This is a genomic window from Bacillus cereus group sp. BfR-BA-01382 (assembly GCF_022663475.1).
GTDB classification, from domain to species: domain Bacteria; phylum Bacillota; class Bacilli; order Bacillales; family Bacillaceae_G; genus Bacillus_A; species Bacillus_A thuringiensis_S.
This window is the reverse complement of sequence record NZ_JAKUFQ010000024.1, coordinates 1-57,671: the sequence shown is the minus strand read 5'-3', so window position 1 is coordinate 57,671 and position 57,671 is coordinate 1. Positions and strand designations below refer to the sequence as shown.

Genomic DNA, 57,671 nt, shown 5'->3' with positions numbered 1-57,671 from the left:
AATATGTAGTGAAAGACCATTAGAATAATAATATTTTCAAATATAAAAAAATGCGGTTTCTCCTCTCAAGAGAAACCGCAACATATCAATGCTTTTACTATATTTTAAACTGACTCGTATACAAATCAAAATAGAATCCTTTATCTTCCATGAGAGATTCATGATTCCCTCTTTCTAAAATATTTCCATCTTTTATAACAAGGATTTGATCTGCCTTTTCAATTGTTTTAAGTCGATGAGCGATCACAAAACTTGTGCGACCTCTCATTAAATTATTTAGTCCTGCTTGTATTTGTAATTCTGTTCTTGTGTCAATATTAGATGTCGCTTCGTCGAGAATTAATATATCTGCATCTGCTAAAATTGCTCGTGCAATCGCAAGAAGTTGTTTTTGTCCTTGACTTAAATTCGATCCTTCTGAAGCAATTTCTGTTTCATATTGATTTGGCAAATGCTTAATAAAAGAATGTGCAGATGCTGCCTTAGCTGCAGTGATGACTTCTTCATCACTAGCATCTAAGCGTCCATAACGGATATTATCCATAATCGAGCCTGCAAATAAATACGTATCCTGTAAAACTACTCCTATTTTACTTCGTAAAGAATTAATATCATAATCTTTTATATCTTTTCCATCAATATGAATTTGTCCTTGCTGTATATCGTAAAAACGAGTTAACAAATTAATGATTGTTGTTTTCCCTGATCCAGTCGGACCAACTAAAGCAATTGTCTCTCCTGGCTGCGCTTTAAGACTTACTTCTTTTAAAATCGTTTTATTTTCTGCGTAGCCAAATGAAACATTCTCAAGTACAACATGCCCTTGTAAATTTTGTACAACAAATGCGTCTTTTTTATTTTGAATTTCTGGTACCTCATCCATAATCTCAAAAACACGTTCTCCACCAGCAACTGCTGCTTGAATTGTATTCATTAAAGTCGCAAATTGACTTAACGGTCTTGAGAATTGACGAGAATAATTAATAAAAGCCGCAATAACACCTATTGTTGTCATTCCGTTTAAGACCATAACTGATCCAGTCCCAATGACAAGCCCCATACCTAAGTTATTAATAAAGTTCATACTTGGAAAAATAAAAGCTGAAAATGTATCAGCCTTCGTAGCTGAAACTCTTAGCTGTTCATTAATTTTATTGAAATTTTGTACAGTTTCTTTTTCTTTTCCGTACAACGTTGTAACATCCGCACCTGTAATTGCTTCCTCAATAAATCCATTTAATTCACCTAAATCTTTTTGACGCTTCGCAAAGTTTTTACCACTATATGCAACTAGTTTTTTTGTAACGTAAAACATAATAGGTACTGTAATTAAAGTTACAATTGCTAAAATCCAATTTAAGGCGAACATCGCAATCGTTACACCTATAAAGGTTAACGCTGATGAAATAATTTGTACAACACTTTGTGTCAAAGCTTGGTTCAAATTATCTATATCATTTGTCACACGGCTCATTAAATCACCTTGAGAACGTACATCAAAGAACCGTAAAGAAAGCGTTTGGATTTTCTCAAAAATATCTTGTCGTATTTTTTGAATTGTTTTTAATGCAACGTTAATCATGACAAACGTTTGTAACCATGTTAAAAGTACCGTTACACCATAAATCGCGATAAGTAACATACACATTCTTGCTGTACCACTTAAATCTTTCGGTACAATATATTGATCTATAATGACTCCCATAAAATATGGACCTAATAATCCAAGTAATGTAGTAACAACTACTAGAAATATAACAAACATAAGAGCAGCTTTTTGATAGCCCATATAATTCCATATCCGCATTACAGTTCCTTGAGCATTTTTAGCTTTTCCCATCTTTGGCGTGTTTCTTCTACCTTTATTAGCAAATTGTCCTTGAAAATTACGCATGTTCTTCCCCACCTTCTTTATACAAATTACCACCTTGGGAAAGATAAATTTCCTGATAAACCTCACTTTGTTCTAACAATTGTTCATGTGTACCATTACCAACTAATTCACCATTATCTAATACAAGTATTTTATCCGCATCCATTATGGAAGAAATTTTGGACGCAATTAATAAAGTCGTTGTGCCTTTATATTTTGTTTTTAAAGCTGTTTGAATAGTAGCCTCTGATTTCGCATCAACTGCTGATGTAGAATCATCTAATATTAGAATCGGTGGTTTTCTCACAAGTGCTCTTGCAATTGATACACGTTGTTTTTGTCCACCTGATAGATTTGTTGCACCTTGTGTTAAATTATATTGATAAGATTCTTCCAGCTTATTGATAAACTCAGTCGCACAAGCTGATGCAGTTGCTACTTCCAGCTCATCGTGTGTTGCATCTTCTTTACCATAACGTAAATTCTCTTCTATACTACCTGAGAACAACAACGCCTTCTGAGGTACAAAGCCTATTGAAGCACGGAGTTTTTGCAAATCATATGTTTTAACATCTATTCCATCTATACATATTTCACCTTGATCCACATCATATAGACGTGGTAACAGTTTCGCTAAGGTTGATTTACCACTTCCAGTCGATCCAATAATCCCTACTTTTTCACCTTTTTGTATGCTAAACGAAATATCTTTTAAAACATATTCATTATTTTTCGTATAGCTATAACTAACATTTTTAAATTCTATATTCCCCTCGATTTTCTCAGGTTCAATCGCATTCGCTTCGCTTATAATATCAACTTCAGTATTTAACACTTGCTTTACACGATCCGCAGATGGAAAAGCTCGCGCAATTTGAATAAATACCATGCTAATCGACATAAGTGACATTAAAATGATATTCAAGTAATTAATAAATGCCAAAATCGCTCCTACTTGAAGTGTTCCACTGAATACTTTTTCTCCACCAATCCATAATGTTGCAACAATCCCGCCACTTACAACTAGCATAATGATTGGCATCATTAAAGAAATAAGTTGCACAGCTCGAATATTTATCTTCGTTAAATTTGTATTTACATTTCCAAATTGAGCGATTTCATATTTTTGTCTTACATACGCTTTTATAACACGCACACCAGATAAATTTTCTTGTAACTTTGTATTCACTTTATCTAATGCCTCTTGCACCTTTTTAAATGTACCACTTGCTTTACTTGCAATTAAAATAATTGCAAGTAATAAAATTGGAACAACTACAAGTAATATTGGAAATAACTCTCGCGCTGTTACAAAAACAATAATTATACTTCCGATAAATAACAGTGGGCCACGAACGAGAACACGTAATGTCATCGTCATTGCCGATTGAATAGAAGTGATATCATTCGTCACAATCGTTAATAATTTACCTGTTCCAAATGAATCACGATTATTACTAGAAAATGTTTCTATTTTCGCAAACACATCTTTTCTTATGTCTGTAGCGAAATTAACAGCTGCTTTTGTAGAATACATCATACACCCAAGCCCTCCAACTAAACCGAGTGCTGCTGCCCCTATCATAAGAAGCCCCATTTTTATTACATAATTTAAATCCCGATTTGCAATCCCAACATCAATGATATGTTGCATAATAGTCGGTTGAATTAAGTCCATCGCAACCTCAAGTACCATAAATAGCGGTCCAATAATAGCGAAGAACATGTATGGTTTTAAATACTGTAATAACTTACGAAATGATTTCATACATAATCTCCTTTTCCCATGAAATTACCACTGAATAATTCATATCCCTCCTTATTTAAGCGATATATTTTGTAATTTCTTCATTACTTCTATTATATTATGTAAATTAATATTTAACATTATTAAATGATAAGCATTAATGACTTTCTGGTCAATAAATGTGCTTTATATTATGTAAATACAAAAACCGCATTCTTACTGAAAAGAATACGGTTTTTCATCTATATTTCTTCAATTGTAAAATTTAAAAACTCAGTCTCAAATCCCTTATTTTTAGAAGGACTACACGTGTAAAAACCTATTTTAATAGGCTCATTCCCTATATCCTCCATTAAATGAGTGATTCTTATTTGTTCCCATTGATGGCTCTTTTTCACATATATTGTATAATCACCACGTTTTCGAATAATTCGAAAACGAATTTGTTGCTTAGCTTCTTCAGTTGGATAATCTTGCGTTGACCAGTCAGAATATCCATTATTCGTTACGACAGCACCTAAGTGAGATGGCCCTTCAGGGATATATTCTAAAGATGTTTTTAGCCAACAGTTCTCCGAAATCATAACAAAAAGACCTGCTTGATCGAATTTTGAATTTGGATTCATACGTAACTGAACTTCAGCTTGAAAGTCTGTCATCATCTCATTATAAAATACATGACCATTCATTACTTCAAAACCATAATGTGTTTTAAGCCAAAAATCAGTTTCTGCTTTCGAACGGACAATAAACGCATGATTGTCATTAATCTTATAGTATTCAGGTACATTCATTATAGTGAGTTGCTCAATACGTTCTGGTATATACGATATATAAAGCATTTATATAGACATTTAAAACTCCGCTAATACTGGGAATTTATAACCTTTAAAATCTAACTCTTTATCACTTCGAACCATTAAATACTTACTAGACTGTAATTCTGTAAACTGTACATCCTCAATCCCTAATTGATCTGGAGAAAAATAAAATTCGATTTCCGTAAACCTTTCATTGATTTCTCCACATATTTCATCTAAAACCGGAAGTACTGGCGCAAATACTCCAAATAATTTCAACTTTTCATTGTCTACTTCATAAACGATTAAAGCATCTAGTTTCTCTGAATAATACAATTTCTCATTCCATTCCGAGTCATACATATTCAAATAAAATGAAGGACGGAAATTTAAAGTTGAAAAATTATTTGAAAGTCTTTGGCCACTATCAATAGTTTCATGTATTAACTGTCTATTCTCTACATTATAGTAATCTAATTTTTTAAGTAGTGAATCGTTATTATTGTTTTTATCGTATGGTATAGTCATCAAATATTCCTGCACAACTTTAAATCCAAACGCTGTATATAGTTCAGGTTTTTCCGTAAACAATAATGTACATTCACATTTCTTATCGATTTCTTCTATCATTTTACCCATTAATTGTTTCATTAGCCCTTGTCTACGGAAATTAGGATGTGTCATTACTGATTGAATACCCGCCGCATTTATTTTTTCTCCATTAATTAATAATGGGAGTGAAAATGCCGCAACATTTGCAATCACTTTATCTTCTTGTAAAAATGATAAAGCTTTATATGTATCATCCCAATACCCTTTATCCGAAAAATCATTCAATGTTTGAGTTGTAATTTCAAACACTTCTTCAAATAAAGGAAATAACTGCTCTCTTTTCGGTTCTTCTATTAGAAGACTTGCCATTTTTTCAACATTCCCCATGTTGTACCTCCAAATGTTAAATTCCATTAAATTAGATATACTTATATGACCTACTCTTAAAAATAGAGGTCTTACCAATCAATATACTATCATAAAACATAAAAAAAAAGTCTAATTAATTTTATGTTTTGACTATTTGAAAATAAGTCGAATAAAACAATATTAAGATTTTTGGATATTAATTAGTTTATTATATAAAAATAGCGCTTTCTAATTAGCTTTTACTAATAGAAATACACTATTTATAATAAAATATTTTTAGTCTTTTATCCCTTCAAGTCTTTCCTTCGTATTAATTTCTTCTCCACTTATACGCTTTTCAAAAGACTTTCTCCAACTACTTGAAAGTGCATTTACTTCTAATATCCTTTTTATCCCTTCAATATTTTGTTTTTCCTTGTGCATGATACGGTTAGCAAACGCTACTGAAACACCTTTTGGATCAGACTGTAGTCTTTTTAATGTATCGACTGATGATACCCATCCTTCTTTTAATACGCGAAAATAGAATCCTGTATATCCTGTTTCTTGAAAATATAGTGGTAACTTTGGAATATTATATTTTTTTGCTAATTTAAAACAAGGTTGCCTTGGTTGTGTTACCTGTACGATTGCCTGTCCTAGCTCAAACGTATCACCAATACAAACATCCTCTTCGCGCATACCACTAACTGTTATATTTTCTCCAAAAGCCCCATATACAAGATCTTGATTCAATTCTTGTTCCCAGTATGGATAGTGATCACCAGTATAAACACAAACTGCTTTATCTACTCCTCCATGATGAACTAAGTCCGCCTGTCCATCTCCATTAAACTTTACAAAGGATAAATATACCGGTTCCTTTACTTGTTTCTTATTTATGCCTGTATGAATTACTTTTCCGCCGTATGTAACCTCTTTTGGTAATCCTATATTTAAAGATAATAATCGATATTCATTAGCCATTCTATTTCCTCCTTTAAAGGTGTTACATGTATTTTCTCTCGATTAATTTTTACAACCCTCTCTGCTATATAAAGATGATTATAAAACCTCTAAAATCATTGTTCAATTCAATTTTTTATATAATAATGATAGGTATAACCTATTATTATACTTGAGGTGATTTCAATCGAATTACGACAACTTGAATACTTTTTAGCTGTTTCAAAAGAATTACATTTCACAAAAGCAGCTGAGAAATTAAATATTTCACAGCCTTCACTAAGTCAACAAATACGTGCATTAGAGCATGAAGTAGGAATGCCACTTTTCGATCGAATTGGTAAAAAAATATCTTTAACTGAAGCAGGGAAGATTTTATTATCACATTGTAAAACCATTTTTCATGAAGTCGAACAAGCTCGTTCAGCCCTTCAAGACCTAAACGGATTACAGCAAGGTTCCTTAACAATAGGGGCTTTGTTAACCGTCGTAAATTATTTACTACCACCAGCTATTTTAAATTTCAATAATTTATATCCCAATATAGAGCTTTCTGTATTAGGGCTTCGTACAGGAGATATTCGTGAAAAATTATTACAAAACGAACTAGATATCGGCATTACATTTCTCCCGGTGCAAGATAAAGAAATTATCTCCATCCCTCTATACAAAAGCGACCTTACATTGGTCGTGCCAACTGGTCATCGATTAGCTAAACGTAATCATGTATCTATTACTGAACTACAGAACTACCCTTTAATTCTTTTACCTAAAAATTTCTTTTTAACCGAACTAATTACATCTCATTGTCAAAAATTCAACTTTAGACCAAGACCAATTTTAGAAATTAGTACGATGGAATCTTTAATCCAAATGGTTTCTAAAGGAATGGGAATTACAGTGTTACCACAACCATATATAGACTTTTTACAAAATAAAAACATTCAAGCTATTAAAATAGAAAACCCTACTCCAATAATTGAAATAGGGCTTATTTATAGAAAAGATAAATATATGTGTGCTGCCACTCGAGAATTTATTGAGCAACTACAAATCACAGTACGTTCTTTCCAAAACTAAACAAAAGAGATTGTCCTATGAAATCGTTTCACAACGATCTAGTAGAATAATCTCTTTTCAAAAAAGTAAACATTGCATGTAAACTCTTATAAATTTTAATGTACCTTTTTAGATATTGGAATATATTTTGTAAAATATGCACCAACTAGCAATAATACAATTGAAAATAACCAAGTAAAAACACCGCCAAAATGAAACCAATATGCAAACATATTTAATATTGCGAGTGAAAAGAAACAAATAGAAGTTAGCGCACTTTTCAATCCTTTTATCTCGGATTTTTTTCTCTTTTGATAAGCAATATACATCGCAATAACAAGAAAAAAGATAAGAACAAATGGTAACATAACTTTTAGCATTGGTAATCCCTCCAGTGTATATGCACTCTTTATATTACCATCTTATCCCATTTATCTTTTAGGCATCAATTTATTCTTATCTTCCCTCCAAAAGTCAGTATAAGTTTTATTTTTAAAGTTCACATTCACCTCAGAAAACGGCATACTTCCTCCAACTTTCAATGAGTACAAACCGGGAAATCATTAACGATTCCCCAATTTTTCAAACTATATTAAAGTATCCCCTTTTCCACTAAAGTCTCTGCGATTTGAACTGAATTCCAAGCCGCACCTTTCAATAAATTATCGGAAACAATCCAGAGGTGGAATCCGTTTGGCGTATCAGGATCTTTACGTATTCTTCCGACAAATGTATCTATTTTCCCTTCTGCATATAATGGCATTGGATACAGCTGTTCACTAGGGTTATCCTGCAAAATAACACCTGGTGCATCCATTAATACTTCCTTAATTTCCGCAACGGTTGCTTCTTTTTCCAGTTCTATATAAACCGATTCTGAATGCCCTGATACGACTGGAACACGTACACAAGTAGCTGCCATTTTCAAGTTTTCATCTTCTAATATTTTCTTCGTTTCTTGAATCATCTTTACTTCTTCAAAAGTAAAATCATTGTCTGTAAATATATCTACTTGAGGCAGTACATTAAACGCTATTGGATAATGTTTTTTATCTTTTTTCGCCGGTAATATATCACTTTTCACTTCTTTACCAGCAAGCATAGACTTAGCCTGCTCTTGTAATTCATGAATCGCATGAATGCCAGAACCCGATACAGCTTGATATGTTGAAACGATAATTCTTTCTAAACCGAATGATTTTCGAATCGGCTGAAGTGCAGTTACCATCTGTAATGCTGAACAATTTGGAACTGCAATAATACCTTTATGCCGCTCTAAAGTATGCGCATTCACTTCCGGAACAACGAGCGGTACACCTTGTGCCATTCGGTACTCACTTGTGTTATCAATTACAATCGCACCACTAGAAACTGCATGAGTTACAAATTGTCTAGATACTTCTCCCCCAGCACTAAAAAAGGCAATATCTACACCTTCAAAGCTAGTTGTTTTTGCCTCTTGTATAATTATCTCTCGTCCTTTGAATCTTACTTTCTTACCGGCGGATCGTTTTGATGAAAGCAATGTAACTTCAACTATATTAAACTTCATTTCATTCTCTAACAGTTCAATAATTTTTTGCCCTACCGCACCTGTAGCCCCAACAACAGCTACATGATAGCCCTTTTTGATCATCTTTTCTCCTCCAATATCACTTGAATGAATATTTCCACAATTTTATTTTATACGGAATTTAATCATTTGGAAAATTAAAATACATGATATAATCATTCACAAATCATGATAATAAAAGAGGGATCGCTTATGGAAATGAGACATGTTAAAACATTTTGCGCCATTGTGAAGTATGGTAATTTTTCTAAAGCTGCTCATGCGCTAGGTTATGCGCAATCTACTGTTACAGCACATATGAAAGCTTTAGAGAACGATTTACATATTCCTCTTTTCGATCGGTTAGGGAAAAAAGTGCTACTTACAAAAGCAGGTCATCAATTTCATCCTTATGCATTAGAATTACTTGCAATATATGAAAAAGCGCAAGAAATCCCCCAAAATACAGATTATTTAGAAGGTACATTAAGTATTACATCTAATGAATCATTAGCGGTATACCGATTACCACAATTATTACGTACTTACAAACAGAAAAATCCGAAAGTAAATATCGTACTTGAAACAAACACAAATGAACAAGCATTACAAAAATTACGTGAAGGAGAAACAGACGTTGTCTTCATAATTGGAGAAAGTATAGAACATAATGATTTTATTACGCGTACTTTTAGTAATGAAACATTTGGATGGATTTTACCAGCTTATTCCGCTGCACACGCAAATCCATTCCAGTTATTACAGGACACCCAGTTCATTTTTACAGAACAAAGCTGCGGCTATAGGCCAATGGTAGATCGTTTTTTACGTCAAAGTGGAAATATTCCAGCTAAAACATTTGAAACTTCCAATGTTGAAGTCATTAAACAATCCGTTATGTGTGAATTAGGCATTTCAATTCTTCCTTATATCGTTGTACAAGAAAGTTGCCAAAAAGAACAACTATGTTTTCAGCCTATCGAAACTCCAACCATTATTCAAAGTCATGTAATCTATCATAAATCCAGATGGATTTCCCCGGTATTACAGTCGTTTCTTTCCTTACTTGAACGAGACTAAAATATTAAGACGTACATATAAAAAGAGTAATTGCCTAATAAGCAATTACTCTTTTTCATTAATTAGTATACTATTTATTAGTCTGTCCCCCGCCTGCAATTAATTTACTACCTGAATATGTACCTTTGTTCATAAACACTTGATTAATTAATTCTTTTTGCTCAGCTTCCGACATTACTCCTTTTCCTTCTCCTAAATTCCCGCTTTGTAATTTCCAAATCTTATTGTGATCTGCATCAACTTTTTCATATTTTCCTTGTTTCCATCGTTCTAAAATTTCTACATATGTACTTCCCTGTACAAGATCATTACTCTTTACAATATCAATTAAGCTTTCAATCCGCTCTTGTGTAATAAAAATATAGCCCCACTTTTGATCAGCTTTCGCTTTTTGATGTGCCATTTCATGTAATGCTGTCTGTATGTTCTCATCTGTCCATTTAAAATTTTTATTAAAACCACTATTCGGCAATGAATAATTGCCATTTTCTAAAAGCTTTGCATCTTCTGCTTTTACATTACTATCAGCTAATACTTCTACTGCTGGAGCAGCTGGTGATGCCTTTTTCGCAGCTGGTTTACTATTATTTAAATAATACAGCATACCATATGTTAAACCTACTCCAATTACCGCCATACCAGCTAGAATACCTATTATTTTAAATAGTGTTTTCATCGCGCTTGTTTCCTCCCAAATATCTCTGTTCTTACTACCTAATTACTTCTTATATAAAAACTGTTCCTTCATTCAAAATATCGCATCCCATCCCCTATCATATTATTTATATATACTTCCTCATATTGTATTTCTTTTTCTTTAAAATTGAAAGATTATTCTGTTAAATATTGAAAATATTCTACAAATTTTCCCTTTATATTTATAAAGAAACAAAAAACAACGAGCGCGATAAATAACACTCGTTGTTTTTACTTTATGCACGATTTTCTTTTAACCACTTCGTAATAGCATCTAACCTCGAAACATCAAAACGTCTTTCTTCACAAACATTTAAACTGTTTAAATTCTTTACAATTTCTATTTCATTCGATTTTACACTTTTCGCCTCAATTAATTTACAATACCCATCTGTAACAGAATTTAAATTTTCATAATAACACTGAAACGATTTTGATATATGTAAATGTTTTTCAAAGTTTCTCCTTCTTTTCGTTTCATCAGATACTTTCCGCTTTCTAAGTTCTTCATCGTTCGTATATAAATAAAAATATTGATCCGGAAAACCAATTTCCCTATTTATCATCTTTTCTTTATAAAAATTTTCTATTAAAGATAATGGCTGATTAAATAGATCAAAATGAAAACACCAATTATAACTAAGTGGCTGATATATATCGCCATCGAGTATTACTAATTCATATTGCTCTGACTTCTGAACAGCTATATTCCAGCGCTCAACTTGTTTTTCAAAATACCATGTTCTATGTTCATTTTTTGGCCTTTCAAATAAAGAATTGACTTCAGGTATTATATAAGCACCATAATTCTTTTCTAATTCACGGCACGTGGTACTTTTACCAACAGCGCTTGCTCCCTCAAATGCTATTATCCCCATAGTTTCTCCCTCTTTCATTAACTAAAATTTCGTTGTTTCGCTTTTCTTCCCCATAACTTTCTCCATAAAACAATTGAAGCGACAGTGAGCATGATTGTTGTAATGATACTACCTTCAATTCCGAACGTGCCTCCATGAAGGAATTCGGGGCCATTTGTTGCAGGTTTAAATAGCGGAGTTGAATATATGGTCATCCCGCTAACTGCAAAACCGTAGACATTATATTGTGCCCAATTCCAAATGGAATGCCATGCGCAAATCCCCCACAGACTACTGTCTTTTAAAACGTAAAAAGCTGCAAATACACCAACTAATATTATATTCGATATTGAAAGAATTGTAATACCTGGATTAAGTAAATGAAGAAAACCAAATAAGAAAGATGTCACAACAATCCCAACCCATATACGACTTCTAACAGAAAGAACCGAGAATAACCAACCTCGTACAATAATTTCTTCCGTTGCCCCTTGTATTAAAAATGCAACTAAAGAACCTACAATACCCAATATAGCGGTTACTGTAATTTTTTGTATTTGTAATGTTACAACTCCTGCTAATAGGAGTAAAATTACTGGTATTGAAATGAAAACAAATCCTATTAATGTACCTCTCAAATATTTTCTTATCCATTGATTTCTCCAAAAACCAATGGATGAAAATGATCTTTTCTCTACAAATCTAATCCATAAAAACACAAAAAATATTGCGCCGCCAAACGTTAATATCATCTCAATGTCGCTATAAATCGCCTTCATAAAAGTTGTTTCTGCTTTCGGTAAAATCAGCATAAACAACATAAATAATTCACCTAAAGTTAAAAATATAATCGCGAGTATGACAGCAAAAACAGGATGAACTTTTCTTCTTCCTTCTTTTGCTGCTTCAATTATTTTAAATTGTTTATTTTGCAATATTCTATCCTCCTAATTATGGTACTCATCAGCAATATTAAAATAATATTTAGCCTTTTATTTAAACTTATTTTTTCATATAAATGATTTTTGTTTGGAATAAATCCAAATTAGGAATAATATATAAATAAAAGAGGTGCCTTTGTGCCTTTACTATTATCACCCAGATTACTCAGTGGTATTACCAGCACTTGCTATTTCCCACCATTTGTTGTAAGATAGTAATTAAGGTCAATTTAACACTATATTCTCTTTGCATATTATCAAGTATCAATCAGGGACAGTTTGTACTCCTTATGGGTTTTTGATAATATGTGAAATTTTATTTTCATTCAAATAAGGCCGATCATATTGTAATTTTTCTACTTTTAGGAGGCATTACCATGACATTAACAGGTAAAGTAAAATGGTTTAACAGCGAAAAAGGTTTCGGTTTCATCGAAGTTGCAGACGGTAACGACGTATTCGTTCACTTCTCAGCTATCACTGGCGACGGCTTCAAGTCTCTTGACGAAGGTCAAGAAGTTAGCTTCGAAGTTGAAGAAGGTAACCGCGGACCTCAAGCTAAAAACGTTGTAAAGCTATAATTCAAACAATAAAAAGGTTGTTACCAGCAAGGTTAACAACCTTTTTAATATATAACTAAAATTTTTTACATAAAAGGAGTGGTTACATGTATCGCAATCGAAAGAACGATGTAGCAGAAGTACCACCAGAACAAACCCCTGTTTGGGAATGTGAATCAGAGGATTGTTTAGGATGGATGAGAAAGAACTTTTCATTTGAAGAAGAGCCTAAATGCCCTTTATGTAAAAGTAGCATGAAAAGCGGAGAACGTTTATTACCTAAATTAGGTTAATTTATAATAAAAAAAACCTCTTTTAATTAAGAGGTTTTTTTATTATAAATTTATGTCCTCAACATCAGTTCGCACTATAGAATACAATAATGCATCGTGTTGCTTATTTCCTTGATGAATATATCCGCGCAATAGCCCTTCCTTTTGGAAGCCAATTTTAGATAACATTCTACAAGAAGTAACATTTTCAGGATATGTAATAGCTCCAATTCTAAACAAACCTAAATCTTTAAATCCATAATCAATAATTTCTCCAGCTGCTTCTGAAGCATAACCATTTCCCCAATAGCGAGGATGCAGATCATATCCAATCTCAGATCGTTTACTCCATAATTGTAAATTGTTTAGTCCAATTGTTCCTATTAAAACGTTCGTTTCTTTTAACACAATTCCCCATCGTATTGCCTTTTTCTCAAAGTAATTTTTTGAAAAAGATTCGATCATACGTGAAGCTTGTCCAAACTCCGTAAAAGAATTCATACCGTAGTAACACGTCACTTCATCCAATGAAAAGATTTCATATATTTTTTGACAATAAGATTGTTCTATTTCAACTAAACGTAAGCGTTCTGTTTCTAATATAGGAAATGCCATAGGATCACTCCTTTCTCTCTACTCATTCATTATATCAGAAAAAATATGTATAATTAGTAAAGTCCTTATTGTTCCATAAATCAAACATTTCTAATGGCACATTCTCTCTTAATTCTATATACACGAATTAGATACCTTCTGATTGCACCTCAAACATGACGCTATAATTTCCATAAATCGAATTTTAAATTATCAAGAACTGTAAAGAAATTGTTTCTTCATTTTCTCCTTCTAAACAACCAACCTACCCCATACATTTATGGTAAAATATAGTTAATATATTATTTTATTGTGGAGGTGTAAATTTCCTATGTATATATTCATCGGCTTATCCCTCTTACTCATATTACTTATTTTTTTATTCGCAAAAAAATTCACACCAAACTCATTCATGATGACTAGCTTTAAAGGCAATAGCTTTAAGACATTTTCAATCGGTATTTTAATCGCTGCCATACTCTCACTTTCATATGGAACTTATCATGTAGTAACATTTCAACCTAGTTATTTAGATATTAAATTTAAAAATCAAAACTACACTATTTTCGGTAATGTAGGCGAATTCGGTTATTTCTCCGAAGAATTATTAAAAAAAGATACAGAAGTTCAACTATATTTCGTCTCTTGGAAAACAAGGCAGTTAAAAAATCCGGTAATACTTATAGAATATCCTTCAGGAAAACAAGAAACATGGGAGCCAAATATCGTATCAATACCGATAAATAAGTTACAAGAAAAACATGATATAAAAGATATTTATCAACTATCACCGTATTCATTTAAAGAGTCTGGAGAAATAACATTAACAATAAAAGAAAACAATGTAAAAAACAATACAATTTCCATTCAAATAAAATAAATAAAAACTGTTCCTCCATTTTGCTGAAGGAACAGTTTTTATTTATTCTACAGTATTATTCATTTAATGTAGCCATTATTTCATTGGCTATATTCTTTCCATTTCCAATACACGCACCAATTCCGACACCATAATATGAGGCACCAGCTAAATATATATTTGGATAAAGATTCGTCATTTTTTCTTGCAATGCTTGAACCGCTTGATTATGTTCTAAATGATATTTCGGCATTAAATCTTTCCAATTTGTAACTTCGACTACTTCTGGTTCACCTTTAATTCCGAGACTCTTTTCAATATCATATAAAGCTACTCGTACTAATTCTTCTTCACTATAATTTTTGATTGTTTCATATACCGGATTGGTGCTCTTATAAAACATTCTTACCAATAATTTTTGTTTACCGGATGTATGTTTCCACTTTCGACTTGTCCATGTACAAGCATCACAATGTAAATCACTGTTTTCCGTTACAATAAACCCTGTGCCGTCAGCTGGTAGTTGTTCATCTAGTATGTCAAATCCTAAGTAAATACTTATAAGAGATGAGTTTTTAAATGTATTAAACTGCTCATTTAACTCATTAGACTGTAATAAAGTTTGTGCTATATCATGCGGAGCTGCTAAAACAACATAATCAGCTTGTATTGTTTCATGATTTACAAAAGAAATCTCATATCGATCTTCTTGTTTACTTACAGCCGTCGTTATAGCACCTTTTTTTACGACAGTTTCAGTAAGCACTTCTTCTAAGCGATTAATTATCGTAGATAGTCCACCTTTAAATGATACGAATTTTTTATTTCCTGCTGATTGAAATTGTTTTTTATTCTCTTCAAAACCTTTAATAATACTTCCATACTTATTTTTATAATCCAGTAAATACGGTAATGTAGATGCCATTGTAAGCTCATTCAATTTACCAGAATATACGCCTGAAAGTACAGGAGCAATTTGTCTTTCCACTAACTCTTTCCCTAAGAAACTTTCTAAAAATAGAGCAAGTGATGTATCTTTCGTAAACTCTTTATTTTTCGTTATGAAATCTTTTAAAGCTACGATTTTCCCTTTCGTTGAGACTATCGTACTGCTAAACAAAGACTGGACGCTCATCGGTATCCCAAATATAGTATCAGAAGGAATCGGATGTAACATGTTTTCAGAATATATGTAAGAAATACCCGTTTCATTATATACCATTTCATCTTCTAAATTTAAATCTTTTACAAGTGGCATAACATATTCATTACGAGCAACGATTGAATCCGCTCCTGACTCCATAATGAAATCCTTTTCTTCCACACTATGGATTTTACCACCTAAATACTCTTCTTTCTCAATAAGAATTAAATTTAAATCGATATTATAATCCTTTTTTAATTTTTCTAAATAAAACATAGTAGAAAGTCCCGTTATACCTCCACCGATAACAACAACTGTTTTCATATGTGCTGCGCTCCTAACCGATACAATTAATAATTCCTTTTTATTATAACCAAAAGTCCTTATATTCGACTAGCAAGTTGCGCATTCTGTAAGAAATTAGACAATATATTTGAATATATTTTCAAATTACCTAATAAAAAAGAACTATAACATATACAAACCACGTCATAGTTCTCTTTATTTTAAAAACATAAAGTAATTGATTAATTTGTCTAGTTCTTGACTCAATGCCAATACTTTTTCATGTTGAATTCCATAATCCGATACTAAATATAAAAGTTCTTCTTTTTTTATTTCAATTACTTTTTCTAATTTCGCTAGTTCCATGTCGTTTTACATCTCTCCAAAAATAAAATGTATGTATTTCAGTATAGCCTACTTACATAATTAGTAAAAGTAAAATACGCATGTAAAATCTTACAAATTTGAAAAAATAATATACTACTAACAAAAAAGAAACTAGATTAAGCTCCCTCTTACAGATTATTGACGTTCATTAAGAATTAATAACATACCGGAATTTTTCTAATGTTATATCTTTATAATCTGGAGCTCTCTTTATATGATTAAAATAACTATATGAGAATTTAAATACATGACCAAAATCCCAATCGAATTCACTATAGTCTTTTATCCAAAATATATTTTCAGTTGGTAAAATATTTGCACGTTTAGATTGAATTAAAGGTAATCGATCTATAGGTGAGTGTAAAGTTATTCCCGTATTCAGCTTGAGCTTTTGGCTAGCTCGTAGTACGTATACTAGTTTTAAAAGCGGGCGTATCCCTCGTTGAAATATATCTATATGCCCTAAATCGTACATTATATTAATTGCGTGGGAGTAAGTAAGCAAATGCCCAATTAAATCATGATGCGATTCCGCTCGATAAATACTATTAAATTTCGATAACTCATTTAAAATGAACTGAGATACTTGTGTTGGATTACTCAATTCACTTTTTATCTCATCTTCAAAACTTAATTGTTTTACTTCTTTCGTCGTATAACCAATCCACGATCTACCTGGAATTGTTTTTCGAAATGATAAAATAAGAGTAGTAATCCCTTCAATTGCTTGATTATCGCCCCATTTTTGTAGCTCTTTCATAGCCAATAAACTTAATGACGCATAAATGACGTTATGCCCCACCCAATGAAGTTCATCAATCGTTTGTTCTAAAGATTTTATAATCATATTCTCCGCAATTTGAAAATCTATTTCTTTTTTATCATCAATCATCTCACCAATTTTTTTCTTGTTCAGCATCATCCTTGTTTGCGAATACATATTACGAGCTGTTTCTTCATTAATATTATTATCTTTCATAAAAAAATAACTAGCAATTGCAGCTGCTCCAAAATGCGCATGCCAAATATCATTTGTTTCTTTTTTGCATTGAGAAATAATTGAAAGGCCGCCTTTTAAAATACTTTTGTTTTCCATTTTCTATCTCCCCTAATAAAGTGAAACTTTAATCAGCCCTTACCAATCGGGCATTTATGGGCAGTTAATCCCCCACCTAACTTCTTTACTTTCGCTGAATTTTGAGGGAGGTCTTACTGCCCGTTAATGCAGGATAAAAATCACTATATTTTCACCCTAAAGATGGTGTCAGTACAAATAAAATGTGATTCGATTCATCACTTTTATTCAAAAATCGATGCTTCACATTCGGTGGAATACGTACAACATCGCCTTCTTCTAAAAAATATTCTTTTCCCTCCAATTCCACATACACTTCCCCTTTCATAACAACAGCAATCTCTTCCTTATCTTCATGGGAATAATGGCTTTCTGTTGTGTTTGCTTGTTTATTTAAATCCATCATTAGCATTTCAATACGTGCTTTCATAAAATCAGGTGTTAATACATCATATACAATGTGATTATTGTTTTCCCGATATACTTTTTTTCGATCTTTTTTCTTAGAAATGAGCGAATCTGTATCAATTTCGTTAATAAAAAGTGTAAACAGCGGTACATTTAATGCTTTTGCAATTAATTCCAAAACATTTAAAGAAGGATTAGCATGCCCTCTTTCAATTTGGCTAATTAACGATGTACTAATCCCTGCATAATCAGCGAATTCACGAATTGTCATGTTATTTTTCTTACGGTAACTTAATACCGTTTGTCCAAGCCTATCATGTATCATAGTAAAAATTCCTTTCGTCCATCATAATGCATGTTTCTTTGTCTTTGTGCTGACATACTAAACAAAGGCAAATAATCCTTCCCTATCATCTCTGGGACTTATATACTTACTTTTGTACATTATATCGTATTAAGTTTATTATAATAAACATTCTATCGGAGGGACAAACTTTGAAATCACCTATTCTTTCATATTGCATCTTATTTTTTGGTGTATTCGCCTTATCAACTTCTGCAATTTTTGTAAAATTGGCAGATGCTCCTGCTACAATCATTGCTTTTTACCGATTATTCTTTGCCACACTGATTCTGTTACCGTTATTACTATTTAATAAAAATAGTCGAAATGAGCTAAAAACTTTAACGAAAAAACAATGGGGATTCGGATCCATATCTGGGCTATTTTTAGCTGCACATTATGTACTTTGGTTTGAATCATTACAATATACTTCTGTAGCAAGCTCTACAGTTATCGTAACGCTGCAACCTTTGTTCTCAATGATTGGTGTTTATTTTTTATTTAAGGAAAGATTTACGAAAGGAGCGGTTATTGGTTGCCTCATCGCTATTTCAGGTAGTATCGTTATTGGCTGGCAAGATTTCCAAATTAGTGGAGCAGCTTTATATGGAGATATTTTAGCATTTATCGCTGCCGGTATCATTACTGCTTATTTTTTCATTAGCCAACACGTTCGTAAAGATTTGGCACTTATACCATATTCGGTAATTAGTTATGGAAGTAGTGCTGGCTTTCTTGGCATATTTGCTTTCACGCAACAAGAATCTTTCATCCATTATTCTACACAAACTTGGTTGTGCTTTATTGGATTAGCTTTCATTGCTACAATTTTAGGACAAACCATTTTTAATTGGTTATTAAAATGGATGAGTGCTACTTTAATTTCCATGAGCATTTTAGGAGAAACAATTGGAACTTGTATACTAGCGTACTTTATATTACATGAGACCATTTCTTTACAACAAGGACTAGGAATTACCGTTATTTTTATTGGTTTAGTATTATTTTTATTACAGCCAAATTCTAATAAAAAAGCATGACAGTATACTGTCATGCTTTTAACTATTAATTATGTACAATTAAACCATCCGGTCTAAAACGACTCATCATAATTTCATTAATAAACTTTCCTTGAGCTTTCAAATTCCCTATCTTTACTCCCTCTTCTACAAATCCAAATTTTTCATATAAAGCTTTTGCTTTTGGATTCGTTTCTAACACACCTAGTTCTACTCTCTCTAACATTAACCAATTATCAGCCAGATCAAGCATCTTCGTAAGAAGTACTTTCCCAATTCCTTTATTATGATATTCACTATCGACCCCAATGAATAAATCGCCTGAATGAGATCTTCGTCCCGGACTTTGTGTTAAACCTACAAACCCAACAATTTCTCCATCATATTCTGCAACAAATTCAAATTGATTTGGTGCTAAATTTCGAATTCTATTTTCCATAGCGTCTACACGCATGCTAGGTAAGAAAACCATATACGGTAAAACTTCATCTTGTATACATATACGATGAATTGCTCTAGCATCTTTTATTTCTACTGCTCTAACGTTGATCCCCATCTTTCTCTCCTCCATATAAATAACAATATATTTGTTTGTGTGTATTCTAGAAACGTGTATGAATGACCTTCTCACTCGTATTTCTTTATGTCATTTTCACATAATTATTTCGATATAATACTTATTTTCCTAAAAGATTAACAACTATATGGATATGGTTAACTTTTCACCTTGTTATATAAATTAAGCAAATTTTCAATCAGAATACCATTTAGTTTCATGCCGACTATATCACAATTTTCTATTTCAATATTTTTCAGATTACTATTACTTATGGTGCTACCTTCCAAATCACATTTATCGAATACAATAGGTTCCTTCTCATCTCCGAGACTTGTATTTTTAAATTGTACTCCACCTAAAGTCACCAAATTAAATTTACTGCCAGAAAGATTTAAATCTGCATATGATGACCTTCTAAAATTTATATTTCTAAACTTTGATTGACTTACATTACAATTACTCATATTCGTATTCATTATATTGCTACCAACAAATGAACTGTTTTTTAAATTCACTTGATAATACTCTGTATTTGCTAAATTACAGTTTTCGTATTGACTATTTTTCATATCTTTATTTGTAACTACACTCTCTTTGTTTGAGCTTGTTTTTATTCTTTTCACGTAACAATACTCATCTTCCGATTCAAAAATCATTTGGTAACCTATCTTTTTATAAAAGTGATGATTGTTAATTTGTCTACTAGATGTTTCGAGATCCCAAATCTTTATGTTCGGATATTCCTTTTCTATTAATTTCATAACATGTGATCCAATTCCTTTTCCTTGATAAACAGGATCTACAAAAATACGATCAATTCGACCGTACGACTTACCAGAAATCGTAACTATTATCCCTCCGATTATTTCTTTATCCATGACAACTTTGAAAGAATCCAATTCTTCAATGGAATATTCCATCATTTCAACTGAAGAATATCCTGGCGGTTGAATGTTATAATCAATGACATTATCTTGGCCGTATAGCCATTGTTTTGCTTCTGCATCAAATGTTCTTTTCATTATTTCTGTTAATTTCTCAGCATCTAAAATTGTAGCTTTTTCTATAGATAGCATTGTTGTTTTCCCTTTCATTATTACAAACCAACAACTATTGTGAATTCCATAATTATCAATTCACTTTTATTTTTAATGCTTTTCCCATTATTATATATGGAACATCATTTTTACTTGGATGAAATGGCTCTAATACATTTACCCAATCTAATCTTTCATATAACGAACGTGCTTTTTCATTGTTTATTTGTGTTGTTAAAACACTTGTTCTATTTGAAAGCCCTTCTAGTAATTTATTATGTAATTTCGTTCCAAGACCTTCATTTTGGTATTGTGGGTGAACTGCTAACTCTACAAATTCAAAACAATCTTGTAACCATTCGTCTACTTGCTCTAGATGTAACGCTTCTCTCATTAATTGATTATAGTACTGTCCCTCCATTGAGCGATAACCATAAGTAAAGCCAACTACTTCATTTTCATCATTTATTGCTACTATACCTTTAAAACCTGTATATTCTATATGCCTATTCATTCGCTCGATCATTTCATTGAAATTTGTTTTCTCAAATACTTTACAATACAATTTTGCCATATTCCCAATTAAGATTTCATCTTTTTCAATGCTTAAGAATTTCACTTTATTCCCCCCTATTAAAACATTTATATCCTTAAATTTTTTAAAAAAAAGAAAATTAATACTAATCACTCTCTTTACTATTAAACTACAAATCACCCTATATTTTCCACAATTACTTAGTATTAATGAATAAAAGAAGAGACCATGTAATATCAACATGTTCTCTTCTTTTATTCATTTTCAATTTTATCCCGCTATTTGCCGGACAGTAAGACCCCCACCTCAAAATTCAGCAAAAGCAAAGAAGTTAGGTGGGGCCCTGCTGCCCGTGAACGCCCGATTGGTGAGGGCTGAACCCCCCCACTGATTAAAGTTTCACTTTATATAATTAAAAATTAGATATTACTTAAGCCACTCGTTGCAAGTATTACTTAACTGCTGTAAATCTTCTATAAATTGACTCGCATCATATCCATCACAAACCGAATGATGTACTTGCAATGAAACTGGTAGCATAACCTTATTTCCTTCGTTAAAATATTTCCCACAAGTTATAATTGGCAATAGAAATTTTTCATCATTATTAATATTAAGATTAAATCCAGTAAAACTAGTCCAAGGTATGCTAGAAATCGGAAATACATTAGGCGGAATATTTTCTTTCGTGAAAAGACCATGAACATTAGCATAGCATCTCATATCGTCTTCATAATTTTTATAGAAAGTGCGGAAATCACTTGAATAATCCGTCCATATACTTGAAAAAGACTTATCATCTTTATGAAAGATTGTATAATTCGGTATCATTTCCTCCCAATAGCCTAAAACTCCTTCATCGTTAAAACATGTTCGAAATTTTTTATGATTATTTACTACTCTAGAAATTAAATATATAAAAACGGGATAAAATTTTATTCCCTTTTGATATACTTCCTCTAATAACATCGTGATATCAACATTCACAGTCATACTAAATGTACATTTCAACTTTAAATAATGCTCAAAATACTGCTCTCTATTCCAATCTTCTCTATCAATTACATGGAACTTCATTCTAATAGCCTCCTAAAATTTTCTTTTTATTTTAGAAGGCTAATTCCCTTGCTTTCACCATAATTGTTCACTCCTAACAGTGTACATTTCACCCTAATTATTTATTTAATTATATAACATATGTAAGAATCAATTCACATATTTCTGGAAATCCATCCACATACTATAGATAAATCAAATGAAATTTGGAGGATACATACATGAATAACAAAAATATGAATAAAAAAGAAATTGTTACTGAAAACACTACATCTATTCAAAATAATAATACTGCAAACCTTGCTATCGAAGAACAAGCAATGAACGGCTTATACGGAATGCCCGAAACAACAATTGAAGATGCTGATCACGCTTCAGCTGATGATTTGACTTCAAAAAATTAATTAACTACATTGAAAAAGCCAAGGAAAATATCCTTGGCTTTTTTAACTATGCATCCACCTTTTGTATTTCTTCACTCTTTCTTGAAAGTTTACCTGGCCAAAAAGCAAATCGGCCTAACACAACTGTAATTGCGGGTACAAGTAACGGTCTTACGATAAACGTATCTAGTAATACGCCAATTGCAGTTACAATACCAAATTGAACTAATACTTGAATTGGAAGTGTACCTAACACTGCAAAAGTTCCTGCTAAAATTAAACCTGCCGATGTAATAACACTACCTGTTTGTATTACACCATTTTTTACTGCATCCAAGTGATTTTGTGTCTTTCTGTTTTTCCATATTTCTGAAACCATAAAGATATTATAATCTTCACCTAAAGCAACTAAAAATACGAATGCGTACAACGGTATCGCACCTTGAATGGCCGGCGCTCCCATACCGTAATGAAGCAATATCCATCCTGCTCCTAACGCTGAGAAGAATGATAAAACGACAGTTACAATTAAATAAATCATCGCAACAACCGATCGTAAGTAGACAAGTAATAGTAAAGCGATAATGCTAATCATTACTGGAATAATTACTGATTCATCACGTTCAGTAATTTGCTTTGTATCATATAATGAAGCTGTTTCTCCACCAATCCACAATTGATCTTCAGTATTACGAATCCCAGCATCTTTTAATACTTTTTCTACATTACTTTTCAATTTAGGAATTTGATTTAACGCTTCAATTGAGTATGGATTTTCCGCTAAAGAAACTTCATACATTTGTATTTGCTTATTTTCTTTTCCCTCTTTTGGCTCTTTCACTGTATTTACGAAAGAAAATTTCTCTAGTTCTTGTTTAATAGGAAGCTCTTTTCCTTTCGTATCAACAACCACTTTTACTGGTGCTAGTTCACCAGCTGAGAAATGATCACTAATTAACGTAAACCCTTCACGAGAAGGCATATCCTTTGGAAACGATTCTAATAAGTCATATGTGTATTGAATACGTGGTACGAACGAAGCCAATCCACCTAATACAAACACAGTTAGCATAATTATTGTCCACGGTCTTCGTACTACTACATCTCCAAGTTTTTTACTAAAGGAGCCTTTTGATTTTTCAACTTTTACAGCCCTCTTTTTCTTTCTTGCAAACTCCTCATTCATTGAAGTTGTTCTCGGTATAAACGGGAAAAATGCAATCCTACCGAAAATTAATAATAGTGCTGGTAAAATGGTTAAAGCCGCGATTCCCATTATAAATACAGCAACACTAAATGGTACTGCAAATCGATGAAAGGCACCATAATGAGCAAGTAGTAATGTTCCTAATCCAAGTACAACAGTTAACGCACTCATTATTATTGCACCGCCAGAAGCTTTAATCGCAAGTTGTAATGCTTTATATTTACTTTCTTCTTCTAACAAGTACTCTCTATATCTTGAAATTAAAAATAGACAATAGTCCGTTCCAGCACCAAACAATAATACTGTCATAATTGATATTGCTTGGGCATCTACTTTAATCCATCCGTGATCAGCTAAAAAACCGAGTGTAGGACTAATGATACCGTATGCAAAGCCAACAACAAGTATAGGTAAAATTGCTAAAATTGGCGAACGGTAAAGCAAAATTAATAGGACCAAGACTAATAATACAGTAGCCACTAACAATTTCACATCTGCTTGACTAAATAAACTAACTGCATCCGTTTGAATACCTACAGGCCCAGATAATCGAACATGTAAACCAGATTCACTTATTTTTTGTTTAAATGGATCTTCATCCACCTTACTATTCACTATTTTTTCAAGTTTTTCCAGATTTCCTTTTAATATATCCGTACCAGCAGATTTATTAAAGAATACCGGTGTAACAAATGATGTACCATCTTTTGATGCACTTTTTGATAATACTTGCTCTGGAATTGTATCAAATGGCGGTAACGTTGATTGTTCTTTTAAAGGACTAGCTTTTAACTCTTTATAAACGTCTTGTATGAGTTTATAATCCTGTGACTGTAATCCACCATCTCTATACCATACTACTAACAATGGATTCCCTGTATTATTCGGAAACTCTTTTTTCATAAGCGCTTCCGCTTGCTGTGACATAGCTGTTTCAGGTAAATTTTTTGGATTCGGTTCTTTCGTACTGTTTACTTGTGGTAACGTAAATGAAAGTAATAATGTAATAAGAACCCACACCGATAAAGTGATCCATTGCGTATTTTTCCCTGCTACAAGCCTCCCTAACATATGTAACGGGTGCTTTTTCATAAAAACCCACCTTCCTTTTTTCCTCCATTATTAATTATATATACTGGTCGGTTAATTAATCAAGAATGATTGAAAATTATGTTATAATTATCTCAATCATAAATGTCAGGAGCGAATGTATTTGGAACAAAAACAACGTCCTCTCGGAAGGCCGCGTCAAAATAAAAATACAAAATCTACAAAAGAAACCATTTTAGAAGTGGCAACCCGCTTATTTCTTACACAAAATTATCAAGTCGTTTCTATGGATGAGGTCGCAAAAGTTTGTGGTGTTACGAAAGCAACTGTCTACTATTACTATTCAACAAAAGCCGATTTATTTACCGCTACTATGACCGAAATGATGGTACGTATACGCGAAAATATGTCTCAAATACTCTCTACAAACAAAACGTTAGAAGAAAGATTATTAGACTTCGCTAAAGTTTACTTACACGCAACGATGGATATTGATATGAAAAATTTTATGAAAGATGCAAAACTGTCGTTATCTGAAAAACAATTGAAAGAATTAAAAAATGCTGAAGATAATATGTATGAAGTACTAGAAAAAGCACTCGATACTGCGATGCACATCGGAGAAATTCCGAAAGGAAACGCTACATTTGCGGCTCATGCTTTCGTATCTTTATTATCAATTGGGAATTTTAAAGATGAGAATCACAATCCTATTCTTGCAAATATAGATGAATTAGCACAAGAAATCGTTTCTTTTTATTGGAATGGGTTAGGTCATTCATATTAAACTGATTTACTTTAATAAAAGAGCATGTTTAATTTTTTCAAACATGCTCTTTTATAATTTATTTATATACTAATAATCAGATTATACTTCAATGTCACTTAACAAAAAACTCCATTTTAACTTTACAAATTTTGAAGTTGAACATTTATATTCTCCTTACTTAATCCCCCATGGTAACAAACTACAGATTCAATATGTAAATTTAAATACTTCTTCAAAGACTGCTTTGCTTCCTTAATATTTATAGTTGTTGGGGCGTGAATTCCTCCTAACATCCCATTCACACTATACATAGAGTCTCCTGCAATAAGAATTTTACTTCGTTTCAAATATAAACTAATATGACCCGGAGTATGCCCTGGAGTATGAAGAATTAGTATTCCACCGCAATACGGAAGTTCTTGCCCGTCAATCACAGTATCACTCACTTTTCCTTTTGGTCGGTTCTCTACATTTCCTTCCTTCAATAAAGGCAAATCCCCCTCAATATATGGCTTATCTAATTCGTGCGCATAAACCTTAATATTATTTCCACAGCGCTGCAACAACTCCGGAAGACTACCTATATGATCAATATCCTGATGCGTCAAAATCACGACTTTTAACTTATCAAATGATACCCCAACCTTTTCCATCTCTACTTGTATATCTTCAATTTGTCCTGGGAAACCCGTATCTATTAATACTGCCATTTCATCATCCCATAAAAGAATTGGATGAATAACAAATTCTTGAAATTCAAGTTGTAACATTTCTATCCCTTTAGCAATCTCCATACAGCCATTCTCCTTTATACTGAAGTTTGAAAATATGTACGAGTAAACTGAAAATATAAAGTGAAACTTTAATCCGTTGGGGTTTTACTGCCCGGCAAATAGCGGGATAAAGCACCTTTATCTTATAATATGTTTTGTCATCCCAATAGAGAATGCTTCAAACCCTATAGATTCATAGTAAGATTGCAATTTTTCTACACACATAAGTTGTGGAATAACCTTGTTTTGTTCACAGTGCTGGATTAATCGTTTCACTATTTCTTTTCCGATGCCACTAGACTGATATTTTGGCAATACACCAACTCCACAAATAATGCCTGTTATGACTCCATCTGATATGACACGCCCCATCCCTACTAACCTCTTATCATCAAAAACATAAATTGCATACCAACTTTGCTTACACATTTGTTCTAACTCGTTAACCGTTAATTTAAGAGAATTCCATCCTAAAGATTCGTATAAGGATAATAATCCATTAAAATCTGTAGGATGTTCACTTGTGTGGCGTATACTATTTTCCATGTAAATACTCCCTATTCTCTGACTTGTTTATATTTCATAAAATTCCCTTTACACAAATCTGATTGATGTAAAAATAACTAGAACAAACTTCAATAAGAAAGATAGAATTCCTTCTCAATATAAAATAAAAAGAAGTTATCTCACTTAAGATAACTTCTTTTATATAAGACTCTCATTATATTATCAACCAAAAAATATACAACTGCATACGATTAGCACAAACAAAACTAATAAACCATTTGAGAAATAACCCATTGAATACTACCCCTTTATTAAATTATGTAAAAGATTTTATCATAAAATGATTTACAACTTAATAACTGAAAAAGACATTGCATTCATTAGTTATATATGTTAAGTAATATTTTATTTTCGGTTATATTCTCGTTCCCTGAAAGTGCTTATCATACTCTTCTACTTCCGTTCATATAAGTTCAAAATATTAAATAATAAATCAAGAAGACCTCCACCTTACGAGGTCTTTTTTACTTATTTTCCAAATACACTAATTGATTCTTCCTCAATTACAAGTAAACAATTAGCATATTACATGATTTAATATCCCAATAACCAATTCAACTCTATTAATTCGGTTCGACCTTAATATCCCCCTTTTATTCCAAAAACTCAATAATCGTTTCACATACTTTATCCGTCTCCTCGATATCTGGGAAATGTCCACTATTTTCAAATATAACAAGTTTACCATTTTTCAATTGTCTCGTTATTCTATAACTCATTCCTACACCCGTGTTATAGTCATGCGCTCCAACTATGACACACGTATCAATTTCTAAACCTTTAATACGCTCAATAAGCGGTAAAGATGATTTTGTTCCAAAAATAACTTTACTCATCTTCCCTGTATTACTTAACTTACTTTCCTCCCAAAACCTTCTATTTAGCTTTGCAAATTCTTCATTTTTAAACAATAGTCGATCTAAATTTTCTGTATCAACTATACTCCAAACTTGATTATACCTTTCTTTTAAAGGAATTTCTGACTTACTTATTATCAATATTTGTTCTTTCATTTCCCCTTTCGTTACTTGTAGAAAACCTTCTATCTGCACAGTATACATATCATTAAAATCATCTAACGATGGTGCTTGTAATACCATTTGTTCAACATTTTTTGGATATTTCAAAGCATACTCTAAACAAAGTTGTCCACCAAAAGAATATCCTAACAAATTTATCTTCTCTACATGTAATTGCTTTCTTAATTCCTCTAAATCTTCGACTAGAGTATTGATTGAGTACTCACCGTCATCTTCTGGTGCCTCACTTCGTCCGCAACCTCTTTGTTCGTAATAAACTACAGTCATATTTCCTTCTAACTTCAAACCAAGCGTTCTTTCGAATACATAATGATTACCACCTGGACCACCATGTACTATAATAAGAGGGACTGTATTATGAGCTGTCCCTGCAACTTTACACCAATGCATAATCCCATTGATTTTCAAATAGTGTACACCATCTTGCAACATTAACTGATTCATTTATCCTATCTCCCTATAGCTCACTTATTACTATCTAGATGTATAAGTTCTGACCATTCACACTTTTTCCCTTTATATTCTTTAGACCCTACCCTTTCTTATATGAATAGCTTTCTTATTCAAAAATAGATTTTTAAAAATTCCTACCCCCACAATTAATAAACCTATACCAACTAATTTATTTATTTGTAATGGAATGCTCTCCATTCCAAATAATCCGAATGTATCAATGCATAACGCAACGACCAATTGAGTAATAAGACTAATTAGCACCGTATATGCTGGACCTAAGCTCTTTATTGCACCCATTATACAAATAATTAACCCGATGCCAAACAGTCCACTTACATAAAACAAATAATTTGTAGTATACACTTTAATGTTAATACTGTTTTCTGTAATGATATAAAATAGAATAGAACTAATGAGACCTATTCCAAGGACACATGTAGTCGTTAACCACTGTCCTACATTTTCATTTACTTTTGCATTAAAAACAGATTGTAAGCTAATTAATATTCCTGCTAATATAGCTAAACTAAATCCAATCAAAATCTTCCTCTCCCTTTCATTGCTCATATATATTATCTTTAGCGACTTCCTTCATTCTAGAAAAATCTTTAATGACAATAACTCCATTACTCTTTTCAATTAATTTATCATTATAAAATCTTTGTAATACCCGAATTACGTGCCTATAACTTACCCCTATAAAGTCTGCAATACTTGTTACCGAAGTCGTATCCAAATCCCCTTTGTACATATTCCCGTTACTATCTGTTGAAATTGAAAGTAAATAACTAGCTACACGTACTTCTACAGGATAAAGTAAATTAAGAGCAGTAAAACGAGTCGATATTTTTAACGTGTTCGCAATGTTTTCAAGTAAGAACTTCATAAATATAGGATCATGTAATAACTTGTTTCTAATAACCGTATTAGAAATGGAGATAGCTATAACATCTGAACAAGCTTCAACGACATTATGTGCTTTGCTATTTTGAATTAATTCAATATCACCAACAATGGCCAATGGATTGATAAAGCGAAGGATTAGTTTCTTTCCTTCTGATGTAATCGTGTAAACTTTTACTTTACCTTTAACAACAAAATATAAACGATCCATTTCGTCATCTATATTGCAAATAAGCTCGCCTTTTTCAAAGTAATTTAATTGAAAATAAACTGTATCTATTTCTAAAAAAATCTCGAGCGTTTTATTGGTTCTCAAATAATGCGTAATTAAACCTGATTTATCCTCCATATTCATTTCTCCTTTCATTTACATATTAAATACAACAATACCTATAATCATTACTATTGTTCCCACAATATGATATCTCTCCATCTGTATCTTTTTTATATGAAACAGTCCTTTCATTTCAATAACTGTTGCCGTTAACAATTGAGCAACCATTAGTGTGCCAGCTGTCAATGTAACTCCTAGTGAATATATCGCCATCGTTTCTGCACAAATAATGAATCCACCAAATGCACCCGCTGCTAAATATACTTTTTTCACACTCTTTAAATCTGTTACTTTCTCTTCTTTCTTTAACAAAAATACAGTTGTTGCAATAAGGAATCCAATTAAATGGGTTATAATACTCGTCGACCATATACCGATATGTGAACTAAGTTTCGCATTAAAGGTTCCTTGAAGTGTTATAAATATCCCCGCAAAAACAGCAAATATAATACCTTTCAAAAAATCATCTCCTCATCTTTTATTTCTGACTTAATTAAAAGCTATAATCCTATAATGGCAAAAGGACAAATGTCACATCACTATGAAAATAACTTGGAATGAACAAAAAACACACCTCAAAAATGCGAGATGTGTTTATCTTTATTATTTATATATAAAATTTTATAAATTTGAATTACGCTACATTAAAAGATTTCTTTTTCATAACAAACTTTGCAAATAAGAAACGTACAAGCGGTCCCATAATAATTAATTGTAATGGATATGCCATTATGAAATTTTTAATAAAAATCGAAAAATAAATTGAAACAAATGAAGCTCCTTGTAGTCCACCATGTAAATGCATCATAGCCATACCGAAAAATGACATAAAGAACACCATTCCGATTACCATAGTTGTCGCCATCGCAACGATAATATTTATTTTCTTAGATTTATCAAATGGCAACATGAATACAATTTTTTTCGCACAAGGTCCAACGATACATATTTCAATTAATAGCGCAATAATAAAGCCAATTAATAGTTCTAATGCAATCTCTTTAATATAAATTCGTCCTCCTGTTTCATTCATTAGTAAATTGTAAAACGTCATTACGATAACCATCCCAAGGCACATCATCATACCAAATTGGAGGTTTTCTTTTCTTGTTGTTGGCAAAATTCATCATCCTTTCTCTTTGAGTCTTTGTCATTATATCGATATTGAAACCCCCTTCGTAAGTGAACATTTTGTGAACAAATTTAAAACGTTTTCATGTATTTTCTTTACTTTCAACTCAAATTCTCACTTTTACTTATAAAGGTTTTATATATTTCAATGTTGAATTACTAAATTTAACATTGCATTACATTATTACTAGGAGGATAACCATGAATGAACAAGGATTTTTCGTATATCATATCGTAACAAAGAAAAAAATGCATATCGGACAAATCATTCCTTTTAACAAAAATCAACACAATACTCTATATCACTTCTTTTTTGAAAGAGAACAATTAAATGCTAATGGTGAAGATGGCATACAAATTTTAAATAAACACTATAAAAATAACGAATTACATATAAATAATGAAAATGCTAAAGTAGTCATGAGTTATATGGATCAAACAATTAGAGCAGCTAGAGAAACAATTGTAGAAATGGTTAGACTACAAGAATTCCCTGAATATCCTTCCAGATTATCTTGTTTATACGCTGCAAAAAGCTATGAAGATGCTTTAAAATGGAAAGCATTATTTGATTCTTACAATCGAGAAGTTTTACAGATTGTTAAACTACAAGTAATCGGAAGTTCTTTTGAAGGTGACGGGAATCTTTTACCAAAAGAAGATGGTATTCCTTTTTCTCAAAAAATCGAACAAGCTAGAGAGTATTGGAAAGGAAATATTAGAAATGAACTTCCTGAGCTACTGATTAATGGAGAAATTGAAGTGGTGGAAATTATTGATGACTTCTCCTCAATTCATATTTAATTTCTAACTAAATCATATAGGATGGAGATTACAATGAAGAAAAAAGTGTACTTCAATCATGATGGCGGCGTAGATGATTTAATTTCATTATTTTTATTACTTCAAATGGAAAACGTTGAGCTTACCGGTGTATCTGTTATCCCAGCAGACTGCTATTTAGAACCCGCAATGTCTGCCAGTCGTAAAATTATCGATCGCTTCGGCAAAGGTAATATTGCAGTAGCCGCTTCAAACTCTCGCGGGCAAAACCCGTTTCCAAAAGACTGGCGGATGCATGCATTTTATGTAGATGCTCTACCAATTTTAAATGAGTCTGGAAAAGTTGTAACACCCGTGGTGGCAAAACCCGCGCATCATCATTTAATAGAAACGCTTCTACAAACGGAAGGAAAAACAACTTTATTATTTACTGGGCCCCTAACTGACCTTGCTCGTGCATTATATGAAGCTCCCATAATCGAAGATAAAATTGAACGTCTCGTTTGGATGGGTGGTACATTTCTTACAGCAGGCAATGTACATGAACCAGAGCATGATGGAACAGCTGAGTGGAATTCGTTTTGGGACCCTGAAGCAGTGGCTCGTGTATGGGATGCAAAAATTAAAATCGACTTAGTGACACTAGAAAGTACAAACCAAGTTCCGTTAACTATAAACATACGTGAACAGTGGGCAAAAGAGAGAAAGTATATTGGTGTTGATTTCCTTGGTCAATGTTATGCAATGGTCCCCCCTCTCGTTCACTTCTCAACGAACTCTACTTATTATTTATGGGATGTACTAACTACCGCGCTTGTCGGAAACACTAGCCTTGCAAAAACTGAAACGATTAATAGTATCGTTCATACATATGGACCAAGTCAGGGGCGTACAGAGGAAACTGCTGATGGACGACCTGTAAATGTCGTTTATGATGTAAAACGTGATGTATTCTTTGAATATATTACTGAATTAGCAAAGAAAGCTTCTACTTGAACCACTATCTATACGAAAAATAAATAGAATAAAATCACTTCAGACGATGAACCCCTATATTTAGAATTTAGTTGAAACTACATATTTAACTATTGAAAAGAGTATTGAATTAAATTTCAATACTCTTTTTGTGCAATTTAATTATATTGGATTAATGTAGTGTCTTATTGATTATTCATTTCATAACCATTGACAAAATACGTTATTGTTTCTAACTCATCTTCATTTAATTCTCTATCTAGTTCTTGTTTATACACTGCCTTTATCTTCTCTTCATCGCCTTTATGAATTTCTGTATAAGTTCCTACTGTTTTTAACATACGAATCTCTTGTAAAAACTCCTCTCGATTTATCGCTTCCCCATGAGAAAGAATATATGTCTCAGCATCAAATTTCTCTAATTCATCTATCAATTTAAACGTTCTTTTCGTCGTATAGTTCCACTTCGAAGAAAAAATATCTGCATATATACAGTCTCCTAAAAACAATATCTTTTCTTCTTTTATGTACATAACAACAGAATCATGTGCATGATCTCCGCCCACATGTTTTAACACGCAGGTCACTTCACCAAGGTCTAATTCCATTTGATCCTGGAACGTTAAGGTTGGAGGAATAATGTTAATATTTCTCGCTTTTTCTTCAAACTCTTTCTTGATGCAATCCGCACAAAATTCAATTTCAGTACCCTCTTTTACGCGTGCGTCCAACGCTTCATCTGTCCATTCATAAGATACTATTGCCTGCATTTCTTTTTTCGTTTCAGCGTGCGAAATAGTTAATGCATTCCGTAATACAGATAATCCAAAAATATGATCCCAATGCCAATGCGTTAGTGCTACAAAATCAGGATTCGATACATTTTGTTCTTTTAACATTTCTAAAAATAATTGTGCATGTTCTTCTGAATTCCCTGCATCAATCATTAAAGTTTTTTCTTTTCCAACAACCATTCCTAATATAGGTCTATCCGTTTCAGAAACTGGTGTCATATACCAAAATGAGTTTCCTATTTTTTTAATTTGTTGCATAACCAATTCCCCTTTTCATTTTCTCACTTAAATTTAATATATAAATTATAACGAATCACTACTTTTTTCTCTATACTCAAACACAATTACTTGGACTAATCCAACTTAATTTTTCGTAAGCTAAAAATAAGGGAATAGAATCGGAGTGTGATACTATGGAACGTTTATGGATCCCAATGATTGTAACATTTTTTTCGTTCGGTGGATTACTGTTAGGTGGTGCTGTTGGAGTAGCAACACGCCAACTCATTGAAGAAAAGATGCATCGTTTATACGCATTATGTGGTGGTATTTTATTCGGGTTATTATCACTTGAAATTATCCCTGAAACATTTTCAAGCTATGAAATAATTGGGCCTATACTTGGTATAGCCATCGGTATTTTAGTTATGAGCTTATTAGATAACTATTGTCATCATCCAATGATACATAAAAAAGATCAACAAGCATGGCAAACCTTCCTTTTTCTCTCTTTCGCTATATTTATTCATAATATACCTAGTGGATTTGCGTTAGGTACAGCTTTTATAAATCATAATGACTCTGCCATTCCCTTTTTAATAGCAATCGTCGTGCACCATATTCCAGAAGGATTAGCTTTAATTATTCCATTTCTTTTTACAAAGCATAAATATATTTCCTTTTTATTAACGACTTTATTACTTTCTCTTATTCTCGGTACTGGTACGGTTTTTGGAATTTTGATGGAAGGAAAAGCTCGTCACCTGCAAGGCCTCATTATGGGAAGTGCTATTGGTTCACTTGGATATGTCACAATTCATGAAATGCTTTGGAAAGCTAAGAAACAGCTCTCTTTCCTTACATTTCTAATGTGGGCAACTAGTGGTTTTCTCCTAATAATAGCGTTTACTCTACTAGCTGGACATCACTAAATTAAACAAAAAAGATAGCTGAAAACAATTTGTCTTCAGCTATCTTTTTTATTCTTTCTATCTCTCTATAGAAAGAATAATTCCAGCAATCATAGAACTAAGTCGCTCTAAAATATTCCCTAGAAAAAACGTGCATACACTTTGTTTCGAAATAACTGTAGCATTTCTTTCATACTTCGGGTCGTTTCTCTTAATAAAACATTATCATTTTAGTAATTTATTGGAAATAACATTATGTTTTTCGACCATTATCAATCTTTTCCTTCTTTATAAAAAACATAAAAAGAGCCCTATTTTCAAAACAAGGACTCTTTTCATAAACTATTTAGCTACCTCTTCTTTCGGCATTACCATCCCTTTATAAAGTTGAACAGTTATCCAGTAATAGATGAAATAAATGACTAAGAAGATTCCTATTGGCACCCACACTTTTACAAACGGATCAACTAATATAAAGCTGAATAAGTTAAGCCCCACTAAAACGTGAGAGATGCCAATGATTGCTGGGAAGATAAATAAATATGAAATTTCTTTATATATACTTTTCGTTAACATACTACGTCTTACGCCGATTTTTCGTAACATTTCATAACGGCGTACATCACGAGAAGCACCTGTTAATATTTTGAACATAAGGGAACTCGCCATCATTGCTAAAAAGGCAATTCCGAGGAAAAATCCCATAAACATTGTTCCGCTCATGAAGCTGTTCATAAACTGATAAATTGTCATTTTCGTAAATAAGTCTACCTTTGCACCTGTTGCTTTTTCAATTTGTTCTTTTTGTCTCTTGTCTATTTCGATCAATAACGGTTTATATTTTTTCATATCATCTACTTTTGCTAATGTTACAGTGTGTTCTGTTCCTTGAATCCCTTTATAATGCTCTTCGTCTGCAATTCTTACTGGTTTTCCGCTAAATTGATTATGCGTAATTTGTATCTCTCTTACAACTGCGTCTTCCCAATCCTTTGGCATTTGAGGGAATTTTGCTAATTCAGGAGCCTCTAAAGCTGAATATACAGGTTCAGTTAAAGGTTCAGTCACACGTTTACGAACAGGCTCTTTTAAAGTTTTTGTATCAAAATGGTCTGAAACAAGTGGTGGTTTCGCAGTTAAGTCGTTACGTAAATAATAAACCGCTTCTCCATCTACTTTATATTTGTAATTGCTCTCTTCAACAATTTCCATTTCTTTCAAGGCCGCTTTGTCTTGATCATTCGGATCATGAATTACAACATCATATACACGAGAAAAGTCTGTCATAATACCTACATTTTTTTGGAACGCCATACCTGCAGTCATCGCACCTGCTCCTAATGCAATTAACATCGCTACAGTACCTAATACTCTCGATAAACTATTTACTCGAAAGCGTAGCTGTGCATATGTAAAACTATTTAGACCAATTTCATTTCGTTTTTTATTCCCTTTAATTTTCATCACAAAAAATGGGAGTAATGAACTAAAGATAAAATATGTGCCAAGTGTTGTAACGATGGTTGCTATAATAAAACCTAATTCAGCATATATTTTTACATTGATCATAAAATAGTACCCTGTACTTACCAGTAATACACCAAGTACTGTCATTATAATAATGCGAGTTTTACTTTTCTTCACTTCATCTAGTGTTTCATCTTCACGAATTAACTCTAGTTCAGTTTTACGTAACAATCGGACGCTGTTCATTAAGCCAGTAATGAAAAATAGTATTAAGAAGAAAATAGCTGTAACTAAAATTGCTGGTGTGTATACAGATGCGTAACTACCTTTTGCTGAAATTTCCATTCCATTCATTAAAAAGTTTCCTGCTACACTTGCAAGTAACATCCCTACTACAATACCGATAATAATACTTACAATCCCCATACCGAATGTTTCAATAAATAATAACTGTGCTACTTTTTTCTTTTTCGCACCAAGCATCATGTACATACCGAGTTCTTTTCTTCTTAACGTGAGCAAGAAAGAGTTGGCATATATAATATAAAATACAGTAATGAAAGATAATAGTATTGCACCTACCCAAAAGACGAGTCTAATACTACTAATTAGGCTATTATCTTTCGTAAATTCACTATTCATCGCCATCGTTTGGAACATGTAGAAAATACTAATACTAATAACGAGACCAATAAGTAAAACCATATAATCTTTTAACATCTTTTTCATACTATGACGTGATAATTTAAATAACATAGTTTCGCCCCCTACTTAGACTCAGCAGCTGAGCCCATATGAGCGAGCACACCTAAAATGTCTTGATAGAAATTCTCTCGAGTGCCTTGACGATTTAATTCTTTATAAAGAAGACCATCTTGAATAAATAAAATACGCTCACAATAACTTGCACTAAATGCATCGTGTGTAACCATTAAAATACTTACATTGTGATTTTCATGTAAATCTTGCATCGCTTCTAATAAACTTTTTGCGTTTTTACTATCAAGCGCTCCTGTCGGTTCATCTGCTAATACAATTGCCGGATTATGTACTAAAGCTCTTGCCGCCGCTGTTCTTTGTTTTTGTCCTCCAGAAACAGCAGTCGGATATTTTGTTAAAATTTCAGTGATGCCTAATTTTTTTGCAACGTCATTTACCTTTCCAGTAATCTCACTGGACGGTACGCCTTGCAAAGAAAGTGGTAAAGCGATATTTTCATAAATTGATAAATTTTCTAGTAAGTTAAAATCTTGAAAGATAAAACCTAATTTTTGAGATCGAAAATCTGATAATGCATTACCTTTCATAGAAGTAATATTTGTTCCAGCTATCGTCACACTACCACCTGTCGCCTGGTCAAGTGTACTTATCACATTAAGTAAAGTCGTTTTTCCAGATCCAGAAGGCCCCATAATCCCGACAAATTCTCCTTCTTTAATACTTAACGATACGCCCCTTAATGCTTTTGACTGATTCTCATTTCTTTTCCCATACGTTTTTTCTACACTTTCTACAGTAACTACATTTGTTGACATCTCTTTCACTCCATCCCTTTTGTATAAAATCAATTTCTCACATATTTCTTATTATTTTGTCATGTGAATTCTTAAGAATTTTTTAATTATGCATTCAATAAGAGTTACATCCGTAACATGAACCTATTTCCTACTTCATATTCTCATTTTTCTACAACTCGTTCCCTCGATTTCGCTTACATTTACCTTACATTTTTGTAAGATAAAAAAGAAAACACACTAATTTTTATTAGTGTGTTTTCTTTACAATCAATATTCTCTATTCTTTATTTCCTCTTCAATCCTTGCCACAAATACATCTAGCGCAACAACTTCTGACTTCTCTTCCCCATATTTACGTACATTTACAGCTCCGCTTTCCATTTCCTTATCCCCAATAACAAGAAAATACGGTACTTTTTGCATTTGTGCTTCTCTTATTTTATATCCTAATTTTTCATCTCGTGCATCCTGTTCAACACGAACTCCAGCTTTTGCTAATTTATGTGCAACCTCACTGCAATATTGTTCATGTACTGCATTTGAAACCGGAACTACTTTCACTTGAACTGGTGCCACCCATGCCGGGAACGCACCTCCAAAGTGCTCAATTAATATTGCTAAGAAGCGATCTAATGACCCTAAAACTGCCCTGTGAATAACAACTGGTCTTTTCTTATCATTATTTTCATCTATATAATTTAAATCAAATTTCTCTGGCATTTGGAAATCAAGCTGGATTGTTCCGCACTGGTGACTTCTATTTAAAGCATCTTTAATATGAAAATCAATTTTCGGCCCGTAAAATGCACCGTCACCTTCATTTAGTCTATATTTATAATTTAGCGATTGTAATACATTTTCTAATGCTGCTTCTGCTTGCTCCCATAATTTATCATCACCCATTGAATCTTCTGGACGAGTAGAAAGCTCTACTTCATATTCGAATCCAAAAGTTTTATATACGTAATCAATTTGCGCCATTACGGATTTAATTTCATCTTCAATTTGTTTTGGAGTTACAAATAAATGTGCATCATCTTGGCAGAAAGTACGTACTCTTAATAATCCGTTTAACGCACCACTAAATTCATGACGATGTACTTGACCAAATTCACACATACGAATCGGTAATTCACGATAAGAATGCAATTTATTTTTAAACATAAGCATGTGCCCTGGGCAGTTCATCGGTTTTAATGCAAAACTTTTATTATCTACTTCAGAGAAATACATATTATCTTTATAATGTCCCCAGTGCCCTGATCTCTCCCATACTTCTTGGTTCATCATGAACGGAGTGCGTACTTCTTGATAATTGTACTCTTTTTGAATTTCTCTTAAAAATGCTTCCAATTCGTTTCGAATAATTTGTCCTTTGGGTAAATAAAACGGCATTCCCGGAGCCTCTTCAGAAAACATAAATAACTCAAGCTCACTTCCCAACTTACGATGATTTCTTTTTGCTGCTTCTTCAACGAAATGTAAATACTCTTCTAATTCTTTTTGAGAAGAGAATGCAACACCATATATACGCTGAAGCACTTGGTTATTACTATCACCTCGCCAATATGCACCGGAAACGTGAGTTAATTGAAATGCTTTCAAATAACCTGTAGATGGTAAATGTGGTCCTCTACATAAATCTACAAATTCACCTTGTTTATATAGTGTTACACTTTCTCCACTAGGAATTGCTTCTAAAATTTCTAATTTCAAACTATCATCTATTTCTTGAAACAGCTTAGCTGCTTCTTCTCGAGAAACCTCAACTCGTTCTATCTTTATATTTTCATTTATAATCTTTTTCATTTCTTTTTCGATTTTTCGTAAATCTTCTATGTTTACACTACTTGGAAGATCCATATCATAATAAAATCCATTTTCAATAACAGGCCCTACTCCAAGATTTATATCACCATACAATCTTTTTACAGCTTGCGCTAAAATATGTGCCGCAGAGTGTCTTGCAATTTCTACACCTTCATTTGAATCTATAGTAATGATTTCCACTTCCGCATTTTCTTCAATATTTCGGCGTAAATCATATAATCCATCATTTACTTTCCCCGCGACTGCTTTCTTTTTCAAACTACTGCTAATGGATCCAGCAATTTCTTCTAAAGTAACTCCATTTACAAATTCTTTCACGCTACCATCTGGAAATTTAATTTCAATCATTTGTTCTTTCATTTTTCATCTCTCCATTTCATAATAAAAAGCACACTCATCCCTAAAATAGGGACGAGCGTGCTTATACCCGTGGTTCCACCCAGATTCCCATTGTAAACATACAATGGCTTCTTTTACGGTAACGTCGTTTATACGGCACTAGATACTTAATTTCCCCAGTGCAGCTCTAAGGTGGTAAGTTATTTTTCTGCGTTAGGAAGTTCTCAGCTTTCCTTCCTTCTCTGTATAACCGGGTAAAATAACTCGTGTCCTTTTCTTCGCTTATTATGAAATTGAATGCAAAAAAGCATATTCATCCCTAAATATAGGGACGAATATGCTTATATCCGTGGTTCCACCCAGATTCCCATCACAAAAAACATAATGGCTTCTTTTGCGATAACGTCGCATACACGGCACTAGATACTTAATTTCCCTAGTGCAGCTCTAAGGTGGTAAGTTATTTTTCTGCGTTAGGAAGTTCTCAGCTTTCCTTCCTTCTCTGTATAACCGGGTAAAATAACTCGTGTCCTTTTCTTTGCTTTTTGTAAAACATCCATTTATTGTTATTTAATATATCTTATTCATTTTATTTTTGCAAGTGTTTAAAAAAATTATTTATTTAATTTAAAAAGTGAAACCAAATTTTTTTGGTTTCACTTCACAATTTTACCAATCTTGTGGTTCGTAATTTAAGTCTGCAAATAGACGTCTTTTCTCTTTCTTCGTTAAATCTCTCCACTGTCCAACTGGTAAATTATTCAATTCGATATTCATAATTCTCGTACGTTTTAACGTGTATACTTGATAACCTAAAGCTTCACACATACGGCGAATTTGGCGATTTAGCCCTTGGGTTAAAATAATTTGGAACTCATATTTTGATAGCTGTGTAATCTCACAAGGAAGCGTTTTTGTTCCTAAAATTTTAACACCCGCTGCCATTTTCTCTAAGAAATCAGGAGTAATTGGCTTATCTACTGAAACGATATATTCTTTCTCATGTTTGTTTTCAGCACGTAAAATTTCATTAACGATATCACCATCATTCGTTAACAAAATTAAACCGTCTGAGTCTTTATCAAGACGTCCAATGTGACTAATTCGTAAAGGATGGTTCACTAAATCGATAATGTTACCTTTTACAGCTTTTTCACTCGTACATGTAATACCTACTGGTTTATTTAAAGCGATATATACGTGATCTCGAGCAATTCGAAGCTGCTCTCCATTTACTCGTACATCATCACCTGGATTTACTTGGTCACCAATTTTTGCAACCTTACCGTTAATAATTACTCTTCTCTCATTAATTAGTTTATCCGCTCCACGTCGAGACGCTTTTCCAGCTTCACTAATAAATTTATTGATACGCAAATTAGGCACATCCTTTTCTAAAAAAATTTCAAGCTCACACTGCTTCTACCGTACAATACAAAAGGGTAAGCCTCCTATTATAACTTAAATATATTAACATGAAAGGGTATATAACGTCTTCTATTAATTACTTGTTTATAAGAAAATATCGTTATTATACAATCATTTATGCACTTTTTCAGCGTTTAATATACAAGCCATTCTTCCTTACATACAGCTTGTTTTCCTTTTATCTCTTCTATATCTTCATGAATATTAGCTAATTTATATAAATCTGGGAAAATCTCTTCCACATAATGTTGGTGCGCTATTTCATCTTTCCAATACGTTAACACTATGTAACGATTTTCATTTTTTAAAGACTTCCCAACTACTCCACCTAGCATTCCTTTTGCTTTTTCCATTCCTTTATTCCAAATTGTTTCTTGCTTATGTAAAAAATGCTTTTCCTTTTCCAACTTTACATCACATATAGCAACTCTTACGAACGCTCCCTCTATTACAATATCTTCCAAATGCATATCGGTTATATCATACAACGTTTGAAATAATTCAATTTCACATGAAAGAAACGTATCCTCTTGATTACTATTTAAATAAATTGTATCGTGAGAAGCATTCATAAATGATTGATATACACTTCTATCTTCCCATAAAGTAAATACACATGCCTCATCTTCATTCCATCCACCAAATTGTCCATGAAAACCATCTAGGTGCTGTATATCACGCCATTTTTCTTGCGCACTTGAAAATAATTCTTTTTTCTCTTCTTCAACTTTACAGTAGATTGTTTTTAGTAACATTTTTAATTCCCCCCTATGATCCGATCCATTTCCCACTCGCCATACTTTCTATTTTTCCATATACACAAACGTTAATTTTTTGTTATCAACTCCATTACTTACTAGAAATTTGATGCCCTCCGTAAATGTTGTAAGTTGATTACCGGAATACTTACCGGGTAAAAATACATCTAAAATATAAAAATTAAAATCTCTTGCTTTGCTTTCTTATCCCGCTTATAGTTTACATAACATAATTATATATTACTGATTATCTATATCATTCAATAAAACATCCTATTTTTTATACTTGGTAAACTATCCACTCATTTTCATAAGAAATACTATTTTATTCTATACGCATAATAATTTTAATTCCAACAATTCAGAATTAAAATCCAAAAAAGATAGGAAGTAAACAATCCTACATTATCATCTACTCCCTATCTCTTTTATCATCAATTATTTTTCAAATATAGAATACGTAATTTCTCCTGGATAATGTACTACCGTTACCTTCCGTTTTTCTTTTTTAAAACTAACAGTATGACCGTTTTCCCCTAAGTTCTCCCAGCCACTCGCCTTTGTAATTGGCATTACACTTATATATTTATAATCCTCTTCCTTTTCATCGTTAATATGGATTGCTGACATTGGTACTGGAAAATCTTCAATTTTAGATTCTTTGTCCAGATATATGAGTGCAAATAAGCCAACTAATATCATAGCCATTGAAATATTTGAAACTAGTTTTTTTCTATTCATTTTCACTGAAAACCCTCTTTTCTCACATATTACTTTCATCATTTTACTAATCTTAGTTATTTATGTATATAAAAAATATAATTAAAATTAATTCTAGACTATATTCTCTATCATTAATACTGTTATTGTTATATATTATAATTAATAGATTTTAAAATTTTGGAGGCGTTACTCATTGAGGAATTTTTTTTCAAAAAAATGGTCAGTTGTAATTTCTATTTTTATTATTGCCAGTACGATTTTCTACACAATGATAGATAAAAATCATAACAAAAAAGCCACGGTAGAAACAATTGATACAAAAACATTCAAAACTAACCTGCAACCTAAAATAGATGAGTTAACTACAAATTATAATGACATCATCGAGAAAGATTGGTTGCCTGCTTGGGAGGATATTAATATAAACGAAGATTCGGTTGACAGGACTAAACTATTAAGTACAATGATTTCTGTTTCAAAGCAATATGAAACAATCATAAAAGAAATTGACACCCTACAAATTGAAGAAAACATAGTAGAAGTACATATACAAAAGCAACTAACCTATTTCACAACTGAATTTAAAACCGCATCTAACTTCATGAAAAATGCAGCAGATTTGATTATAACTGGAGCCAATAGCTCTACTCCAGCTAATGAAATAATTGAAAATGCTAAACACTCTTTAGAACTTGCCGATCAACTTATTGTCATCGCTTTATCCACCTTAGCTGAAGTTGAGGATAAATTAGGACTTTTGAAAAAATAGCATTCTTTACTATTTTAAAATAAAAAAATGATTGCATTTCATTAATTGTATAACTATAATGTTTTTATTGATTCTATACACATTCAATGCGTATAAGTTATTAATTTTATAATTCGGATGAACCATTCAGGAGAAGGTCTATTGATCTACCGACGGGGCAAAAAGTTGTAAAACCAACTTTGAAACTCTCAGGTCTTGGTTACAAGTAGAACTGCATGGGGACGAATCTCTGGAGAGACTCCCTTTCGCTTTATATAGCGCAGAGGAAAACGAGCACCGAAGGAGCAAATCCGCTACTATAGCGGATAATCTCTCAGGTAAAAGGACAGAGACAAGCGAAAGAAAATGCCGATTTGTATCGGTTTATTTTTCTATCCCTTGTTTCTCCAGAGACCATTTCATTTACTTGAAGTGGTTTTTATTTTTTTCTAAAAAAGGAGAATACAGATGGAGACAGTAAGTAAAGTGTTAGAACAAATCAATCACTATGTGTGGGGACTACCAACGTTGTTGTTACTCGTTGGTACTGGTATCATTCTCACAGTGCGTTTAAAAGGTTTACAGTTTAGTAAACTATTATACGCTCACAAACTAGCTTTTAAAAAATCAGAAGATACATCTTCTTCTGGAGATATTAGCCACTTCCAAGCGCTTATGACAGCTATGGCGGCAACGATTGGTATGGGAAATATCGCTGGTGTTGCAACAGCTGTGACAATCGGTGGTCCCGGTGCAATCTTTTGGATGTGGATTACTGCTTTGTTCGGGATGGCAACAAAGTATGCCGAAGCAATTCTTGCGGTGAAATACCGTGTTAGTAATGAAAATGGCGAATATTCGGGTGGACCAATGTACTATTTAGAACGTGGTTTAGGAAAGAAATGGCTTGCTGTTTTATTCGCCATATTCGGTACAACTGCTTCTTTCGGTATCGGTAATATGGTGCAATCTAACTCAGTTGCAGAGGCAATGCGAATTAATTTCTCTTTCCCCCCTGCTCTAACTGGTATATTGATGTCGTTTTTAATCGCTATTGTTATTTTAGGCGGAGTTAAAAAAATCGGGAAAGTGACAGGATATATCGTTCCTATTAAAGCTTTCTTTTATATCATTGCTGGCCTTATTATTATTTTCTATCACTACGATCAAATTCCAGAAGCATTTTCACTTATTTTTTCTGGTGCATTTACTGGTACTGCAGCTGCTGGTGGTTTTATCGGAGCAACAGTTGCATCAGCTATTCAAATCGGAATGGCGCGCGGTGTATTTGCGAACGAGGCTGGTTTAGGGAGTGCCCCTATTGCCGCGGCGGCTGCAAAAACAGATTCACCTGCAAAGCAAGCATTAGTTTCTATGACCGGTACTTTTCTAGATACGTTTATTGTATGTACAATTACAGGACTTGTATTAATTACAACAGGTGCATGGAAATCAGGTAAAACTGGCGTTGAAGCTACAACACTTGCATTCCAATCTGTATTCGGTACTGCTGGTAGTATGATTCTCGGTATCGCAATTATTTTATTTGCCTACTCTACTATTTTAGGCTGGTCGTATTATGGAGAAAAATGTGTAGCTTATTTATTCGGAGAAAGTGCTGTTAAATATTATAAAGCAATCTTTATCATCATGATTGCTATTGGTGCGAATTTAAAATTAGGCATCGTATGGACATTTGCGGATATTGCAAATGGACTTATGGCAATTCCAAACTTAATTGGTCTAATTGGATTAAGTAGTATTGTTGTCGCTGAAACGAATCGCTTTTTACAAGCAGAGAAATTAAAAGAAAGTCATAAAAAACAGGCAAGTTAATCAATAATAAAGGAATGACTCATACATAATGAGCATTCCTTTTTTTGTTTTCTTACTCAGTAAATATCATTAAAAATATATTTATATCAATCTTTCCCTTTTTTATTCCACTAAAAGTTTTTCACATAAATGACATAAATCGTATGGTCTAACTATATAGTTGAAAAGGAATGCGACATTAAAGCGTCGCTGAAAAACTTATCCAAGAAAGGGAGGAAAAATCTTTTGAAAAACAAAATCATTGTTTTCCTATCTGTTTTATCATTTATTATTGGTGGTTTCTTCATTAACACGAATACTTCAAGCGCTGAAACATCATCTACTGATTACGTTCCTAACCAATTAATCGTTAAGTTCAAGCAAAATGCATCTTTAAGTAACGTGCAATCTTTTCATAAATCTGTCGGAGCTAATGTCTTATCTAAAGATGATAAGTTAGGTTTTGAAGTCGTTCAATTTTCGAAAGGTACTGTAAAAGAAAAAATAAAGAGTTATAAAAATAATCCAGATGTAGAATATGCAGAACCGAATTATTACGTTCACGCCTTTTGGACTCCGAACGACCCATATTTTAAAAATCAATATGGATTGCAAAAGATTCAAGCTCCACAAGCTTGGGATAGCCAACGAAGTGATCCTGGTGTAAAAGTAGCTATTATTGATACAGGAGTTCAAGGCTCACACCCTGATTTGGCTTCGAAAGTAATTTACGGGCATGATTATGTTGATAACGACAATACATCTGATGATGGTAATGGTCATGGTACACATTGCGCTGGAATTACTGGAGCCCTTACGAATAACAGTGTCGGAATTGCTGGTGTTGCCCCACAAACTTCAATTTATGCTGTCCGCGTATTAGATAATCAAGGAAGTGGTACACTTGATGCTGTAGCGCAAGGTATTCGAGAAGCTGCTGATTCGGGGGCAAAAGTAATTAGTTTAAGTTTAGGAGCTCCAAATGGTGGTACTGCATTACAACAAGCCGTTCAATATGCATGGAATAAAGGCTCTGTTATAGTTGCAGCTGCTGGAAATGCTGGAAATACAAAAGCTAATTACCCTGCTTATTACAGCGAAGTAATTGCAGTTGCTTCTACAGATCAAGCAGATAAGAAATCTTCATTTTCTACTTATGGTAGCTGGGTAGATGTTGCAGCACCAGGTTCAAATATATACTCCACTTATAAAGGAAGCTCGTATCAATCATTAAGTGGTACTTCTATGGCAACACCTCATGTTGCAGGAGTCGCTGCTCTTTTAGCAAATCAAGGATATAGCAATACACAAATTCGCCAAATTATTGAGTCAACTTCTGATAAAATTAGTGGTACAGGTACGTACTGGAAAAATGGTAGAGTCAATGCATTTAAGGCTGTACAATACGCTAAGCAATTACAAGAAAATAAAGCTTCTTAAGAAAACTTTAATCAGTCGATCTACCATGAATGCGGAATAAAATAGAAGGAGAGACTTCTATAATTAAAGCCTCTCCTTCTTACAAACTATATTACTCTCCCTGCTTTTTAACCATATGTAAATACAGTACAAAATCCATCATTGTCGACGAATGACCAAGTTGACGAATCATCGCTGTTATATTTCCTCTATGATATGTACCATGATTTACGACATGTTGTACTAACTCTAAAATTGAAGTTTCTAATGCCCCTGCATATGGGTTCTCAATAACAAATACAGCATTCACGTCTTGTATTGTAATTAAAAAGTCTTTATATTGATTTGCCATGTTTTCAAACATTTTTTCTAATTCATGTAACGATTTAGTTTCAATTTGTTTTCGTAAATCTTCTCGGTCTTGTATTGCTTCATTCATACTTTTACCATGCAATATGTGTAACCACACTTGATCTGTAATATAAATATGCACAAAAGTATCCTTAATGGATGGGAATACACTCTGTATCTGCTCATTAAAAATTGTCTCATAGTTTGGTAACTCTTTTAATCGATTGAATAATCTAGTATTAGCCCAAGCATGGTAATCACACTGTTTTAATATATAATCTTTCAATTTATATTACCTCCTTATTGTATGAAACGAATGGTTTGTTTCTTCATTTCCGATTCTCTATCAGCCTTTGCAATCCCTTTTCCTTTCATTTCATGTTTATTTATCGTTTTATATTTTACATACGTATGAAATTCCGTTTGAAATGGAAATGGTGTAATCCGAATTGTTTCCTCGTCCACCCATTCAGCTTGAATAAGTTTCTCCTCCTTACTATTAAACATTTCTGTTCCTTCAAAACCATCTTTAAATAAATCAATTTCATCTTTCTTTTTTACACCAGGCTTATTCATACATACGTATAAAGAAAGTTCATCACAAAACTTTAATAATCTATAATATTTATCAAACATCGCAAACTGTTCCTTTGTTAACGTTTTCAAAATTCTTTTTTGTCGTTCTAATTCATGTTTATAAAATGACATCATCTCTTCATCTTCCTCGTTTAGTGGAAATGATAAAAAATGTTTACTGCAAAGCAATGCCCCGTATGGATTAGAATTTTCAATTTCATTCAAACCAATCGTATAAAAAACAAAACGTAATGGGCTTGGACAATCCATAAATGTATATGGAATATTTTTAGCATCATTCAAAATTGGTACTTTATCAAGCTCTATCCATCCTCTGTCATGCTCATATATTGCATCAACTGTTTCTTTTAAATATGTTTTACCTTCAAAAAAGTCCTCTTTTATATGCTTTGCAATCTCTCCAGCTAAAAAACCATGATCATGTTGACGAATTAATATACTTTCCTTCTCATTTTTTTCACGAAAAATCATTCCTATACTCCCCCTCATCCTCATACTTAAGCTTTTTATATGCATCGATTCTTAATTAATCCCTAAATAATAGAAGGGATTCAGTCTCTTGCAACGAAATTAACATAATTATATAGTATTCTTTCTAATCATAGTGATAGCTTTATCTTTACTATCTATTATACTAAAACATTCATTCCAAAAATTTTTTTATGAGGTGAAAACATGAACAAAACAGAATTAATTAAAAACGTAGCACAATCAGCTGATATTTCTCAAAAGGACGCTTCTGCAGCTGTACAATCCGTATTTGACACAATTGCTAATGCATTACAATCTGGCGATAAAGTTCAATTAATCGGATTTGGAACTTTTGAAGTGCGCGAAAGATCTGCTCGTACAGGACGTAATCCGCAAACTGGCGAAGAAATTCAAATCGCAGCTGGTAAAGTTCCTGCATTTAAAGCAGGTAAAGAATTAAAAGAAGCTGTTAAATAAACAAGAAACCAGCCATTTTATAGGCTGGTTTCTTGTTTTTATTTAAGCAATTGCTTTATATTCTCTGCATGGTACACTTCACAAATATAAAATACACATTTGCAGTTACTTACAATTTGATACTTTCTAGTTGGATACACATTCGCTGTAACAGAACATCCATCAAACAATTCGATAATATTTCCAGATGGCTGATATCCTTCATATAATACGTTTCTTCTTACTTCCATCTTTTCTATAAGCTTTTCAACAGGAATATTTCCACTCTCTAATTCACTCTTTATTGCGTCCGGTAAAAACGAAGTGTCTGCAAAAATTAGATTTTCAGATAAAACCTTACCTTTATAACTAACATTAGATACACGGTAAAGAAATGTTCCATCTTTATCAAAGAAATTCTTTGCTTCTTTCGGAATGTACTGTCTACCAAGTGCCTCTTGTTCAAGAACATCAAACTGAACTGTATCATTTAAAAGCTTTTCTAAAGCGTGAATGGATGATGTATCTCCAGAAAATAAAATATTTTTAATTGCTTGTATATTATAAGTGAATTCATTCTTTCTATTTTCCGCCACTAACATGAGGAACACCTCTTCTATAATTTTTTATTTAAGATTTAAAAGTGCTACCGCGTCTAATTGCGTAATTTCAGTCACTTCCTTACTGAATATTGCAACAGAAGCCATATAATCTAAACTAGGCCTTACATCTTCCATCATTGTATTATTTGCCAACTCTTGCTTATCCTTAAAAACTAACAATCTTGGAGGATTATTTGGAGCTGATACTGTAATATGTACTGGTGGAATCATTAGTCCTTCACCTGTCGCTTTCAACACCGCTTCTTTTCGAGTCCAATATGTTAAAAAACCTTCTATTTTCTGTTCATTTGGCAGTTTCATAACTTGTGCTATTTCAATGTCTGTTAATACACCTTCTGCCATTTTCATAACATCTACATTTGGATTCATTTGTTCTACATCTATGCCAACAGGTGCAGATTTTGTAAATGCAACGACAACCCACTCACCTGAATGCGAAACAGATAATTGCGGCATACCTTCTGGTAATTGTGGTCTTCCATGCTGCAATTTACATACGGAACACATTCGATCAATTGGTACTTGGACTGGTGACATAGAAAGTATCTTGCCGAGAACTAATCTACTAATTACGCAACCTATTATAAAACGAGCTCGATCTGCCGAATGATGATACGAATTTGCTTTCTCTCGCTCTATATTATTTAGTAAATTGTAATGCCATGATTGTAAATCTGAAATTCTTGCCCACCATATTTGACAATCATTCTCATTCAAAGTTGGAATAGAATCTACAACTTTACTTTCTATCATGTAAACTCTCCTTTATTCAACGAATATCAATTTTCATAAAAAAGCATACGTATATTGTTACTCATTGACAAGTACTTTCTCTTTTTCTGATACTGATAATGTTTTTTCTTTCTTCTTTGACATTACCTCTTTATCGGAAATACGTAAAGAAAATAGTAGTGCTATAAGCAAAAATATTGCTGATCCAATTAATGCTGCTTGATATGGTAAAAAATCGGATTGAACGTTATTACTTCCAAAACCAGCTAGTATACTAGCTAAAACAGCTACTCCTATTGCTGAACCTAATCGATTTTGCACATTGAATATAGTAGTCGCTCTCCCCATAGAAGGCGGCGTGATATTGTTAAAGGCAGAAAATTGAACCGCACCGACAGATTGACCTAAGAAAATACCAATGCCAAACAATAATGCCCGGATTTGCCACGGATTCGTATCGTGATTTACAAAACTCAATAAAACAAATATAACCGCCGTACATATTAATCCAATAGAAATTACCTTTCGAGCTCCTAATTTCTTATATGACCATGGCACAATTTGTGAAGAAATCATTAATCCAATCGCCTCTGGAAATGTCGTAAGTCCTGATTCTAGCGCGGAAACTCCTATCACATTTTGATACATAAGTGGAAAAACAAATAACATTCCTAATAAACCAGCTGATGAAAATAATGATATAATGCTCATCTTTCTAAATACTGGTTCTTTTAATAAGCGTAAATCTAACATCGGTTGCTTTACTTTCAGTTCTACGATTATAAACAACGCAATGAATACAAGCCCAGCTACCCCGGTACTCATAATTTCTGGAGAAATCCACCCTTTTGATGGTCCCTGGCTGAGTGCATATATGAGCATCGCAAATCCTGGTGCTGATAAAATAAAGCCAAGAGAATCAAAGCGACCAGCTGATTTTTCAACATGCTCTGCTAAAAATAGAAGTCCAAATAGCAATGCAACGATTCCAAACGGTACATTAATATAAAATGCCCAACGCCAAGACATTTGATCTACAAAGAAACCACCGATGATAGGCCCAACTGCTGGCGCTACAGCAATTGGAAGTACAATGAACCGGGAAATCTTCGGTCTTTCCTTTGGTGAAAATGTTCGAAATAACATCGCCATTCCGACCGGTGTTAAAAGCCCTCCACCAGCACCTTGAATGATACGAAAAATATTCAATGAAGTAATATCGTTAGCCATTCCGCATAAAGCAGAAGCGATTGTAAATACGAAAAGAGCAATTAAAAATACTCTTTTCGTCCCAAAACGATCTCCTAACCAACCAGAAATCGGAAGGAAAACAGCTAAACTAACTAAATACCCAACATTAACCGTCCCCATTGCAGATGCAGGTACTTGTAGTTCTCTACTTATCGTTTGCAGTGCTACATTTACAATCGTTGCGTCCATCGCAGCCATAAACATCGCAGTTATATACACGATACTTACAACTACTTTTGGATTTAGTTTTGCTTTCATTATCGTTTTCCTGCTAATGTTTTTTCGCGAACTTGATTACTTTTCGGATTCAAATCTTTCCAGTTATATTCAACATATTCCAAGCAGCTCTGCCTACTAGCTTCTTCATATACGACATTCCAGCCAATAGGTACATCGAGAAAAGCAGGCCAGAGAGAATACTGGCCCTCCTCATTTATTAATACTTTATATGTGTAATTATCATTTTCAAATGGATTCGTCATACTCTACTTACCCCTTTCTTATTCTGCAAATATTTCGCTAATACTTGTCCAATTTCCGTGAGTGGACCTGGCTGACATAGATCTTTATGTCTACAATCAATATCGTGCTGCACAATTTGCCCGTCTAAATAATTTAGCCACGTATTTGGAGAAATAGGATCAAACCAATCTGGTATAACAGTAGATCTAAAGAATAAGATATCTCCGTTATAAACTTTCGGTACATACTTCCCTAACAACCCTACTGAATTTACATATGTTTCTTTCAAATTCAATATAGTCTCTTCTTCAAGACTTGCTAATGCACTTCCATCTTTACGAAGGATTTCAACTGCACTTTCCATTGTAAGTGGTTTACCATCCATGTTATCTGGGTCATATCCGCCTAAAGCAAGTAATGCTATTAACGCTTCCTCTTCAGTAGGCGCTTCCGTATTCGGTAAGAAGTGTCCAGGATAAGAATCAAGCATAACGAGTAATTCTACTTCTTCCCCTCCATTTTGTAGTTGCGCCGCCATTGCATGCACAACATTTCCTCCAAGCGACCAGCCTAGTAAACGATATGGTCCATGAGGCTGTACTTCACGAACGTGTTTCAAGTAATCCGCCGCCATCTCCTCTAAAGTTTTTGGAAGTTCTTCATTTTTAGCAATACCACGTGCTTGTACACCATAGATTGGATAATCTGTTCCTAAAGATTTCATAAGTCCTGCATAGCACCAACTTAATCCACCTGCTGGATGTACACAAAATAGTGGTAATTGATCCCCGCTTGCTCGTAATGGAAGCAACACATCAAGTGCACTTTGACCATTCCCCATCTCAAGTCTTTCAGCTAACCCTGCAACAGTCGGTGCTGCAAATAAAGTGCCAATGTTTAGTTCCACTCCAAGCGCCTCTTTAATGCGGCTCATAAGCTGTACTGCAAGGAGTGAATGCCCACCAAGATCAAAAAATCCGTCATCAATTCCAATTTGAGGTACACTTAGCACTTCTGTAAACAAGTCACATAACATTTCTTCTTGCGGTGTTCTTGGACCACGACTAGAAGATGATGCGATAAATTCTGGAGCTGGCAATGCCTTTCTATCTAATTTACCGTTTGGAGTTAAAGGTAACTCATTTACTACTACAAAAGCGTATGGAACCATATAATCTGGTAAACTACCACTAGCAAACTGACGCATTTCATTCGTATCAATCTCTTCATCATTTGATGCGACGATATAAGAAACTAACCGTTTATCCCCTGGTTGATCTTCCCGTACAATAACGGCTACTTGCTCAACTTTAGGGTGCTTCATTATGACTGCTTCTATTTCTCCTAATTCAATTCGGAATCCACGAATTTTTATTTGATGATCTGCACGTCCTATATAATCTAGCGTCCCATCTTTACGCCAGCGAGCTAAGTCTCCTGTACGATACATTCTTGTACCTGGCTTGCCAAATGGATCTGCGATAAAGCGTTCAGCCGTTAATCCTGCTCTTCCTAAATATCCACGCGCAAGCCCTGCACCTGCAACATACATTTCTCCAACTACTCCAGGTGGCACTGGTTGTAAATAGTTGTCTAACACATACACTTTAAGGTCAGGTATACTGCACCCAATTAAACTATTTGCTCGTAAAGAGACGATAGTTTCATCTAATTCAATATAACTAACATGCACTGTCGTCTCCGTAATACCGTACATATTAATAAGCTTTGGTGCATTATGAGGATGTCGACTATACCAATCTTCTAAGCGACTTAGCTCAAGTGCTTCTCCTCCAAAAACAACATATCGTAAAGATAATTTTTGGCCAATCTCTTCATTTTCACGATCTGCTTGCATCAATTGATAGAACGCTGATGGAGTTTGATTTAAAACCGTAACCTTTTCTTTAACAAGAAGCTGTAAAAATTCTTTCGGCGAGCGACTTACAGTATGTGGCACTACAACTAAACGCCCTCCGTATAATAAAGGTCCCCAAATTTCCCAAACCGAGAAATCAAAAGCGTATGAATGGAACATCGTCCAAACATCGTTTCCGTCAAACTGGAACCAATGATCAGTTGCCCCTAAAAGTCTTACTACATTTTGATGAGGTATCATAACGCCTTTCGGTCTACCCGTTGAGCCTGATGTATAAATAACGTAAGCAATATGTGATGGAGATAATGGCTTAATTCGTTCCACTTCATCAATATTGTCTTCACTATATTTCTCAACTTCTGCTATTACTTTCACATCATCAACTAAAACTTTTAGTGCCTCGTCACATTCAATTTCCACTTCTGAATTCGTTAAAACACATGATGGTTTCGCATCGTGTAGCATAAATGAAATACGATCTGCTGGGTAATCTGGATCTAACGGAAGGTATCCAGCACCCGCTTTAAGAACAGCTAATAAGCTTACCACCATGTTTAATGATCTTGGCATCGCTAAAGCAACGAGTTGATCAGGACCAATCCCTTTTGCTATTAGGAATCGAGCTATTTTATTTGCTTTTCTATTTAACTCTTCATAAGTTAATTTCTTATCTTCAAAGACAACAGCAATAGAATTTGGATTTATATGAGACTGTTTTTCAAATAATTGTGGCAATGTCATTTCTGGTGCAATTTGAAAACCACCATTCCACTTTTCTAATACTGTATTTTTCTCTGCTAAAGTTAATATTTCTAATCTGCCAATGGATTGATCCGGATTTGTCGCCGCATCATCTAATAACAAAATGAATCGTTCTATTAGTTTTTGAACCGTTTCACGTTTATATAAATCGGTACTAAACTCTAGTAATCCATGTAAACCGTTCGGAGTACCATCATCCCCGTTACTCTCACTAATTTCAAATGTTAAATCAAATTTTGCAGAACCGACGCTTTGAATTTCAAGGCTCGCTTCTAAACCTGGTACATGAAACGTTGCTTCTGGTGTATTTTGAAAAGCTAACATAACCTGAAACAACGGGTGGCTGTTTCGAGTACGGACTGGATTTAACACTTCAACAAGCCTTTCAAATGGAACATCTTGATTTTCATAAGCTGCAAGATTTACCTGCTTCACTCTATTTAATAATTCTTTAAAACTTGGATCTCCTGAAGTATTTGTACGTAACACTAATGTATTTACAAATAAACCAACAATATCTGAAAGTACATCATCATTTCTTCCAGCAATGGGACTTCCAATTGGTATATCAGTGCCTGCACCTAATCTTGTAAATAGTGCACTAAGCCCTGCTTGTAACACCATAAACAAACTAACTCCATTTTTACGTGCAAGCTCTACTAACCTACTATGCATACCTTCATCTATATGAAAATGAATTGTTTCCCCGCGGTAACTCGTCTCAATTGGACGCTGGAAATCTGTAGGTAACTCCATTTGATCTGGTAAACCTTTAAGTTCTTCTTTCCAAAAATCTAATTGTGTTGAAATAAGACTCTCTGGTGTCGTTTCATCACCTAGCAATTGTTGTTGCCAAAGTGCATAATCTGCGTATTGAACTGGAAGTGTCTCCAGCTGAACTCTGTCACCTTGACATCGTGCTTTATACGCCGCTGTAAAATCTCTCGTTAACGGCTGTAATGACCAGCCATCACCTACAATATGATGTAATAAAATTAATAATACATGTTCGTTTTCACTCACTGTAAAAAGTTGCAAACGAACTGCCGGCTCAATATCGAGGTTAAAACTATATCTTACCGCCTCTGAAAGTACACTTTCTAATTCATCTTTACATGTTTTTGTTATAATCATTTCTAGATTTAAGTTTTCCATATCTAAAATTTTCTGATAGGAACTACCTAATACGTTAGGGAAAATTGTTCTAAGTGTTTCATGTTTCTCAACTACATCATAAAAAGCACCTTGTAATGCTTCCTCATTCAATATTCCATTCATACGAATGACTAGCGGAATATTATAAGTAGGACTTGGACCTTCTAAACAATTTAAGAACCATAACCTGCGCTGTGCAAATGAAAGTGGAACTTCATTTGGCCTACTTGCTTTCTGAATAGCTGGTCTTGCACTTTTTGCATGGTTTAATTGTTTCGCCAGTTCGGCAACAGTTGGTGATTCAAATAGTTTCCCGATACCTAATTCCACACTTAACGTTTCACGAATTCTTGCCATTAAACGAGATGCAAGAAGGGAATGTCCACCCATTTCAAAGAAATTATCATCAATACTAATTCGAGAAACACCAAGTACTTCTGCAAATAAATCACATAATATTTCTTCTTTCGGATTTCTAGCAACCCTCTCATTGTTCATTCCATTAAAATTAGGCGCAGGTAATTTCTTTCTGTCAACCTTACCATTTGGCGTTAATGGTAATTCTTCTAGCACAACAAATGCCGATGGTATCATATAATTCGCTAAACTTTCTGAAACATAAGAACGAATTTCTGAAAGATTAATCGGTTCCTTTTCTTCTGCAATGATATATGCAATGATGCGTTTATCATTTGGACGATCTTCTCGTACCATTACTACCGCTTGTTGAATATTTTCATGTCGTTGTAATACCGTTTCAATTTCAGCTAATTCAATTCGGAATCCACGAATTTTAATTTGATGATCTGCGCGACTAATGTACTCTAACGCACCATCACTACGCCATTTCACAAGATCTCCTGTACGGTACATGCGCTTCCCTGATTCTCCATAAGGATTTGCAACAAACCGTTCAGCTGTTAACTCAGGTTTTCCTAAATATCCGCTTGCAAGTCCTTCCCCTGCAATATATAATTCACCAATAACTCCAGGTGGAACTGGTTGTAACCCTGCATCCAATACATACACTTCTGTATTGGAAATTGGCTTTCCAATAGGAGGTATACCCTTTTCACTTTCATCAATGTTCATGAAAGTAGACCAAATCGTCGTTTCAGTTGGTCCATATAAATTAGTTATTGAGCAACCTAATTCTTTTAATTTATTTGCTAAATGCGCTGGAAGAGCTTCACCACCAACAAGTATGTTTAGCCCTTGTAGCTTCTCTGGATAATCAGTTACTAACGCCTGCCAAAGCGTCGGTGTAGCCTGCATAACGGTCACTCTTTCTTCTTGTAAAAGTGTCGTTAATGCAGAAGGCTCTTGTATGTCTTCTTTTTGCGCAATTGTTAAACTTGCACCACTAATAAGAGGTAAATAAATTTCTAGAGCAGAAATATCAAACGCAAAAGTTGTAACTGCTAATAAATGATCATTTTCATTTAACGAAAACTTTTGTTGCATAGCCATTAAAAAGTTACTTAAACCTCTCATAGGAACAATTACACCTTTTGGGTTTCCTGTTGAGCCTGAAGTATATATTGTATAGGCTGGGTTTAAAAGTAATACATCATTCTTACATGCTATATTCATACGAGAATATGTATGTAACGCTAGTTTCGTTTCTTCGCCATCTAATACAATTTTTTTCATACCATTTTCTATAACTAACTTAGATGAAACAGATGAATGTGTTATGATACAAACTGGTTTTGCATCATCTACTATATAATTAACTCTTTCTGCTGGGTATTCTGGATCTATTGGTAAATATGCTGCACCAGCCTTTAAGACTGCTAGCATACTAACTATCATTTCTATTGATCTAGGGAATACTAAAGCTACAAACTGATTTGGTCGTATTCCTTCTTCTACTAAATAATGTGCTAGTTCATTCGCTCGTTCATTTAGCTCTTTATACGTAAGGTTTATACCGTCACAAGTAATCGCTAGTTTATTTGGATTTTTTTGCACTTGTTTTTCAAATGA

56 protein-coding genes, 2 pseudogenes, 1 riboswitch and 2 other annotated features are annotated in these 57,671 nt (G+C 33.3%); of the genes and pseudogenes, 15 read left to right on the top strand and 43 right to left on the bottom strand.

Annotation, left to right across the window (positions count from 1 at the left end):
- Positions 1-97: 97 nt before the first annotated feature.
- The 5 genes from MR160_RS12535 to MR160_RS12515 form a co-directional block, all read right to left on the bottom strand.
- The gene (locus MR160_RS12535; protein WP_001243568.1) at positions 98-1,894 is read right to left on the bottom strand and encodes an ABC transporter ATP-binding protein; all 1,797 of its coding nucleotides are present in this window, start codon (positions 1,892-1,894) and stop codon (positions 98-100) included.
- A complete protein-coding gene (locus tag MR160_RS12530; protein WP_000834778.1) occupies positions 1,887-3,641 on the bottom strand; it encodes an ABC transporter ATP-binding protein in 1,755 nt (584 codons plus the stop codon). Before MR160_RS12530 ends, MR160_RS12535 begins: the two co-directional genes overlap by 8 nt.
- 221 nt (positions 3,642-3,862) lie before the next feature.
- Positions 3,863-4,462 carry a DUF1349 domain-containing protein gene (locus MR160_RS12525; RefSeq protein WP_000965798.1) on the bottom strand — a complete coding sequence of 200 codons (600 nt, stop codon included), beginning with the start codon at positions 4,460-4,462 and terminating at the stop codon, positions 3,863-3,865.
- A gap of 12 nt (positions 4,463-4,474) precedes the next feature.
- Positions 4,475-5,359 (bottom strand): GNAT family N-acetyltransferase, encoded by an 885-nt coding sequence (locus tag MR160_RS12520; protein ID WP_000528682.1) that lies wholly within the window; start codon positions 5,357-5,359, stop codon positions 4,475-4,477.
- 258 nt (positions 5,360-5,617) lie between these two features.
- Positions 5,618-6,307: an MOSC domain-containing protein gene (locus MR160_RS12515; RefSeq protein ID WP_001263005.1), complete on the bottom strand. Its 690-nt coding sequence runs from the start codon at positions 6,305-6,307 to the stop codon at positions 5,618-5,620.
- Between the two features lie 156 nt (positions 6,308-6,463).
- On the opposite strand from MR160_RS12515, the gene MR160_RS12510 reads away from it, so the two are divergent.
- Positions 6,464-7,366: a LysR family transcriptional regulator gene (locus MR160_RS12510; protein WP_000623400.1), complete on the top strand. Its 903-nt coding sequence runs from the start codon at positions 6,464-6,466 to the stop codon at positions 7,364-7,366.
- A 95-nt stretch (positions 7,367-7,461) separates the two neighbouring features.
- Here MR160_RS12510 and MR160_RS12505 read toward each other — a convergent pair whose 3' ends face one another.
- From MR160_RS12505 to MR160_RS12495, 3 genes and pseudogenes are all read right to left on the bottom strand, one after another.
- Positions 7,462-7,725 (bottom strand): hypothetical protein, encoded by a 264-nt coding sequence (locus MR160_RS12505; protein WP_000921855.1) that lies wholly within the window; start codon positions 7,723-7,725, stop codon positions 7,462-7,464.
- 51 nt (positions 7,726-7,776) lie between these two features.
- Positions 7,777-7,893 (bottom strand): annotated as a pseudogene (locus MR160_RS12500) (C45 family autoproteolytic acyltransferase/hydolase); the annotation flags it as partial.
- Positions 7,894-7,937: 44 nt separating this feature from the next.
- Positions 7,938-8,981 carry an aspartate-semialdehyde dehydrogenase gene (locus MR160_RS12495; protein ID WP_000591706.1) on the bottom strand — a complete coding sequence of 348 codons (1,044 nt, stop codon included), beginning with the start codon at positions 8,979-8,981 and terminating at the stop codon, positions 7,938-7,940.
- A 129-nt stretch (positions 8,982-9,110) separates the two neighbouring features.
- Between MR160_RS12495 and MR160_RS12490 the strand changes: the two genes are divergently transcribed.
- Entirely contained in the window at positions 9,111-9,977 is an 867-nt protein-coding gene (locus MR160_RS12490) for a LysR family transcriptional regulator (RefSeq protein ID WP_000425889.1), read from the top strand.
- 70 nt (positions 9,978-10,047) lie between these two features.
- Here MR160_RS12490 and MR160_RS12485 read toward each other — a convergent pair whose 3' ends face one another.
- The 3 genes from MR160_RS12485 to MR160_RS12475 form a co-directional block, all read right to left on the bottom strand.
- Positions 10,048-10,653, bottom strand: coding sequence for a PRK06770 family protein (locus MR160_RS12485; RefSeq protein WP_000853597.1), 606 nt, complete (start codon positions 10,651-10,653; stop codon positions 10,048-10,050).
- 256 nt (positions 10,654-10,909) lie between these two features.
- On the bottom strand, positions 10,910-11,569 hold the full coding sequence (locus MR160_RS12480) for a nucleoside/nucleotide kinase family protein (RefSeq protein WP_003309476.1): 660 nt from the start codon (positions 11,567-11,569) through the stop codon (positions 10,910-10,912).
- Entirely contained in the window at positions 11,569-12,465 is an 897-nt protein-coding gene (locus MR160_RS12475) for a CPBP family intramembrane glutamic endopeptidase (protein WP_001180192.1), read from the bottom strand. The genes MR160_RS12480 and MR160_RS12475 overlap by 1 nt, the downstream gene beginning before the upstream one ends.
- A 383-nt stretch (positions 12,466-12,848) precedes the next feature.
- On the opposite strand from MR160_RS12475, the gene cspD reads away from it, so the two are divergent.
- Positions 12,849-13,052, top strand: a complete 204-nt coding sequence (gene cspD, locus MR160_RS12470) for a cold-shock protein CspD (RefSeq protein WP_000176366.1) — start codon at positions 12,849-12,851, stop codon at positions 13,050-13,052.
- 86 nt (positions 13,053-13,138) lie between these two features.
- Positions 13,139-13,324: a cold-shock protein gene (locus MR160_RS12465; RefSeq protein WP_000286203.1), complete on the top strand. Its 186-nt coding sequence runs from the start codon at positions 13,139-13,141 to the stop codon at positions 13,322-13,324.
- Positions 13,325-13,366: 42 nt separating this feature from the next.
- Here MR160_RS12465 and MR160_RS12460 read toward each other — a convergent pair whose 3' ends face one another.
- Positions 13,367-13,918: a GNAT family N-acetyltransferase gene (locus MR160_RS12460; RefSeq protein ID WP_000885387.1), complete on the bottom strand. Its 552-nt coding sequence runs from the start codon at positions 13,916-13,918 to the stop codon at positions 13,367-13,369.
- 310 nt (positions 13,919-14,228) lie between these two features.
- On the opposite strand from MR160_RS12460, the gene MR160_RS12455 reads away from it, so the two are divergent.
- Positions 14,229-14,777: a hypothetical protein gene (locus MR160_RS12455; protein ID WP_000275242.1), complete on the top strand. Its 549-nt coding sequence runs from the start codon at positions 14,229-14,231 to the stop codon at positions 14,775-14,777.
- A gap of 55 nt (positions 14,778-14,832) precedes the next feature.
- Here MR160_RS12455 and MR160_RS12450 read toward each other — a convergent pair whose 3' ends face one another.
- The 4 genes from MR160_RS12450 to MR160_RS12435 all read right to left on the bottom strand — a co-directional run bounded on the left by MR160_RS12450 (position 14,833) and on the right by MR160_RS12435 (position 18,380).
- Positions 14,833-16,224 carry a protoporphyrinogen oxidase gene (locus tag MR160_RS12450; RefSeq protein ID WP_242297423.1) on the bottom strand — a complete coding sequence of 464 codons (1,392 nt, stop codon included), beginning with the start codon at positions 16,222-16,224 and terminating at the stop codon, positions 14,833-14,835.
- A gap of 177 nt (positions 16,225-16,401) precedes the next feature.
- A complete protein-coding gene (locus MR160_RS12445) occupies positions 16,402-16,551 on the bottom strand; it encodes an aspartyl-phosphate phosphatase Spo0E family protein (RefSeq protein ID WP_000417698.1) in 150 nt (49 codons plus the stop codon).
- Between the two features lie 169 nt (positions 16,552-16,720).
- On the bottom strand, positions 16,721-17,668 hold the full coding sequence (locus MR160_RS12440) for a hypothetical protein (protein WP_000428903.1): 948 nt from the start codon (positions 17,666-17,668) through the stop codon (positions 16,721-16,723).
- Between the two features lie 151 nt (positions 17,669-17,819).
- Positions 17,820-18,380 (bottom strand): helix-turn-helix domain-containing protein, encoded by a 561-nt coding sequence (locus MR160_RS12435; RefSeq protein ID WP_000581034.1) that lies wholly within the window; start codon positions 18,378-18,380, stop codon positions 17,820-17,822.
- A gap of 170 nt (positions 18,381-18,550) precedes the next feature.
- Here MR160_RS12435 and MR160_RS12430 point away from each other — a divergent pair, with 170 nt between their 5' ends.
- Positions 18,551-19,438, top strand: coding sequence for a DMT family transporter (locus MR160_RS12430; RefSeq protein WP_000841798.1), 888 nt, complete (start codon positions 18,551-18,553; stop codon positions 19,436-19,438).
- Between the two features lie 25 nt (positions 19,439-19,463).
- Here MR160_RS12430 and MR160_RS12425 read toward each other — a convergent pair whose 3' ends face one another.
- From MR160_RS12425 to catA, 4 genes are all read right to left on the bottom strand, one after another.
- Positions 19,464-19,973 carry a GNAT family N-acetyltransferase gene (locus MR160_RS12425; RefSeq protein ID WP_000512614.1) on the bottom strand — a complete coding sequence of 170 codons (510 nt, stop codon included), beginning with the start codon at positions 19,971-19,973 and terminating at the stop codon, positions 19,464-19,466.
- Positions 19,974-20,131: 158 nt separating this feature from the next.
- A complete protein-coding gene (locus MR160_RS12420) occupies positions 20,132-21,070 on the bottom strand; it encodes a GNAT family N-acetyltransferase (protein ID WP_003309472.1) in 939 nt (312 codons plus the stop codon).
- A gap of 37 nt (positions 21,071-21,107) precedes the next feature.
- Entirely contained in the window at positions 21,108-21,632 is a 525-nt protein-coding gene (locus MR160_RS12415) for a GNAT family N-acetyltransferase (RefSeq protein ID WP_000670761.1), read from the bottom strand.
- Between the two features lie 342 nt (positions 21,633-21,974).
- Positions 21,975-22,625 carry a type A chloramphenicol O-acetyltransferase gene (gene catA, locus MR160_RS12410; RefSeq protein WP_000668530.1) on the bottom strand — a complete coding sequence of 217 codons (651 nt, stop codon included), beginning with the start codon at positions 22,623-22,625 and terminating at the stop codon, positions 21,975-21,977.
- A 200-nt stretch (positions 22,626-22,825) separates the two neighbouring features.
- Here catA and MR160_RS12405 point away from each other — a divergent pair, with 200 nt between their 5' ends.
- Positions 22,826-23,008 carry a DUF4021 domain-containing protein gene (locus tag MR160_RS12405; RefSeq protein WP_098900528.1) on the top strand — a complete coding sequence of 61 codons (183 nt, stop codon included), beginning with the start codon at positions 22,826-22,828 and terminating at the stop codon, positions 23,006-23,008.
- Positions 23,009-23,054: 46 nt separating this feature from the next.
- Here the strand turns inward: MR160_RS12405 and MR160_RS12400 are convergent, their stop codons facing one another.
- Positions 23,055-25,286 (bottom strand): MMPL family transporter, encoded by a 2,232-nt coding sequence (locus tag MR160_RS12400; RefSeq protein WP_000716584.1) that lies wholly within the window; start codon positions 25,284-25,286, stop codon positions 23,055-23,057.
- Positions 25,287-25,407: 121 nt separating this feature from the next.
- Between MR160_RS12400 and MR160_RS12395 the strand changes: the two genes are divergently transcribed.
- Entirely contained in the window at positions 25,408-26,031 is a 624-nt protein-coding gene (locus MR160_RS12395; protein ID WP_000436036.1) for a TetR/AcrR family transcriptional regulator, read from the top strand.
- A gap of 122 nt (positions 26,032-26,153) precedes the next feature.
- On the opposite strand, the gene MR160_RS12390 is transcribed toward MR160_RS12395, so the two are convergent.
- The 7 genes from MR160_RS12390 to MR160_RS12360 form a co-directional block, all read right to left on the bottom strand.
- Positions 26,154-26,807, bottom strand: a complete 654-nt coding sequence (locus MR160_RS12390; protein WP_000401471.1) for an MBL fold metallo-hydrolase — start codon at positions 26,805-26,807, stop codon at positions 26,154-26,156.
- 117 nt (positions 26,808-26,924) lie between these two features.
- Positions 26,925-27,332 (bottom strand): GNAT family N-acetyltransferase, encoded by a 408-nt coding sequence (locus MR160_RS12385; protein WP_000431724.1) that lies wholly within the window; start codon positions 27,330-27,332, stop codon positions 26,925-26,927.
- Positions 27,333-27,946: 614 nt separating this feature from the next.
- Entirely contained in the window at positions 27,947-28,837 is an 891-nt protein-coding gene (locus MR160_RS12380; RefSeq protein WP_001072686.1) for an alpha/beta fold hydrolase, read from the bottom strand.
- Between the two features lie 81 nt (positions 28,838-28,918).
- Positions 28,919-29,389, bottom strand: coding sequence for a DMT family transporter (locus MR160_RS12375; RefSeq protein WP_000579007.1), 471 nt, complete (start codon positions 29,387-29,389; stop codon positions 28,919-28,921).
- 16 nt (positions 29,390-29,405) lie between these two features.
- Entirely contained in the window at positions 29,406-30,101 is a 696-nt protein-coding gene (locus tag MR160_RS12370; protein ID WP_000389682.1) for a Crp/Fnr family transcriptional regulator, read from the bottom strand.
- Between the two features lie 18 nt (positions 30,102-30,119).
- The gene (locus tag MR160_RS12365; protein WP_000676020.1) at positions 30,120-30,545 is read right to left on the bottom strand and encodes a DMT family transporter; all 426 of its coding nucleotides are present in this window, start codon (positions 30,543-30,545) and stop codon (positions 30,120-30,122) included.
- Between the two features lie 175 nt (positions 30,546-30,720).
- Entirely contained in the window at positions 30,721-31,206 is a 486-nt protein-coding gene (locus MR160_RS12360) for a DUF2798 domain-containing protein (protein ID WP_242297421.1), read from the bottom strand.
- A gap of 212 nt (positions 31,207-31,418) precedes the next feature.
- Between MR160_RS12360 and MR160_RS12355 the strand changes: the two genes are divergently transcribed.
- Together MR160_RS12355 and MR160_RS12350 are read left to right on the top strand one after the other, a co-directional pair.
- The gene (locus MR160_RS12355; RefSeq protein WP_001005235.1) at positions 31,419-32,021 is read left to right on the top strand and encodes a DUF2441 domain-containing protein; all 603 of its coding nucleotides are present in this window, start codon (positions 31,419-31,421) and stop codon (positions 32,019-32,021) included.
- 21 nt (positions 32,022-32,042) lie between these two features.
- Positions 32,043-32,996 carry a nucleoside hydrolase gene (locus tag MR160_RS12350; RefSeq protein ID WP_003261685.1) on the top strand — a complete coding sequence of 318 codons (954 nt, stop codon included), beginning with the start codon at positions 32,043-32,045 and terminating at the stop codon, positions 32,994-32,996.
- Positions 32,997-33,160: 164 nt separating this feature from the next.
- Here MR160_RS12350 and MR160_RS12345 read toward each other — a convergent pair whose 3' ends face one another.
- The gene (locus MR160_RS12345; RefSeq protein ID WP_001184095.1) at positions 33,161-34,027 is read right to left on the bottom strand and encodes an MBL fold metallo-hydrolase; all 867 of its coding nucleotides are present in this window, start codon (positions 34,025-34,027) and stop codon (positions 33,161-33,163) included.
- A gap of 155 nt (positions 34,028-34,182) precedes the next feature.
- Between MR160_RS12345 and MR160_RS12340 the strand changes: the two genes are divergently transcribed.
- Positions 34,183-34,920, top strand: coding sequence for a ZIP family metal transporter (locus MR160_RS12340; protein ID WP_000440613.1), 738 nt, complete (start codon positions 34,183-34,185; stop codon positions 34,918-34,920).
- 72 nt (positions 34,921-34,992) lie between these two features.
- Here the strand turns inward: MR160_RS12340 and MR160_RS12335 are convergent.
- The 7 genes and pseudogenes from MR160_RS12335 to MR160_RS12305 all read right to left on the bottom strand — a co-directional run.
- A pseudogene (locus tag MR160_RS12335) lies at positions 34,993-35,093 on the bottom strand (MFS transporter); the annotation flags it as partial.
- A 148-nt stretch (positions 35,094-35,241) separates the two neighbouring features.
- A complete protein-coding gene (locus tag MR160_RS12330; protein WP_000897903.1) occupies positions 35,242-37,122 on the bottom strand; it encodes an FtsX-like permease family protein in 1,881 nt (626 codons plus the stop codon).
- A gap of 11 nt (positions 37,123-37,133) precedes the next feature.
- On the bottom strand, positions 37,134-37,901 hold the full coding sequence (locus MR160_RS12325; protein WP_000106426.1) for an ABC transporter ATP-binding protein: 768 nt from the start codon (positions 37,899-37,901) through the stop codon (positions 37,134-37,136).
- A gap of 249 nt (positions 37,902-38,150) precedes the next feature.
- Positions 38,151-40,073: a threonine--tRNA ligase gene (thrS, locus tag MR160_RS12320; RefSeq protein ID WP_000663089.1), complete on the bottom strand. Its 1,923-nt coding sequence runs from the start codon at positions 40,071-40,073 to the stop codon at positions 38,151-38,153.
- 44 nt (positions 40,074-40,117) lie between these two features.
- Positions 40,118-40,340, bottom strand: a binding site (T-box leader).
- Positions 40,341-40,376: 36 nt separating this feature from the next.
- Positions 40,377-40,600, bottom strand: a binding site (T-box leader).
- A gap of 121 nt (positions 40,601-40,721) precedes the next feature.
- Positions 40,722-41,429 (bottom strand): 23S rRNA pseudouridine(2604) synthase RluF, encoded by a 708-nt coding sequence (rluF, locus tag MR160_RS12315; RefSeq protein ID WP_001222160.1) that lies wholly within the window; start codon positions 41,427-41,429, stop codon positions 40,722-40,724.
- Positions 41,430-41,614: 185 nt separating this feature from the next.
- Positions 41,615-42,235 carry a YdbC family protein gene (locus MR160_RS12310; RefSeq protein WP_000925175.1) on the bottom strand — a complete coding sequence of 207 codons (621 nt, stop codon included), beginning with the start codon at positions 42,233-42,235 and terminating at the stop codon, positions 41,615-41,617.
- Between the two features lie 441 nt (positions 42,236-42,676).
- A complete protein-coding gene (locus MR160_RS12305; RefSeq protein WP_044783011.1) occupies positions 42,677-43,021 on the bottom strand; it encodes a hypothetical protein in 345 nt (114 codons plus the stop codon).
- Between the two features lie 133 nt (positions 43,022-43,154).
- Here MR160_RS12305 and MR160_RS12300 point away from each other — a divergent pair, with 133 nt between their 5' ends.
- The 3 genes from MR160_RS12300 to MR160_RS12290 all read left to right on the top strand — a co-directional run bounded on the left by MR160_RS12300 (position 43,155) and on the right by MR160_RS12290 (position 46,964).
- Positions 43,155-43,730, top strand: a complete 576-nt coding sequence (locus tag MR160_RS12300; RefSeq protein WP_001243468.1) for a hypothetical protein — start codon at positions 43,155-43,157, stop codon at positions 43,728-43,730.
- A 219-nt stretch (positions 43,731-43,949) separates the two neighbouring features.
- A riboswitch (glycine riboswitch) is annotated at positions 43,950-44,069 on the top strand.
- Positions 44,070-44,177: 108 nt separating this feature from the next.
- Positions 44,178-45,545 (top strand): alanine/glycine:cation symporter family protein, encoded by a 1,368-nt coding sequence (locus tag MR160_RS12295; protein WP_000451017.1) that lies wholly within the window; start codon positions 44,178-44,180, stop codon positions 45,543-45,545.
- Positions 45,546-45,770: 225 nt separating this feature from the next.
- A complete protein-coding gene (locus tag MR160_RS12290; protein WP_086391109.1) occupies positions 45,771-46,964 on the top strand; it encodes a S8 family peptidase in 1,194 nt (397 codons plus the stop codon).
- Positions 46,965-47,055: 91 nt separating this feature from the next.
- Here the strand turns inward: MR160_RS12290 and MR160_RS12285 are convergent, their stop codons facing one another.
- Both MR160_RS12285 and MR160_RS12280 read right to left on the bottom strand, forming a co-directional pair.
- Positions 47,056-47,580 carry a DinB family protein gene (locus MR160_RS12285; RefSeq protein WP_000656265.1) on the bottom strand — a complete coding sequence of 175 codons (525 nt, stop codon included), beginning with the start codon at positions 47,578-47,580 and terminating at the stop codon, positions 47,056-47,058.
- A gap of 14 nt (positions 47,581-47,594) precedes the next feature.
- Positions 47,595-48,362, bottom strand: a complete 768-nt coding sequence (locus MR160_RS12280; RefSeq protein WP_000577287.1) for a DUF3891 family protein — start codon at positions 48,360-48,362, stop codon at positions 47,595-47,597.
- A gap of 204 nt (positions 48,363-48,566) precedes the next feature.
- Here MR160_RS12280 and MR160_RS12275 point away from each other — a divergent pair, with 204 nt between their 5' ends.
- A complete protein-coding gene (locus MR160_RS12275; RefSeq protein ID WP_001043905.1) occupies positions 48,567-48,839 on the top strand; it encodes an HU family DNA-binding protein in 273 nt (90 codons plus the stop codon).
- Positions 48,840-48,877: 38 nt separating this feature from the next.
- Here MR160_RS12275 and MR160_RS12270 read toward each other — a convergent pair whose 3' ends face one another.
- The 5 genes from MR160_RS12270 to MR160_RS12250 all read right to left on the bottom strand — a co-directional run.
- A complete protein-coding gene (locus MR160_RS12270) occupies positions 48,878-49,420 on the bottom strand; it encodes a hypothetical protein (RefSeq protein ID WP_000959120.1) in 543 nt (180 codons plus the stop codon).
- Positions 49,421-49,444: 24 nt separating this feature from the next.
- Positions 49,445-50,194, bottom strand: a complete 750-nt coding sequence (gene sfp / locus MR160_RS12265) for a 4'-phosphopantetheinyl transferase Sfp (protein WP_000573014.1) — start codon at positions 50,192-50,194, stop codon at positions 49,445-49,447.
- Between the two features lie 57 nt (positions 50,195-50,251).
- Positions 50,252-51,682 (bottom strand): MDR family MFS transporter, encoded by a 1,431-nt coding sequence (locus tag MR160_RS12260; RefSeq protein WP_000644938.1) that lies wholly within the window; start codon positions 51,680-51,682, stop codon positions 50,252-50,254.
- Complete coding sequence (locus MR160_RS12255) at positions 51,682-51,906, bottom strand: MbtH family protein (RefSeq protein WP_000184057.1); 225 nt, start codon at positions 51,904-51,906, stop codon at positions 51,682-51,684. Before MR160_RS12255 ends, MR160_RS12260 begins: the two co-directional genes overlap by 1 nt.
- On the bottom strand, positions 51,903-57,671 hold a 5,769-nt coding region (locus tag MR160_RS12250; protein WP_242297418.1), incomplete at its 5' end, for an amino acid adenylation domain-containing protein. The genes MR160_RS12255 and MR160_RS12250, both read right to left, overlap by 4 nt.

Bases quoted from the DNA above. Each gene is read 5' to 3' on its own strand.
- MR160_RS12535 (WP_001243568.1), bottom strand. From the start codon at position 1,894: ATGCGTAATTTTCAAGGACAATTTGCTAATAAAGGTAGAAGAAACACG.
- MR160_RS12530 (WP_000834778.1), bottom strand. From the start codon at position 3,641: ATGAAATCATTTCGTAAGTTATTACAGTATTTAAAACCATACATGTTC.
- MR160_RS12525 (WP_000965798.1), bottom strand. From the start codon at position 4,462: ATGCTTTATATATCGTATATACCAGAACGTATTGAGCAACTCACTATA.
- MR160_RS12520 (WP_000528682.1), bottom strand. From the start codon at position 5,359: ATGGGGAATGTTGAAAAAATGGCAAGTCTTCTAATAGAAGAACCGAAA.
- MR160_RS12515 (WP_001263005.1), bottom strand. From the start codon at position 6,307: ATGGCTAATGAATATCGATTATTATCTTTAAATATAGGATTACCAAAA.
- MR160_RS12505 (WP_000921855.1), bottom strand. From the start codon at position 7,725: ATGCTAAAAGTTATGTTACCATTTGTTCTTATCTTTTTTCTTGTTATT.
- MR160_RS12495 (WP_000591706.1), bottom strand. From the start codon at position 8,981: ATGATCAAAAAGGGCTATCATGTAGCTGTTGTTGGGGCTACAGGTGCG.
- MR160_RS12490 (WP_000425889.1), top strand. From the start codon at position 9,111: ATGGAAATGAGACATGTTAAAACATTTTGCGCCATTGTGAAGTATGGT.
- MR160_RS12485 (WP_000853597.1), bottom strand. From the start codon at position 10,653: ATGAAAACACTATTTAAAATAATAGGTATTCTAGCTGGTATGGCGGTA.
- MR160_RS12480 (WP_003309476.1), bottom strand. From the start codon at position 11,569: ATGAAAGAGGGAGAAACTATGGGGATAATAGCATTTGAGGGAGCAAGC.
- cspD (WP_000176366.1), top strand. From the start codon at position 12,849: ATGACATTAACAGGTAAAGTAAAATGGTTTAACAGCGAAAAAGGTTTC.
- MR160_RS12465 (WP_000286203.1), top strand. From the start codon at position 13,139: ATGTATCGCAATCGAAAGAACGATGTAGCAGAAGTACCACCAGAACAA.
- MR160_RS12460 (WP_000885387.1), bottom strand. From the start codon at position 13,918: ATGGCATTTCCTATATTAGAAACAGAACGCTTACGTTTAGTTGAAATA.
- MR160_RS12455 (WP_000275242.1), top strand. From the start codon at position 14,229: ATGTATATATTCATCGGCTTATCCCTCTTACTCATATTACTTATTTTT.
- MR160_RS12450 (WP_242297423.1), bottom strand. From the start codon at position 16,224: ATGAAAACAGTTGTTGTTATCGGTGGAGGTATAACGGGACTTTCTACT.
- MR160_RS12445 (WP_000417698.1), bottom strand. From the start codon at position 16,551: ATGGAACTAGCGAAATTAGAAAAAGTAATTGAAATAAAAAAAGAAGAA.
- MR160_RS12440 (WP_000428903.1), bottom strand. From the start codon at position 17,668: ATGGAAAACAAAAGTATTTTAAAAGGCGGCCTTTCAATTATTTCTCAA.
- MR160_RS12435 (WP_000581034.1), bottom strand. From the start codon at position 18,380: ATGATACATGATAGGCTTGGACAAACGGTATTAAGTTACCGTAAGAAA.
- MR160_RS12425 (WP_000512614.1), bottom strand. From the start codon at position 19,973: ATGGGGATCAACGTTAGAGCAGTAGAAATAAAAGATGCTAGAGCAATT.
- MR160_RS12420 (WP_003309472.1), bottom strand. From the start codon at position 21,070: ATGAAAGGGAAAACAACAATGCTATCTATAGAAAAAGCTACAATTTTA.
- catA (WP_000668530.1), bottom strand. From the start codon at position 22,625: ATGAAGTTCCATGTAATTGATAGAGAAGATTGGAATAGAGAGCAGTAT.
- MR160_RS12405 (WP_098900528.1), top strand. From the start codon at position 22,826: ATGAATAACAAAAATATGAATAAAAAAGAAATTGTTACTGAAAACACT.
- MR160_RS12400 (WP_000716584.1), bottom strand. From the start codon at position 25,286: ATGAAAAAGCACCCGTTACATATGTTAGGGAGGCTTGTAGCAGGGAAA.
- MR160_RS12390 (WP_000401471.1), bottom strand. From the start codon at position 26,807: ATGGAGATTGCTAAAGGGATAGAAATGTTACAACTTGAATTTCAAGAA.
- MR160_RS12385 (WP_000431724.1), bottom strand. From the start codon at position 27,332: ATGGAAAATAGTATACGCCACACAAGTGAACATCCTACAGATTTTAAT.
- MR160_RS12380 (WP_001072686.1), bottom strand. From the start codon at position 28,837: ATGAATCAGTTAATGTTGCAAGATGGTGTACACTATTTGAAAATCAAT.
- MR160_RS12370 (WP_000389682.1), bottom strand. From the start codon at position 30,101: ATGGAGGATAAATCAGGTTTAATTACGCATTATTTGAGAACCAATAAA.
- MR160_RS12355 (WP_001005235.1), top strand. From the start codon at position 31,419: ATGAATGAACAAGGATTTTTCGTATATCATATCGTAACAAAGAAAAAA.
- MR160_RS12350 (WP_003261685.1), top strand. From the start codon at position 32,043: ATGGAGATTACAATGAAGAAAAAAGTGTACTTCAATCATGATGGCGGC.
- MR160_RS12345 (WP_001184095.1), bottom strand. From the start codon at position 34,027: ATGCAACAAATTAAAAAAATAGGAAACTCATTTTGGTATATGACACCA.
- MR160_RS12340 (WP_000440613.1), top strand. From the start codon at position 34,183: ATGGAACGTTTATGGATCCCAATGATTGTAACATTTTTTTCGTTCGGT.
- MR160_RS12330 (WP_000897903.1), bottom strand. From the start codon at position 37,122: ATGTTATTTAAATTATCACGTCATAGTATGAAAAAGATGTTAAAAGAT.
- MR160_RS12325 (WP_000106426.1), bottom strand. From the start codon at position 37,901: ATGTCAACAAATGTAGTTACTGTAGAAAGTGTAGAAAAAACGTATGGG.
- thrS (WP_000663089.1), bottom strand. From the start codon at position 40,073: ATGAAAGAACAAATGATTGAAATTAAATTTCCAGATGGTAGCGTGAAA.
- MR160_RS12310 (WP_000925175.1), bottom strand. From the start codon at position 42,235: ATGTTACTAAAAACAATCTACTGTAAAGTTGAAGAAGAGAAAAAAGAA.
- MR160_RS12305 (WP_044783011.1), bottom strand. From the start codon at position 43,021: ATGATGAAAGTAATATGTGAGAAAAGAGGGTTTTCAGTGAAAATGAAT.
- MR160_RS12295 (WP_000451017.1), top strand. From the start codon at position 44,178: ATGGAGACAGTAAGTAAAGTGTTAGAACAAATCAATCACTATGTGTGG.
- MR160_RS12280 (WP_000577287.1), bottom strand. From the start codon at position 48,362: ATGATTTTTCGTGAAAAAAATGAGAAGGAAAGTATATTAATTCGTCAA.
- MR160_RS12275 (WP_001043905.1), top strand. From the start codon at position 48,567: ATGAACAAAACAGAATTAATTAAAAACGTAGCACAATCAGCTGATATT.
- MR160_RS12270 (WP_000959120.1), bottom strand. From the start codon at position 49,420: ATGTTAGTGGCGGAAAATAGAAAGAATGAATTCACTTATAATATACAA.
- sfp (WP_000573014.1), bottom strand. From the start codon at position 50,194: ATGATAGAAAGTAAAGTTGTAGATTCTATTCCAACTTTGAATGAGAAT.
- MR160_RS12260 (WP_000644938.1), bottom strand. From the start codon at position 51,682: ATGAAAGCAAAACTAAATCCAAAAGTAGTTGTAAGTATCGTGTATATA.
- MR160_RS12255 (WP_000184057.1), bottom strand. From the start codon at position 51,906: ATGACGAATCCATTTGAAAATGATAATTACACATATAAAGTATTAATA.